General features: G+C 62.0%; 50 protein-coding genes (1 of these 50 only partly in view). 32 read left to right on the top strand and 18 right to left on the bottom strand.

The window, feature by feature from the left end; translation table 11 throughout:
• Positions 1-709: the 3' portion of a 23S rRNA (adenine(1618)-N(6))-methyltransferase RlmF gene (gene rlmF / locus KHO49_RS06335; RefSeq protein WP_213664780.1), read on the top strand. 317 nt of this gene lie to the left of the window's left edge; only the last 709 of its 1,026 coding nucleotides appear in the window; its start codon lies beyond the left edge, outside the window; it ends in the stop codon at positions 707-709.
• A 94-nt stretch (positions 710-803) separates the two neighbouring features.
• Here the strand turns inward: rlmF and KHO49_RS06330 are convergent, their stop codons facing one another.
• Complete coding sequence (locus KHO49_RS06330; RefSeq protein WP_003440137.1) at positions 804-1,085, bottom strand: HU family DNA-binding protein; 282 nt, start codon at positions 1,083-1,085, stop codon at positions 804-806.
• 394 nt (positions 1,086-1,479) lie between these two features.
• Here KHO49_RS06330 and yejK point away from each other — a divergent pair, with 394 nt between their 5' ends.
• Positions 1,480-2,484: a nucleoid-associated protein YejK gene (yejK, locus tag KHO49_RS06325; protein WP_060837659.1), complete on the top strand. Its 1,005-nt coding sequence runs from the start codon at positions 1,480-1,482 to the stop codon at positions 2,482-2,484.
• Positions 2,484-2,837: a glutaredoxin family protein gene (locus KHO49_RS06320; protein ID WP_110652307.1), complete on the top strand. Its 354-nt coding sequence runs from the start codon at positions 2,484-2,486 to the stop codon at positions 2,835-2,837. Before yejK ends, KHO49_RS06320 begins: the two co-directional genes overlap by 1 nt.
• A gap of 102 nt (positions 2,838-2,939) precedes the next feature.
• Here KHO49_RS06320 and KHO49_RS06315 read toward each other — a convergent pair whose 3' ends face one another.
• The 5 genes from KHO49_RS06315 to KHO49_RS06295 all read right to left on the bottom strand — a co-directional run bounded on the left by KHO49_RS06315 (position 2,940) and on the right by KHO49_RS06295 (position 6,852).
• Positions 2,940-3,875, bottom strand: coding sequence for a glutathione S-transferase family protein (locus KHO49_RS06315; RefSeq protein ID WP_213664779.1), 936 nt, complete (start codon positions 3,873-3,875; stop codon positions 2,940-2,942).
• A gap of 87 nt (positions 3,876-3,962) precedes the next feature.
• Positions 3,963-4,283: a GIY-YIG nuclease family protein gene (locus KHO49_RS06310; RefSeq protein ID WP_102861714.1), complete on the bottom strand. Its 321-nt coding sequence runs from the start codon at positions 4,281-4,283 to the stop codon at positions 3,963-3,965.
• 54 nt (positions 4,284-4,337) lie between these two features.
• Positions 4,338-4,808 (bottom strand): nuclear transport factor 2 family protein, encoded by a 471-nt coding sequence (locus KHO49_RS06305; protein ID WP_213664778.1) that lies wholly within the window; start codon positions 4,806-4,808, stop codon positions 4,338-4,340.
• A gap of 99 nt (positions 4,809-4,907) precedes the next feature.
• Positions 4,908-6,179 carry a CynX/NimT family MFS transporter gene (locus KHO49_RS06300; protein ID WP_102878475.1) on the bottom strand — a complete coding sequence of 424 codons (1,272 nt, stop codon included), beginning with the start codon at positions 6,177-6,179 and terminating at the stop codon, positions 4,908-4,910.
• Positions 6,180-6,192: 13 nt separating this feature from the next.
• A complete protein-coding gene (locus KHO49_RS06295) occupies positions 6,193-6,852 on the bottom strand; it encodes a FadR/GntR family transcriptional regulator (RefSeq protein WP_110652305.1) in 660 nt (219 codons plus the stop codon).
• Between the two features lie 165 nt (positions 6,853-7,017).
• Here KHO49_RS06295 and KHO49_RS06290 point away from each other — a divergent pair, with 165 nt between their 5' ends.
• Both KHO49_RS06290 and KHO49_RS06285 read left to right on the top strand, forming a co-directional pair.
• Positions 7,018-7,329, top strand: coding sequence for a type II toxin-antitoxin system MqsR family toxin (locus KHO49_RS06290; RefSeq protein WP_213664777.1), 312 nt, complete (start codon positions 7,018-7,020; stop codon positions 7,327-7,329).
• A complete protein-coding gene (locus tag KHO49_RS06285; protein WP_213664776.1) occupies positions 7,326-7,808 on the top strand; it encodes a type II toxin-antitoxin system MqsA family antitoxin in 483 nt (160 codons plus the stop codon). The genes KHO49_RS06290 and KHO49_RS06285 overlap by 4 nt, the downstream gene beginning before the upstream one ends.
• A 65-nt stretch (positions 7,809-7,873) precedes the next feature.
• Here KHO49_RS06285 and KHO49_RS06280 read toward each other — a convergent pair whose 3' ends face one another.
• From KHO49_RS06280 to KHO49_RS06265, 4 genes are all read right to left on the bottom strand, one after another.
• Entirely contained in the window at positions 7,874-8,638 is a 765-nt protein-coding gene (locus tag KHO49_RS06280; protein WP_102878472.1) for an amino acid ABC transporter ATP-binding protein, read from the bottom strand.
• Between the two features lie 10 nt (positions 8,639-8,648).
• Positions 8,649-9,746 (bottom strand): amino acid ABC transporter permease, encoded by a 1,098-nt coding sequence (locus tag KHO49_RS06275; protein WP_102861261.1) that lies wholly within the window; start codon positions 9,744-9,746, stop codon positions 8,649-8,651.
• A gap of 10 nt (positions 9,747-9,756) precedes the next feature.
• Positions 9,757-10,938: an amino acid ABC transporter permease gene (locus tag KHO49_RS06270; RefSeq protein WP_213664775.1), complete on the bottom strand. Its 1,182-nt coding sequence runs from the start codon at positions 10,936-10,938 to the stop codon at positions 9,757-9,759.
• 65 nt (positions 10,939-11,003) lie between these two features.
• Positions 11,004-12,032, bottom strand: coding sequence for an amino acid ABC transporter substrate-binding protein (locus KHO49_RS06265; protein WP_102878470.1), 1,029 nt, complete (start codon positions 12,030-12,032; stop codon positions 11,004-11,006).
• Between the two features lie 475 nt (positions 12,033-12,507).
• Between KHO49_RS06265 and KHO49_RS06260 the strand changes: the two genes are divergently transcribed.
• The 5 genes from KHO49_RS06260 to KHO49_RS06240 all read left to right on the top strand — a co-directional run bounded on the left by KHO49_RS06260 (position 12,508) and on the right by KHO49_RS06240 (position 17,716).
• On the top strand, positions 12,508-13,164 hold the full coding sequence (locus KHO49_RS06260) for an alpha/beta hydrolase (RefSeq protein ID WP_102878469.1): 657 nt from the start codon (positions 12,508-12,510) through the stop codon (positions 13,162-13,164).
• 97 nt (positions 13,165-13,261) lie between these two features.
• Entirely contained in the window at positions 13,262-14,758 is a 1,497-nt protein-coding gene (rhlB, locus tag KHO49_RS06255; RefSeq protein ID WP_213664774.1) for an ATP-dependent RNA helicase RhlB, read from the top strand.
• Positions 14,759-14,880: 122 nt separating this feature from the next.
• Positions 14,881-15,834, top strand: coding sequence for an ornithine cyclodeaminase family protein (locus KHO49_RS06250; protein ID WP_213664773.1), 954 nt, complete (start codon positions 14,881-14,883; stop codon positions 15,832-15,834).
• 34 nt (positions 15,835-15,868) lie between these two features.
• The gene (locus KHO49_RS06245; RefSeq protein WP_213664772.1) at positions 15,869-16,996 is read left to right on the top strand and encodes an NAD(P)/FAD-dependent oxidoreductase; all 1,128 of its coding nucleotides are present in this window, start codon (positions 15,869-15,871) and stop codon (positions 16,994-16,996) included.
• Positions 16,997-17,086: 90 nt separating this feature from the next.
• The gene (locus tag KHO49_RS06240) at positions 17,087-17,716 is read left to right on the top strand and encodes a helix-turn-helix transcriptional regulator (RefSeq protein ID WP_102878465.1); all 630 of its coding nucleotides are present in this window, start codon (positions 17,087-17,089) and stop codon (positions 17,714-17,716) included.
• Positions 17,717-17,792: 76 nt separating this feature from the next.
• Here KHO49_RS06240 and aotJ read toward each other — a convergent pair whose 3' ends face one another.
• From aotJ to moaC, 4 genes are all read right to left on the bottom strand, one after another.
• A complete protein-coding gene (gene aotJ, locus KHO49_RS06235) occupies positions 17,793-18,569 on the bottom strand; it encodes an L-arginine-binding protein AotJ (protein WP_102878464.1) in 777 nt (258 codons plus the stop codon).
• 218 nt (positions 18,570-18,787) lie between these two features.
• Positions 18,788-19,240: a molybdopterin synthase catalytic subunit MoaE gene (gene moaE / locus KHO49_RS06230; protein WP_102878463.1), complete on the bottom strand. Its 453-nt coding sequence runs from the start codon at positions 19,238-19,240 to the stop codon at positions 18,788-18,790.
• Between the two features lies 1 nt (position 19,241).
• A complete protein-coding gene (locus tag KHO49_RS06225) occupies positions 19,242-19,484 on the bottom strand; it encodes a MoaD/ThiS family protein (protein WP_103740995.1) in 243 nt (80 codons plus the stop codon).
• The gene (moaC, locus tag KHO49_RS06220) at positions 19,481-19,954 is read right to left on the bottom strand and encodes a cyclic pyranopterin monophosphate synthase MoaC (protein WP_123393672.1); all 474 of its coding nucleotides are present in this window, start codon (positions 19,952-19,954) and stop codon (positions 19,481-19,483) included. The genes KHO49_RS06225 and moaC overlap by 4 nt, the downstream gene beginning before the upstream one ends.
• A 190-nt stretch (positions 19,955-20,144) precedes the next feature.
• On the opposite strand from moaC, the gene KHO49_RS06215 reads away from it, so the two are divergent.
• Positions 20,145-20,591, top strand: a complete 447-nt coding sequence (locus KHO49_RS06215; RefSeq protein ID WP_102878460.1) for a DMT family transporter — start codon at positions 20,145-20,147, stop codon at positions 20,589-20,591.
• Between the two features lie 9 nt (positions 20,592-20,600).
• On the opposite strand, the gene KHO49_RS06210 is transcribed toward KHO49_RS06215, so the two are convergent.
• The 3 genes from KHO49_RS06210 to KHO49_RS06200 all read right to left on the bottom strand — a co-directional run bounded on the left by KHO49_RS06210 (position 20,601) and on the right by KHO49_RS06200 (position 24,500).
• Positions 20,601-21,518, bottom strand: coding sequence for a LysR family transcriptional regulator (locus KHO49_RS06210; RefSeq protein WP_213664771.1), 918 nt, complete (start codon positions 21,516-21,518; stop codon positions 20,601-20,603).
• Positions 21,519-21,634: 116 nt separating this feature from the next.
• A complete protein-coding gene (locus tag KHO49_RS06205; RefSeq protein WP_016968495.1) occupies positions 21,635-23,029 on the bottom strand; it encodes a PhoH family protein in 1,395 nt (464 codons plus the stop codon).
• Positions 23,030-23,375: 346 nt separating this feature from the next.
• On the bottom strand, positions 23,376-24,500 hold the full coding sequence (locus KHO49_RS06200; RefSeq protein WP_102878458.1) for a polysaccharide deacetylase family protein: 1,125 nt from the start codon (positions 24,498-24,500) through the stop codon (positions 23,376-23,378).
• Between the two features lie 149 nt (positions 24,501-24,649).
• On the opposite strand from KHO49_RS06200, the gene yaaA reads away from it, so the two are divergent.
• The 14 genes from yaaA (at position 24,650) to KHO49_RS06130 (ending at position 43,733) form a co-directional block, all read left to right on the top strand.
• The gene (yaaA, locus tag KHO49_RS06195) at positions 24,650-25,429 is read left to right on the top strand and encodes a peroxide stress protein YaaA (protein ID WP_102861246.1); all 780 of its coding nucleotides are present in this window, start codon (positions 24,650-24,652) and stop codon (positions 25,427-25,429) included.
• 813 nt (positions 25,430-26,242) lie between these two features.
• Complete coding sequence (locus tag KHO49_RS06190) at positions 26,243-27,559, top strand: nucleotide sugar dehydrogenase (RefSeq protein WP_102878456.1); 1,317 nt, start codon at positions 26,243-26,245, stop codon at positions 27,557-27,559.
• Positions 27,560-27,701: 142 nt separating this feature from the next.
• Complete coding sequence (alg8, locus tag KHO49_RS06185) at positions 27,702-29,183, top strand: mannuronan synthase (RefSeq protein WP_102878455.1); 1,482 nt, start codon at positions 27,702-27,704, stop codon at positions 29,181-29,183.
• 35 nt (positions 29,184-29,218) lie between these two features.
• Positions 29,219-30,388 (top strand): alginate biosynthesis protein Alg44, encoded by a 1,170-nt coding sequence (locus tag KHO49_RS06180; RefSeq protein ID WP_213664770.1) that lies wholly within the window; start codon positions 29,219-29,221, stop codon positions 30,386-30,388.
• Between the two features lie 83 nt (positions 30,389-30,471).
• Entirely contained in the window at positions 30,472-31,896 is a 1,425-nt protein-coding gene (gene algK, locus KHO49_RS06175) for an alginate biosynthesis TPR repeat lipoprotein AlgK (protein ID WP_249735582.1), read from the top strand.
• Between the two features lie 179 nt (positions 31,897-32,075).
• A complete protein-coding gene (locus tag KHO49_RS06170) occupies positions 32,076-33,512 on the top strand; it encodes an alginate export family protein (RefSeq protein ID WP_213665255.1) in 1,437 nt (478 codons plus the stop codon).
• A 41-nt stretch (positions 33,513-33,553) separates the two neighbouring features.
• Entirely contained in the window at positions 33,554-35,128 is a 1,575-nt protein-coding gene (algG, locus tag KHO49_RS06165; RefSeq protein ID WP_502937878.1) for a mannuronan 5-epimerase AlgG, read from the top strand.
• Between the two features lie 11 nt (positions 35,129-35,139).
• Positions 35,140-36,588 carry an alginate O-acetyltransferase gene (locus tag KHO49_RS06160; protein ID WP_102879070.1) on the top strand — a complete coding sequence of 483 codons (1,449 nt, stop codon included), beginning with the start codon at positions 35,140-35,142 and terminating at the stop codon, positions 36,586-36,588.
• An 8-nt stretch (positions 36,589-36,596) separates the two neighbouring features.
• On the top strand, positions 36,597-37,721 hold the full coding sequence (locus KHO49_RS06155) for a mannuronate-specific alginate lyase (RefSeq protein ID WP_110596422.1): 1,125 nt from the start codon (positions 36,597-36,599) through the stop codon (positions 37,719-37,721).
• Between the two features lie 211 nt (positions 37,722-37,932).
• The gene (locus KHO49_RS06150) at positions 37,933-39,498 is read left to right on the top strand and encodes an MBOAT family O-acyltransferase (protein ID WP_110596421.1); all 1,566 of its coding nucleotides are present in this window, start codon (positions 37,933-37,935) and stop codon (positions 39,496-39,498) included.
• Between the two features lie 11 nt (positions 39,499-39,509).
• Positions 39,510-40,688, top strand: coding sequence for an alginate O-acetyltransferase (locus KHO49_RS06145; RefSeq protein ID WP_213664768.1), 1,179 nt, complete (start codon positions 39,510-39,512; stop codon positions 40,686-40,688).
• A gap of 16 nt (positions 40,689-40,704) precedes the next feature.
• Entirely contained in the window at positions 40,705-41,373 is a 669-nt protein-coding gene (locus KHO49_RS06140) for an alginate O-acetyltransferase AlgF (protein ID WP_213664767.1), read from the top strand.
• Positions 41,374-41,554: 181 nt separating this feature from the next.
• Positions 41,555-43,006 carry a mannose-1-phosphate guanylyltransferase/mannose-6-phosphate isomerase gene (locus KHO49_RS06135; protein WP_110596419.1) on the top strand — a complete coding sequence of 484 codons (1,452 nt, stop codon included), beginning with the start codon at positions 41,555-41,557 and terminating at the stop codon, positions 43,004-43,006.
• Positions 43,007-43,457: 451 nt separating this feature from the next.
• Complete coding sequence (locus KHO49_RS06130; RefSeq protein ID WP_110596418.1) at positions 43,458-43,733, top strand: short-chain dehydrogenase; 276 nt, start codon at positions 43,458-43,460, stop codon at positions 43,731-43,733.
• 598 nt (positions 43,734-44,331) lie between these two features.
• Here the strand turns inward: KHO49_RS06130 and KHO49_RS06125 are convergent.
• Positions 44,332-44,811 carry a YhfG family protein gene (locus KHO49_RS06125; protein ID WP_110596506.1) on the bottom strand — a complete coding sequence of 160 codons (480 nt, stop codon included), beginning with the start codon at positions 44,809-44,811 and terminating at the stop codon, positions 44,332-44,334.
• A gap of 421 nt (positions 44,812-45,232) precedes the next feature.
• Here KHO49_RS06125 and KHO49_RS06120 point away from each other — a divergent pair, with 421 nt between their 5' ends.
• From KHO49_RS06120 to KHO49_RS06090, 7 genes are all read left to right on the top strand, one after another.
• The gene (locus tag KHO49_RS06120) at positions 45,233-45,697 is read left to right on the top strand and encodes a multidrug transporter (RefSeq protein ID WP_102878445.1); all 465 of its coding nucleotides are present in this window, start codon (positions 45,233-45,235) and stop codon (positions 45,695-45,697) included.
• A 35-nt stretch (positions 45,698-45,732) separates the two neighbouring features.
• On the top strand, positions 45,733-46,557 hold the full coding sequence (locus KHO49_RS06115) for an SDR family oxidoreductase (protein WP_110652295.1): 825 nt from the start codon (positions 45,733-45,735) through the stop codon (positions 46,555-46,557).
• A gap of 439 nt (positions 46,558-46,996) precedes the next feature.
• Complete coding sequence (locus KHO49_RS06110; RefSeq protein ID WP_213664766.1) at positions 46,997-53,335, top strand: type I polyketide synthase; 6,339 nt, start codon at positions 46,997-46,999, stop codon at positions 53,333-53,335.
• The gene (locus KHO49_RS06105; RefSeq protein WP_102878442.1) at positions 53,332-54,687 is read left to right on the top strand and encodes an aminotransferase class I/II-fold pyridoxal phosphate-dependent enzyme; all 1,356 of its coding nucleotides are present in this window, start codon (positions 53,332-53,334) and stop codon (positions 54,685-54,687) included. Before KHO49_RS06110 ends, KHO49_RS06105 begins: the two co-directional genes overlap by 4 nt.
• A complete protein-coding gene (locus KHO49_RS06100; protein ID WP_213664765.1) occupies positions 54,684-55,709 on the top strand; it encodes a zinc-dependent alcohol dehydrogenase family protein in 1,026 nt (341 codons plus the stop codon). The genes KHO49_RS06105 and KHO49_RS06100 overlap by 4 nt, the downstream gene beginning before the upstream one ends.
• Complete coding sequence (locus tag KHO49_RS06095) at positions 55,702-56,439, top strand: ABC transporter ATP-binding protein (protein ID WP_102878440.1); 738 nt, start codon at positions 55,702-55,704, stop codon at positions 56,437-56,439. The genes KHO49_RS06100 and KHO49_RS06095 overlap by 8 nt, the downstream gene beginning before the upstream one ends.
• Positions 56,427-57,653: an ABC transporter permease gene (locus KHO49_RS06090; RefSeq protein WP_102878439.1), complete on the top strand. Its 1,227-nt coding sequence runs from the start codon at positions 56,427-56,429 to the stop codon at positions 57,651-57,653. Before KHO49_RS06095 ends, KHO49_RS06090 begins: the two co-directional genes overlap by 13 nt.
• The last annotated feature ends 18 nt before the right edge of the window (positions 57,654-57,671 follow it).

Raw genomic sequence — 57,671 nt, 5'->3', positions numbered from 1 at the left:
CGCCGACTACGTGCATTTCCTCGCCGACCTGCTGGCCAGCCACAACCAGGGTGAAATCCCTCGTGGCGCGGCGGTACGAGTACTGGACGTCGGCGTCGGCGCCAACTGCATCTACCCGCTGATCGGCTACAGCGACTACCGCTGGCAGTTCCTCGGTTCGGACATCGACAGCACTGCCCTGTCCGCAGCCAAGGCCATTGTCCAGGCCAACGGCTTGAACAAGGCCATCAGCCTGCGCCAGCAGGGCAACCCCAAGCAGATCCTCAGCGGCCTGCTGGAAAGCACCGAGCGTTTCGACCTGACGATGTGCAACCCGCCCTTCCATGCCTCCCTGGACGAAGCCACCCGCGGCAGCCAGCGCAAGTGGCGAGCTCTGGGCAAGGCCGATCCCAAGCGCAAGCTGCCAGTGCTGAATTTCGGCGGCCAGGCCCGGGAACTCTGGTGCGAGGGTGGCGAGATCCGTTTCGTCAGCCAGTTGATCAGCGAGAGCGCCGGCGTCGGCCAGCAAGTGCTGTGGTTCAGCACCCTGGTGTCAAAGGCCTCGAACCTGCCGGCGATTGAAAGCGCGCTGAAAAAGGCCGGGGTCCTAGAAAGCCAGGTGGTAGAGATGTCCCAGGGACAGAAACAGAGCCGCTTCGTCGCCTGGACCTTCAAGGACAAGGCACAGCAACAGGCCTGGAGTCAGGAACGCTGGGTTAGGAAGAACTAAAGAGGCGGGAGATTCAAAGACGATTCACCTTGCGTGAATCGGTGTCACACAAACCGTGCCCGGAGTACTTCTGAGCACGGTTTCACTGCAAGTCTTACTTGTTAACAGCGTCGGTCAGGCCTTTAGCCACAACCAGCTTGATAACTTTCTTGGCAGCGATTTCGATGGCAGCGCCAGTCGATGGGTTACGGCCAGTACGGGCAGGACGCTCGGTCACTTTCAGCTTGCCGATACCTGGCAGAGTGATTTCGCCGCCATTTTCCAATTGATCAGCAACGATCTGGGCCAGTTGGTCCAGAGCGTTACGCGCGGTGGTTTTCGGCGCGTCGATAGCTTCAGCGATATCAGCGATCAGTTGGTCTTTAGTAATAGCCATTGTGGTGTTCCTTCCCTATCAAATTCATTTGGATTGCAGAGTGCAGTGTCAGCCATCGAGCCAGATCTTGTGAATCTGGCACCCCGGTTACAACCACGACAGATCGGGGTTATAGATACCGAAATCAGGGTTTGGTTCGACCCGACAAATGCTGAATGCACGCTTAACGCTGAGACATCGCGTAAGACGGGGCAAAACTAGCACACAGACGGGGAAATATCCGCCTCTACCTAGCCATTTGGTCAGCTTTATTGCTCTAAATCGGTAAAAAAATGCATAAGCGTTACCGACAGGCCGTTCATCGCCTGGCAAACCGCGCCAAAACCAACGGGTGCGGTACACTGGGCACTTTTTCGGGGAGTCCGCCCTCCCCCTTCAATCAGCCGAGAAGCCCATGCCGATCCGTCATTGCATCGTCCACCTGATCGACAAAAAACCCGACGGCAGCCCCGCAGTTCTGCATGCCCGAGACTCCGAACTGGCAGAGTCCGCGGCCATCGAGAACATGCTCGCCGACCTCAATGAAAGCTATAACGCCAAACAGGGCAAAGCCTGGGGCCTGTTCCATCCCGAGTCCGGCGCTTTCCCCTTCAGCGGCTGGCTGAAGGAGTACCTGGACGGCGGCCAGGACTTCACCGCATTCAGCCGGGTGGCGGTGGAGCATCTGCAGAAGCTGATGGAGGAATCCAACCTGTCGGTGGGCGGCCACGTGCTGTTTGCTCATTACCAACAGGGCATGACCGACTATCTGGCGATCGCCCTGCTACACCACAGCGAAGGCGTGGCGGTGACCGACCAACTGGACGTGACCCCGTCGCGCCATCTGGACCTGGGCCAACTGCACCTCGCCGCGCGGATCAACATCTCCGAGTGGCAGAACAACAAGCAGTCCAAGCAGTACATCTCCTTTATCAAGGGCAAGAACGGCAAGAAGGTCTCGGAGTACTTCCGCGACTTCATCGGCTGCCAGGAAGGCGTCGACGGTCCGGGCGAGACCCGCACCCTGCTCAAGGCCTTCAGCGACTTCGTCGAAAGCGAAGACCTGCCGGAAGAGTCGGCCCGGGAAAAGACCAAGACCCTGGTGGACTACGCCAGCAGCCAAGCCAAGCTCGGCGAACCCATGGGCCTGGAAGAACTCTCGGAACTGATCGACGAAGACCGCCCCAAGGCGTTCTACGACCACATCCGCAACAAGGATTACGGGCTATCGCCGGAAATTCCTGCGGATAAACGCACCCTCAACCAGTTCCGCCGCTTCACCGGTCGCGCCGAAGGCCTGTCCATCAGCTTCGAAGCCCACCTGCTGGGCTCGAAGATCGAGTACGACGAAGAAGCCGGGACCCTGATCATCAAGGGCCTGCCGACCCAGCTGACCGACCAGCTCAAGCGCCGCAACTGATGCTCCAGGGAGTACTGAAGAAGTTCCTGCTGATCCTGCTGGTGGTGGTGGTCTATCAGAACTGGGGCAAGATCGAACGGCTGTTCAACCCTTCGGCGGTGGTCAGCGAAGAGATCCGCAACCAGGCCCGGGTGGTGCTGTACGCCACCGACTGGTGCGGCTACTGCAAGGCTACCCGACGCTTTCTCGATCAGAAGGGCATTCCCTATCGGGAGTTCGACATCGAGAAAGATGCAGAGGCGCGTAAGGCCTATACCGCTCTGGGCGGTGCCGGGATTCCGATCCTGGATGTGAATGGAACCCTGCTCCGCACCTATGATCCCGATGCCATCATGGCGGCGCTGCAACCGTAGGAACCGGCGAGCCGACGCGGCGCTTGCCGGCGAAGGGGCCGGCAGATCGTGCACCGATCTTGAGGACGCCTTCGCTGGCAAGCCAGCTCCTACAGGTGTGAGTCACTGCGCCTGGATACGGAAACCCAACCGCGGGAAGTGCACGTGGACCACGCCGGCACGTGGATCTTCACGGCGCAGGATCAACTCTTCAGTACCGGCAAACAGCAACTCGCCTGCCACCGGATCGACTCCATAGTCGGTCGCAGCAATCACCACCTGCTGCCCTGCCACAAAGCCATTGGGATCGACAAACCGCTTATCCGGCAGCGGCGCCGGGGTAGCACCACGCGACACCTCAAGGGCCTCTTCAGCGCTCATTTCGGTGAAGGAGCCGTGACCAAAGCCCAGCACTCGCGCCAACCAGGCTGATACCGCCGGATACTCGTCCACCAGCGGCGCCGTCACCGGCGTCCCCTTGAGGAACCACAGCGGGTGCGCCAGGGCGATATCGGCAATCGAGGGCTCACCAAACAGGAAGTCCCCCGGCTCACGCTGCAGTTGCTGCTCCAGACGCGCCATGATGGTCGGCCACTGATGCTTGGCCACTTCCAGGGGCAGACGACTGGCGCTGCCGCCACTGAACAACCCGGCACGGTCGGCCATGAAGGCCTTGACCACCTCCGGCGGCATCTTGCCGAAACGTGCTGCGGCAGACTCGGGCTGGAACACCAGGGTCACCGCATGCTGGAACACCACCGAGTCGACCCAGGCGGCGAAGGTCGCGCTGATCATTTCCTGGCCTTCGGGGAACAGCACCGGCGAGGCCTTTTCCCGCTCCAGACGCCGGGCGATCAAAGCCGTGTCGCAGTAGATATCAGCACCGACTTGCAGTACCGGCGTCTTGCGATAGCCACCGGTCAGGGCGGTCAGATCAGGCTTGGGCATCACCGGGGAAATCTTCACGGAGCGCCAGGACAGACCCTTGAAGCCCAGGAGCAAACGGGCTTTTTCCGCGAAGGGAGAAGTCGGGTAATGGTGCAGGATCAACTCTGACATGCTGGGGTCCGCCGGAAGAGGGAAAGCGCTGAGCTTAGCGCGCAATCCATGGACGGCCTACCGATCCGACTGATGAGCACCTATCAGTCAGATTGATGCTGCTGCCCCGGCAGACGCCACCAGACACTCCTTGGCGCTTTTCCTGAGCTTCTTGATCAACCGCTCCTGACGCAGAGCCTCGCTCTTGTCCCGACAAGCTTCGGTATAGACCAGAGCCACCGCCGGGCTGGAGAGAAAGAAACGCGCGCCCTTGCCACTCTGGTGCTTGGCGAAGCGCTTCACCGGGTCGTCGCTGATGCCGCAATAAAGGGCGCCATTGGCCGCGCGCACCAGATACACAAACCAGGGTTTGCTGGCAGGCGCAGGCAGTTCGCCGGCAATCACGGGGTTTGGATCGGGGCTGCTCACAAAAACCATCGGGGCCTGTGGATAACAAGCCGCGATCTTAGCAGAGGATGGCTTTCAGCGACCGCTCTGGAAGGCCTTGAGGCCTTTACGGGCCTGGGCGCGAACGGCATTTTTCAGCAGCGGCGTCCAGCCCAGCAAAAGCCCCTTGGCCCCCAGGGCCTGGCGCGCCCAACGCCACAGGTCGAAATGGTCGTGGTGCTCACAGATCTTGCCATCGCGAAACACGAAACGCGCCTGGATATCGTTGACCACCGTGTTGCCGGTCTGGCTGAACAGGTAGGTGGCGACCCAGTGCGCGCCACCCGAACGCTCGTCGGCATGCACCTGATCGAAGGTCAGGGAAAAGTCCTTGGCCCGCGCGGTGAGCATGCGCCACATGTCGCCGGCGTCACGTCCGCGCAACTCGCCGAAGGCCGGATCACTGAATACAACGTCCTCGGTATAGCAGGCGCTCATGGCCTCGGCATCGAGCCGCTGGAAGGCCTGATAGAACTCAGTGATCAGGACGCGGTGGGCATCACTCATGGGCGGACTCCGGAAGGACAAAGGGATGCCAGCACAATAATCCGCACGCCCAGAGAAGACTATCGGCATTTGCCGTGCAAATACCGACAGTGACGCTCCTCAGATCCTCTCGCTTTGCGCCTGCACATACAGCGAGCGGCCGGCGCCCAGCCCGGCAATGATCGCCCCGCTGCCCAACACCGCGAAAATCCAGCCCACGGCGTTCCAGCCGCCGGTCCAGTCATGCACCAACCCCACGGCAAACGGCCCCATGGACGCCAGGGTGTAGCCGATGCCCTGGGCCATGCTCGACAGGTTGGCGGCCACATGGGTATCCCGTGAGCGCAGGACGATCAGGGTCAGGGCCAGGCTGAAAGTACCTCCTTGCCCCAGGCCCAGCAGAATGGCCCAGCCCCACAAGCCATCAAGCGGTGCATACAGGCAACCGAACAGACCGCCCAAGGTCATCAACATGACGATCACGATGGCCAGACGCTGGTCCTTGCCGCGAGTCGCCAGCCAGGGCGCCGCCAGGGAGCTGGCCAGTTGCACGATGACCGAACCCGACAGCACCAGTCCGGCCTGGGTCGGAGTCAGCCCACGACCGATCAGGATCGATGGCAACCAGCCAAACACGATGTAGGCCAGGGACGATTGCAAGCCCATGTACAAGGTCACCTGCCAGGCCAGGCGATCGCGCAGCAACCCGCGCACACGGAAAGCGACATGGTGGGCACCGTGTTTCTGCCCCACTTGAGGCAACCAGAACAGCGCTGCCATCAACGCAGGCACCACCCAGAAGCCAAGGCCCATGGCCCAGCTGTCATCGAAGTGGTGGCTCAAGGGCACCGTCGCGCCTGCCGCCATGGCTGCCCCCAGGCACAGGGCCATGGTGTAGACCCCGGTCATGCTTCCCGCATGCCGGGCGAAGTCGCGCTTGACGATGCCCGGCAGCAGCACCCCGATCACGCCGATGCTGGCCCCGGCCAGGATGCTCCCGGCAAAGACCCCGAACTCACCGAGCGAGCTGCGCAGGACAATGCCCAGGGCCAGGGTCAGGAGAATCCCCAGCACCACCCGTTCGGCGCCGAAACGCCGGGCCAGTAGCGGCGCCAAAGGCGCGAACAGCCCCAGGCACAACACCGGCAAAGTGGTCAGCAATCCCGCCTTGGCCGCCGACAGGCCCAGGCTCTGGGATACGTCACTGAGCAACGGCGCCATGCTCGACAGCGCCGGACGCAGGTTCAACGCCACCAGGATCAGCCCCAACAGCAACAGCCAGGGCCGCCGCAAAGGTGGCGGGGCCTGCTGGACTTCTTCGTCATCGGCCTCGGCATCGATCAACAACTCGGGAGGCGACGGGGTGTTCGGAGGGGACTGCTGGTTGGACATAAAGGTCTCGGATTCAGGATTCGTTGATCAACTGGCGGGACAGGTGCTTGGCCCGCTCGGGGTCGCCCTGCTCGATGGCGTCCAGCAGATGCTGGTGGAGATCGAAGACGTCCTGGCGGCGCGGAGTGACCGTCAAGGCCTGGCGCAACTGGGCGCCCACCACACTGGAGAAATAGCGGTACAGCTGGCTCAGGGTCGGATTGTGCGCGGCATCCACCAGGCCCTGATGAAACACCAGGTCGCAGGCGATGTAGCTTTCCAGATCGCCATGAAAATGCCCGCCGCTGGCCTGCAAGGCTTCGCTCAAGGCGCGCAGGTCCTCGTCGGTGCGACGCAGGGCCGCGAGGCCAACCGCCTCCACTTCAAGGATCTGCCGGGTTTCCCGGGCCTGCTCCAGAGAGCATTGGGACAGGGCCTGGAGCATGTCCAGGGGATCAGCCACGGCTCGCAGGTAGCTGCCATCGCCCTGGCGAATCTCGATCAACCCGGAAAACGCCAGCACCCGCATGGCTTCACGCACGGTGTTGCGGCTGATGCCCAGCTCACTGGCCAGCTCCGGCTCGGTGGGCAGGCGCTGGCCGACGGCCCAGACGCCCTTGGTGATGCGCAGGCGCAACTGCTCCAGGGCCTGGTCGACCAGGGAACGTTTGATCAGGGGGGAAATTTCGCTCATTGAACTCACTCTTTCATCCAATCATCGGATGAATTGCCCGACATGGTATTCAGGCTTTTCCGAGAGTTCAACGATTTAGGCTGGAGGAGGCACTTTCGCCATTGCAATCATGCCTTGACAAAAAACCCTATAAGGGTAATTTCGATCAAGCATCAAGGGTGTCTCATGGAAAAGAAAACACCTCATTACGACCTGTCGCTGATCAAGGCACAGGTCGTTCAGCAAGGAGCACAAGCCTTCACTCGAAGCGCATTGCGTTGCGGCAGGGAACTCGGATTGTCCCTGGCCGCCATGCAACGAGTAGTAGCCGGACTCCAGGGCAGCCTGTTCTACAAATCGATGACCACCTATAGCGATCATCGGCTGTGGCAGGACGTGTACTACACCCGCATCGATAACTGGACGCTCTACATCAAGGTCACCTACCGCCCCGGTGCAGGGCCTCCCGTGATCTCCTTCAAGGAGGCAGAGACTTGAAACAACAACAATGCTACAGCTGCGGCGCTCCGACCGGCATGCTGGCGTTCGAGCAGCGCAGCGAGCTCGTCGACTACCGGCACTTACAGCGTCACCTTCATGGCCTGGCGGGCTGGGAATGCCAGGAATGCGGTGAAATCGAATTCGACGCCGCCAGTGCACAACGCTACGCCGCCGCGGGCGACCAATTGCTGGAAGAGTACCGGCAGAGCGTCGCCGCCGACATGAAGCGCATCCGCCGCCAGCTGCACCTCTCGCAGAAAGAGGCGGTCAAACTGCTGTCCGGTGGCGGGCACAACGCCTTTTCCCGTTACGAGCGCGGCGAAGTCGGCGTGCCCCAACCGCTGTACGTGCTGATGCGCCTGCTGGATCGCCACCCACAGTTGATGAAGGACGTACTGGAACTCAGCGCACCACAGCGGGCGCCTTCTGCCTCCAGCGACCACCCCGAACAACAGCTCGGCGCTGCCGGCGGTTGAACGCCGGGCAAAAATAAACCCGGAACCAGTCCGGGTTTATCGTCAGCGCGGGCCCTGCATCAGGATCAATGCAGGATCTGGCTCAGGAACAGCTTGGTGCGATCATTTTGCGGGTTGTCGAAGAAGTCATTCGGTGCCGCCTGCTCGACGATCTCGCCCTTGTCCATGAAGATCACCCGGTTGGCCACGGTGCGAGCAAAACCCATTTCATGGGTCACGCAGAGCATGGTCATGCCGTCTTCGGCGAGGCCGATCATGGTGTCCAGCACCTCCTTGACCATTTCCGGGTCCAGGGCCGAGGTGGGTTCATCGAACAGCATGATCTTGGGCTTCATGCACAGCGCCCGGGCAATCGCCACCCGTTGCTGCTGGCCACCGGAAAGCTGGCCCGGGTACTTGTGGGCCTGCTCCGGAATCCGCACCCGCTCCAAGTAATGCATGGCAATTTCCTCGGCCTTGCGCTTGGGCATCTTGCGCACCCACATCGGCGCCAGGGTGCAGTTCTGCAGGATGGTCAAGTGCGGAAACAGGTTGAAGTGCTGGAACACCATGCCCACTTCCCGGCGAATGGCCTCGATCTGCTTGAGGTCGTTGGTCAGCTCCACCCCGTCCACCACGATGCGTCCCTGCTGGTGCTCTTCCAGACGGTTGAGGCAGCGGATGGTGGTGGATTTGCCCGAGCCCGAAGGCCCGCACAGGACGATGCGCTCGCCCTGCTGGACGTTGAGGTTAATGTCCTTCAACACGTGGAACTGGCCATACCACTTGTTCACACCCTGCATCTGAATAATGCCTTCAGGGCCCACAGGCTTTTTGTTCGCTTCACTCATGGAGGTACTCCTAACGCTTGTGGCCTGTGTCCAACTTACGCTCCAGATGCATGGAGTAGCGGGACATACCAAAACAGAAAATCCAGAACACCAGGGCCGCGAAGACATAGCCTTCGGTGGCCATGCCCAGCCATTTGGGGTCGGCGGCGGCTTGCTTGACGCTGTTGAGCAGGTCGAACAGGCCAATGATGATCACCAAGCTCGTGTCCTTGAACAGGGCGATGAAGGTGTTGACGATCCCGGGGATCACCAGCTTCAGGGCCTGCGGCAGAATCACCAGGCCCATCGCGCGCCAGTAACCCAGGCCCATGGCGGCAGCCGCTTCGTACTGGCCCTTGGGAATGGCCTGCAAACCGCCACGCACCACCTCGGCCACATAGGCCGACTGGAACAGGATCACCCCGATCAACGCCCGCAGCAGCTTGTCGAAGTTCATGCCCTCGGGCAGGAACAGCGGCAACATCACCGACGACATGAACAGCACCGTGATCAGCGGCACGCCACGCCAGAACTCGATGAAGGTCACGCAGACCACGCGGATCGCCGGCAGGTTGGAACGTCGTCCCAATGCCAGCAGGATGCCCAGGGGCAAGGCCCCGGCAATGCCCACCGTGGCAATCACCAAAGTCAGCATCAGGCCGCCCCACTGGCTGGTGGCGACGGTGCTCAGGCCCAGGTAGCCGCCGTGCAGCAGGGTGTAGGCCAACACCGGGTACCACACCAGGAAACACAAGCCGTAGATCGCTTTGCGAGCAAAGCGCGAGATGAACAAGGGAGCCACGCCGATCACCGCCAGCCATACGGTCAGGTCCACCCGCCAGCGCAGTTCCACTGGGTAGTAGCCATACATGAACTGGCCGAAACGCTGCTGGATGAACACCCAACAGGCACCGTCCTTGGTGCAGTCGGCACGGGTGGTGCCGACCCAGTTGGCGTCGAGGATCGCCCACTGCAGGATCGGCGGCACCACCAGGTAGATCAGGTAGAAGGCAAACAGGGTCAACAGGGTGTTGAGCCAGTTGGAGAACATGTTGGCGCGCATCCACGCCAGCACGCCGATACTGCGGCTGGGCGGCGGCATATCGGGCTTGAAAGTATGAGTCGTCATGGGCGCTTCCTCACCGCTCGATCAGCGCAATGCGCTTGTTGTACCAGTTCATCAGCAGGGAAATGCTGATGCTGATTGCCAGGTACACGCTCATGGTGATGGCAATGACCTCAATGGCCTGGCCGGTCTGGTTGAGCACCGTGCCGGCGAACAGCGAAACCATTTCCGGGTAACCGATACCGGCGGCCAGGGACGAGTTCTTCGCCAGGTTCAGATACTGGCTGGTCAATGGCGGAATGATCACCCGCAAGGCCTGGGGAATGATCACCTTGCGCAGGGTCGGACCGTTGCGCAGGCCCAGGGAACGGGCTGCCTCGGTCTGGCCGTGGCTGACCGACTTGATCCCGGAACGCACGATTTCGGCAATGAACGCCGCCGTGTAGACGGTCAGGGCCAGGGTCAGGGCCAAGAGTTCGGGGATCAGTACCCAGCCGCCGACGAAGTTGAAGCCTTGCAGCTTCGGCAACTCCCAATGCATGGGCGAGCCGAAGACCAGCGCGCACAGCGCCGGAATCACCAGCAACAACGCCAGGCCAGTCCAGAACTTGTGGAACGGCACCCCGGTGTCTTCAAAGCGTTTGTTGGCCCAGCGGCACATCAGCACGATGGCGACGATGGCCAGCACCACACTCGCAAAGAACGCCCAGAACCCTGGAGCCATCTGCGCCGCCGGCATGTTCAAGCCACGACTGCTGACGAAGAAGGTGTCGCCGAAGTTATGGCTGTTGCGCGGCCCCGGCATGGTCAGGAACACCGCGAAGTACCAGAACAGGATCTGCAGCAGTGGCGGAATATTGCGGAACACTTCCACATACACCGTCGCCAGCTTGCTGATGATCCAGTTCTGCGACAGCCGCGCCACCCCGATGATGAACCCCAGCAAGGTCGCCAGGATCACCCCGATAAAGGTCACCAGCAGCGTATTGAGCAGACCGATGACGAAGACCCGGGCATAACTGTCCGCTTCGGTGTAGGCAATCAAGTGTTGAGCGATGCCGAAACCGGCGCTGCGCTCAAGAAAGTCGAAACCCGAGGTAATACCCCGGTGCTGGAGGTTGGTTTGCGTGTTGTCGAACAGAAACCAGCCCAGCGAAACCACCGCCACAAGGGTGATGATCTGGAACAGCCAGGCGCGCACACGCGGATCGCTGAGGCTAAGCCTCTGCTTGGGTGCGCCGATTGAATTTTGCATGAAGTGCCCCAGGAATAATGGAACAGAACATCACCCGGCGGTTGGCCCGCCGGGTGATAGAACCATCAGCGCACAGGTGGTGCGTATTGGATGCCGCCGTTGTTCCACAGCGCGTTCAGGCCGCGGTCGATGGCCAGTGGCGTGCTCTTGCCGAGGTTTTTCTCGAACACTTCACCGTAGTTACCTACTTGCTTGACGATCTGTACTACCCAGTCCTTCGGCAGTTTCAGGTCTTTGCCGTATTCACCGTCCGCGCCCAGCAGACGTGCTACATCAGGGTTCTTGGTGGACTTGGCTTCAGCTTCGACGTTTTTCGAAGTGATGCCCGCCTCTTCGGCGTTGAGCATGGCGAACAGGGTCCACTTGACGATGCTGAACCACTCTTCGTCGCCCTTACGCACCACCGGGCCCAAAGGCTCCTTGGAGATGGTTTCCGGCAGTACGACGTATTCGGTCGGAGTCGCCAGCTTGCTGCGCTGTGCGTAAAGCTGGGACTTGTCGGAGGTCAGCACGTCACAACGACCGGACTCCAGGGACTTGGCGCTTTCATCGGAAGTATCGAAGGTGATCGGGGTGTATTTCAGACCATTGCCGCGGAAGTAGTCCGACACGTTCAGCTCGGTGGTAGTACCGGCTTGAATACAGATGGTCGCACCGTCCAACTCCTTGGCACTTTTCACACCCAGTTTGTTGTTCACCAGGAAGCCAATGCCGTCGTAATAAGTGACGCCGGCGAACATCAAGCCCATACCCGCGTCACGGGAACTGGTCCAGGTGGTATTGCGCGACAGCACGTCGATCTCGCCGGATTGCAGCGCAGTGAAGCGCTCCTTGGCGTTCAGCTGGCTGAACTTGACCTTGGTCGCATCGCCGAATACGGCTGCGGCCACGGCACGGCAGACATCGGCGTCAATGCCGAGAATCTTGCCGGTAGCGTCCGGTACCGAGAAGCCCGGCAGACCATCGCTGACGCCGCACTGTACGAAACCTTTCTTCTGTACTGCATCGAGGGTCGCACCCGCCTGTGCGAAACCGCTTGTAGCCAGTACCGTGGCCGCCGTAACGACGGCCAGGGTGGATTTCAACATCTTCATTCAAACCTCCAGTTTTGCTCTTGTTGTGTCGGAGCTTGAGTCCTGCCGCACCCTCATGAGGCGCTGTTGACCCGCGTCGGCTTTTTATAGGGTCAAGCGGCGTAAGACCTTCGCTATGAGTCTAGTAGGAGAAATCCACGTAATGGGGGACCTACATCTCACCAATCGGCCGAACGGGCTTTAGCCCTTTGCAGTTCACAGAGCCCGTAGCGGCCGTAGGCGAACCGGTATCAGAGGAGGTGGGGTATGCCATCGCCCGCGGTAGCCTGTTAGTGTTACCGCCGGCAGAGCGTGCTATCACATCCGCTCCTCTTTCTGAGCCATAGCAAAGCCCGTACCACAGTTTCGGCTAAAGCGTTTCAGCCAGTGGTCAATAGCAAAACGTTCAACCGTGCGACATCTTCTTCACCGATCAACCGGGCGCGCCCCTTAACCTCGCACTCAATCAGCGCGCACGCACATAAATGGAGCAGCCATGACCGAGCCCTTGATTCTTCAGCCCAGTAAGCCCGCAGATGCCTGTGTGATCTGGCTTCATGGCCTGGGAGCGGACCGTTACGACTTCCTGCCGGTGGCCGAGATGCTGCAGGAAAAACTCTTGAGCACCCGCTTCGTCCTGCCCCAGGCACCGACCCGTGCCGTGACCATCAATGGCGGATACGCCATGCCCAGCTGGTACGACATTTTGGCCATGAGCCCGGCTCGCGCGATCAGTCGCGAACAGCTCGAAGAATCATCTGACGAGGTCATCAGACTGATCGAAGAGCAACGCGCAAGCGGAATAGACGCATCGCGCATTTTCCTCGCGGGTTTCTCCCAAGGTGGCGCCGTGGTACTGCACACCGCCTTCCTCAAATGGCAGGGTCCCTTGGGTGGCGTACTTGCCCTCTCCACCTATGCCCCGACCTTCAGCGATGAACTGCAACTTTGCGCCAGCCAACAGCGGATTCCGGTGCTGTCCCTGCACGGCCAGTACGACGAAGTGGTGCAGAACGCCATGGGACGCACCGCATACGAGTACCTGAAACAGCACGGTGTCACCGTGACATGGCAGGAATACCCAATGGGACACGAGGTGTTACCGGAAGAAATCCGTGATATCGGCACCTGGCTGAGCGAGCGTTTGCGCTAGAAAAAGTGCCTCGCGCCAGGACCACAAGCAACAGACTACGCCGCGCCCGTTTCTTGCATTACACTGGCCGGCGTACATTCCTTAACCAATTGATGAGATGACCGTGCTCAAAGCACTCAAGAAAATCTTCGGTAAAAGCGAGGCTGAGCCGCTCGCGCCAAGCCCCAGCGCCCCTTCCCCCAGTTCCAGCAGCCGCAATGACGGCCGTCAGCCGGAGCGGAGCGCACCTGCTACCGCAGCTAAAAAAGAACCGGTGAACACACCGGCCGCCCCTTCCGCTCCCAAAGCACCGCGCCAAGAGAAGCCCAAGGCCGAGCAACCCAAACCTGAGCAAGCGCAGCGCCCGCGGCCGCCAAAACCAGCGGTCAGCACCTGGAAAATCGAAGACTTCGTGGTGCAACCCCAGGAAGGCAAGACCCGTTTCCACGACTTCAAGCTCGCTCCGGAACTGATGCACGCCATCCAGGACCTGGGCTTTCCCTACTGCACGCCGATCCAGGCCCAGGTACTGGGCTTCACCCTGGCGGGTAAAGACGCCATCGGCCGTGCCCAGACCGGCACCGGCAAGACCGCCGCGTTCCTGATCTCGATCATCACCCAGTTGCTGCAGACCCCGCCGCCGAAAGAGCGCTACATGGGCGAACCACGGGCACTGATCATTGCCCCGACCCGGGAACTGGTGGTGCAGATCGCCAAGGACGCCGCGGCCCTGACCAAATACACCGGCCTCAACGTCATGACCTTCGTTGGCGGCATGGATTTCGACAAGCAGCTCAAGCACCTGGAAGCTCGCCACTGCGACATCCTGGTGGCCACCCCGGGCCGCCTGCTGGACTTCAACCAGCGCGGTGACGTGCACCTGGACATGGTCGAAGTGATGGTGCTGGACGAAGCCGACCGCATGCTCGACATGGGCTTCATCCCGCAAGTGCGGCAGATCATTCGCCAGACCCCGCCCAAGAGCGAGCGCCAGACCCTGCTGTTCTCCGCCACCTTCACCGAAGACGTGATGAACCTGGCCAAGCAGTGGACCACCGACCCGGCGATCGTCGAGATCGAGGCCGAGAACGTCGCCAGCGAAAACGTCGAACAGCACATTTATGCCGTGGCCGGGGCCGACAAGTACAAGCTGCTGTACAACCTGGTCACCGACAACGGCTGGGAACGGGTCATGGTCTTCGCCAACCGCAAGGATGAAGTGCGGCGCATCGAAGAACGCCTGGTGCGCGACGGCGTGAACGCCGCCCAGCTGTCCGGCGACGTGCCCCAGCACAAGCGGATCAAGACCCTGGAAGGCTTCCGCGAAGGCAAGATCCGGGTCCTGGTGGCCACCGACGTGGCCGGCCGCGGCATCCACATCGACGGCATCAGCCACGTGATCAACTTCACCCTGCCGGAAGTGCCGGACGACTACGTGCACCGCATCGGCCGTACCGGGCGTGCCGGTGCCGACGGCGTCTCCATCAGCTTCGCCGGCGAGGACGACTCCTATCAGCTGCCATCGATCGAAGCCCTGCTGGGGCGCAAGATCAGCTGCGAGATGCCGCCGGCCGAGCTGTTGCGCCCAGTAGAGCGCAAACGCCCGCAAGCCTGATAGCAGACGCGCCGAAAAAAACGCAGCCCATCACCGGCTGCGTTTTTTTTCGCCTGGATGTTGCTCAAGGAAACTAAAAGTCCATAATAGACAAATAAGTTTAATTCCTTGGGAACGCCTACATGCCCAGCACGCCCTACCTGATTGCCCAGACCGAAGCCCGCCAGTTGCTCGCGCAAATCGACGTCCCGCAGATCCTGCGCAAACTGTTTCGCGACCTGGCCGCCGGACTCGCCGTACAACCGCCACAACAGCTGGTGGAGTTTCCCCAGGGCGCCGGCGACTTCATCAACTACCTGGGCGTGCTGGCTGAAGATCGGGTCTACGGGGTCAAGACCTCGCCCTACATCGTTCGCGCCGAAGGCCCGCTGGTCACCGCCTGGACCCTGCTGATGTCCATGGACAGCGGCCAGCCGCTGCTGCTGTGCGACGCCGCCGAACTGACCACCGCACGCACCGCCGCCACTACGGCGGTCGCCGTCGATGCACTGGCCACGCCCGAGGCCCGGCACCTGGCAATCATCGGCAGCGGCGCCGTGGCCCAGGCTCACCTGCACTACGTGAAAGACCTGCGCCCCTGGCAGAGCATCCGCCTCTTTTCCCCAAGCCTGGCGAGCAAATCCGCCGAGGAGCTTGCGCGTCTCAAGGCCCTCGATCCGCGCCTGCAAATCGTCCCGCAGCTTGAAGAGGCTGTCGAAGATGCCGACGTGATCATGCTCTGCACCTCGTCCGCCGGACCGGTCATCGACCCACTCACCCTCAGCAAGCCGGCGCTGATCACCTCCATCAGCACCAATGCGCCACGGGCCCATGAAGTGCCGCCCGCCGCACTGCAGCAGATGCAGGTCTACTGTGACTATCGCCGTACCACCCCGGGCTCGGCCGGCGAGATGCTGATTGCCGGTGAACAGCACGGCTGGGACAACGCGGCGATTCTCGGCGACCTGCCGGAGCTGCTGAGCAACCAGGCTCAACGCCCCAGCACCGAGCGCCATGTGTTCTTCCGCTCCATCGGCCTGGGCCTGGAAGACATCGCCCTGGCCAATGCCCTGTACCACCTGCGGCACCCGCACTAAGGGCCTGTCACTTGCACTTTTCCAGGAGCCTTGAATGATCCAGGCAGATTTCATCATCATCGGCGGCGGTATCGCCGGAGCCTCCACCGGTTACTGGCTGTCGCGCCACGGCCGCGTCATCGTGCTGGAGCGCGAATCCCATCCGGCCTATCACTCCACCGGCCGCTCTGCCGCGCTCTACACCGCCGCCTATGGCACCGCCCAGGTGCGGGCCCTGACCCTGGCCAGCCGGGACTTTTTCGACCATCCGCCGGAGGGCTTCTGCGACCACCCGCTGCTGACGCCACGAGGGGAAATGACCGTGGACTTCACCGGCGATCCGGCCGAACTGAACAACCAGTACCTGAGCGCCAAGGCCACGGTGCCGGAGATGCAACTGCTCAGTGCCGACGAAGCCTGCGCTCGCCTGCCAATCCTGCGTCGCGAAAAGGTCCATGGCGCCCTCTACGACCCCAGTGCCAGCGACATCGACACCGACGCCCTGCATCAGGGCTACCTGCGGGGCATCCGCCGCCATCAGGGCCAGGTCTATACCGACCATGAAGTGCTGGGGCTGCACCGTGATGAACAAGGGCTGTGGCAGGTCCAAACCAGCGGCCAGGGCTTCAGCGCGCCGGTGCTGATCAACGCTGCCGGGGCCTGGGCCGACCAGATCGGCGCGATGGCCGGTGCCCGCCCCCTGGGCCTGCAACCCAAGCGCCGGGCGGCCTTTATCTTCGCCGGCCCGGAAGGGCTCGATACCCACCGCTGGCCGATGTTGGTGAGCCTGGACGAGTCCTTCTACATGAAGCCCGACGCCGGCATGTTCCTCGGTTCGCCGGCCAACGCCGACCCGGTGGAGCCCCATGATGTGCAGCCCGAAGAGCTGGACATTGCCCTGGGCATCTACCAGATCGAAGAAGCCACCACCCTGAGCATTCGTCGTCCGACCCGGACCTGGGCCGGCCTGCGCAGTTTCGTCAGCGATGGCGACTTGCTGGCCGGTTTTGATCCACAGGTGCCCGGGCTGTTCTGGGTCGCCGGACAAGGCGGCTATGGCATCCAGACCTCTCCGGCAATGGGCCAGGCCAGCGCCGCCCTGGTGCGTGGCCAACCCCTGCCGGAGCAGTTGACCCGCTTCGGCCTGGAGTCCGCCATGCTCTCCCCTGCCCGCCTCGGTTGAACCCGCCTGCGGGGTGACGCGCCCAAACGATTGCGGCACACTCCCAGCGCCCGCTAACGGCGGGCGCTGAAGCCGCCTGGAGTACGACCCATGACCTCACCCGCAAAGGACCCAGCCCTGGATAATTTCCGGGCGATTGCCGACGCCATTGCCACGCTGTTCTTCCCCCATGCCGAGGTGGTGCTCCACGACCTGCGCACCCAGAAGATCGACTACATCGCCAATAATCTGTCCAAGCGCGAAGTGGGCGACGATGCGGCCCTGGAAGACCTGCTCAGCGGCGACAGCAGCGAACGCAATATCGGTCCCTATGAAAAGCTCAACTGGGACGGCCAGAAGATCCGCAGCCTCAGCAGCGTGCTGCGCGACAGCCAGGGCCAGCCAATGGCCGTGCTGTGCATCAACCTGAACATCTCGCTGTTCGAAAATGCCAAGGCCGCGCTGGACCTGTTTCTCTCACCCAGCAAGCTGATTCCCCAGCCCGATTCACTGTTTCGCGACGACTGGCAGGAACGCATCAACACCTTCCTGCACAACTGGCTGCGCGAGCGCCAGCTGGGCCTGAACCTGCTGACCCGCGAACACAAGCGCGAACTGGTACTGGCTCTGCACGCCGAAGGTGCCTTCAAGGGCAAGAGCGCCTCCAACTACGTGGCCAACGTACTGAGCATGGGCCGGGCGACGGTGTACAAGCACTTGAAGGAATTGAAGGGACAATAAAGGTTGCCGAGCTCGCCCCTACACATATCCCGCAGGAACGAGCTCGCGAAAGCGTCCTCAAGAACGCCACAACGTCTCAATCCCCATAAATATCCGACTTGAAGTACTTGGCCTGGATCTTCTGATATTCACCATTGGCCCGAATATCATCGATGGCCTTGTTCAACTCGCCCACCAGTTCACTGTTGCCCTTGCGCACTGCAATCCCGGCGCCTTCCCCAACGTATTTGGGATCTTTCAACTCAGGCCCGACAAAGGCGTAGTCGGCGCCCCGCGGCATCGACAGGAAATCCTCCAGGGGAATGGTATCGGCGAAGATCGCGTCCAGGCGCCCGGCCGCCAGGTCCATGTAGATCTCTTCGTTGTTGCTGTAGCGCACCACCTTGATGCCCTTGGGCTCGAAGACCTCGGTGGCGAAACGATCTGTAGTGGTGGAGCGCTGCACGCCCACGGTCTTGCCCTTGAGGCTGGCGTACTGGTCATCCACCACCGCGCCCTTCTTCATCACCAGGCGCGACGAAGTGAAGTAGTACTTGTGGGTGAAATCCACGGATTTACGCCGTTCCGCGGTGATGGTCATGGAGGACAGCGCGGCGTCGATCTTCTTCACTTTCAACGAGGGAATCAGGCCGTCGAACTCGCCCTCGATCCACTCGCACTTGACCTGCATCTGCGCGCACAAGGCATTGCCGATGTCGTAGTCGAAGCCACCAATCTTGCCGTCGGCGGTCTTGAAGGCGAACGGCGGATACGCCGCCTCGATACCCAGGCGCAAGGTTTTCTCGGCAGCCATCAGGCTGCTGCACGCCAACAGGCTCAAGGCCAGGCCACTGATGAGGGGGAATTTTTTCATGTTCGTTCTCTCGCGGGTTGTTGTTGGTTTGGCAAGACAGAAAGAAAGGATGAAACGGAGGACGCTGTATTTGTACTTGTAAATCCATACTGGACTTTTACGTACATATCGTCAACGGCGCGCACAGCGACTTATCCCCAGCGGTCGGCGGGAACAGTCGCAGTCGATTACAGGTTGAATTGGGGCGGGCTCAGGCGCCGCCGGCCAGCATCAGGGGCTCAGTCTTTCCAGCGCGCGGCCGCCGCGTGATCACTGTCGCGGCCTTCCACCCAACGAGGGCCGTCGGCGGTGTTTTCCTTTTTCCAGAACGGCGCCCGGGTCTTCAGATAATCCATGACAAAGGCGCAGGCTTCGAACGCCGCCTGACGATGGGCACTGGCTGCGCCGACGAAAACGATGGGCTCTCCCGGCTCCAGGGCGCCGATGCGGTGCAGCACCTCCAGTTGCAACAGCGGCCAGCGCTGCTCGGCTTCAGCCGCAATCTTGCCCAGGGCCTTTTCGGTCATGCCCGGGTAGTGCTCCAGGAACATGCCGTGCACGTCCTGACCGTCATTGAAGTCGCGCACGTAGCCGACAAAGCTGACCACCGCGCCAACCCCGGTATCGGCGGCGTGCATGGCGTTGACTTCGGCGCCGGGATCGAAGGCCGCTGATTGCACACGGATCGCCATCTCAGCCTCCGGTCACTGTGGGGAAGAACGCCACTTCATCGCCGTCCGCCAGGGGCTCGTCCAGCTGGCACAGCTCTTCGTTGCGGGCGCACATCAGGTTCTGTTCGGCGAGCACGGCGGCCCCGTCACGGGACAACAGCGCCTGGCGCACATCGTCGACACAGGCAAAGTCGCCCTCGACAAGCACGCCATCGAGCCCCAGGGCCTCACGGTAGCGGGCAAAGAACTTCACCGAGATCCTCATGCGTCAGCCACCCGGTAATCGCCGCTCTTGCCGCCGGATTTCTCCAGCACTCGCACGCCTTCGATGGTCATGCCGCGGTCCACGGCTTTGCACATGTCATAGATTGTCAGCGCGGCGACGCTGGCGGCGGTCAACGCCTCCATCTCCACCCCGGTCTGCCCCGACAGCTTGCAACGCGCCACGATGCGCACACTGTCCTCGCCTTCGGCACTGAGCTCGACCTTGACGCTGGTGAGCATCAACGGATGGCACAGGGGAATCAGCTCACTGGTTTTCTTCGCCGCCTGGATTCCGGCGATGCGCGCCACGGCAAACACGTCGCCCTTGGGGTGACCACCACTGACGATCATGTGCAGGGTTTGCGGGAGCATGCGCACCCGGGCTTCGGCCACTGCCTCGCGGAAGGTCACGGCCTTATCGGTGACGTCGACCATATTGGCGCGACCTTGGGAATCGAGATGAGTCAGCACGGTGTTACTCCTGATCAGGTGGGCCGATTGTAAACCTGCGGGTCAGTTTTTCGCACGGGGCATCTGCCCGGCGTTTGGCTGCGCCAACCGGCAATCAGCCTGGCGAATAACCCGCATCAAAACAACGAATTGGAGCCCGACTGCGGATAAACGTACAACAGCGCAAAAACCCGCAAAAGGAAGTCGCTTCATGGCCTTGTTCGTTTCGATCCTGCTCAGTCTGCTCGCCGGTTTCGCCGTGCCCCTCCAGGCCGGGACCAACGCCCGCCTGGGCACCCTGCTCGGGCATCCACTGTGGGCCACCGGCGTTTCCCTGCTGGTCAGCCTGCTGGTGCTGGGGGTCCTGCTGCTGTTCATTAAAGTGCCCAAGCCCAATCTAATGGCCGCGCTGCAAGGCCCCTGGTGGATCTGGATGGGCGGCCTGGCTGGAGTGCTCTACATCACCGTGGCCCTGTTGATGGCGCCACGCCTGGGGGCGCTGAACTTCATCATGGTGGTGATCATCGGCCAGTTGCTGATCTCGCTGATCATCGACTACTTCGGGCTGGTGGGCCTGCCACGCAAGGACATCAGCCTGCAGAAGCTGATCGGCGTGCTGGTGGTGATCGGCGGTTTCGTCATTACCATCCGCGGCTGAGGCGCCATTTCAGGCCTTGGCCACGCTGGCCAGCTTGACCTGTTCACGCAACCAGCGATGGGCCGGGTCATCGCTCAAGCGCGAGTGCCATATCTGCACGAACTTGAAGGGCGCAATGTTCAAGGGCGGGGTCAGCCGCAGCAGCCCTTCCGGCAGCGGAATCTCGTCCAGGGTGCGGCTGGCCACGGTAAGAATCAGGTCGGTGCCGCGGATCATCCCCGGCGCGATGCCCCAGTGGGGCACGCTGACCGCGATCTGCCGTTGCAGTCCCTCCTCCCCCAGGCGGTGATCGACTTCACCATTGAAACAGCCGTCCATCGACACCTGCAGATGGGGACGCTGCAGATAGGCCGTCAGGTCCAGGCCGCCGTCACCCTCAAGGGTGGCGCGGTCCACCAGGCAGGAAAAGGTTTCCTCGAACAGCACCTCCTTGACGATCTCATCCGAAGGGCTGGGAAACACCCCCAGGGCCAGGTCGATCTTGCCCTGGGTGATCTGCTCGAACATCTCGTGGCGGCTGCCCTGGGTCACCACCAGGCGCATCAAGGGCGCTTCGCCACGCAGACGCACCAGCAACCTGGGGAGCACGATCGCCGCACCGTAATCCGACATCGCCAGGTGAAAGATCCGCTGGGAGGTGGCCGGATCAAAGTCGAGGGACTTGCCGAACAGGGTTTCGATCTGACTGAGAATCTCCTTGAGGGGCGCTTGCAGGCTGCGGGCCAGGGGGCTGAGCAGCACGTCGTTGCCCTGGCGGATCAGCAACGGATCATCCAGTAGCACCCGCAGCTTGCCCAGGGAATGACTGATGGCCGGCTGGCTCAAGTGCAGGCGCTCGCCAGTGCGGGTCACGTGCTTTTCCGTCAGCAAGGCATCGAGTACCACCAACAGATTCAGATCGATATTGCGCAGGGAGACGCGGGTCATCCGGTGTTTTCCAACTGGGAAGCGCTCGGCGGCGGGGAGCCGCAGAATAACCCAGTGCCCCAGGCCGAATGCAAAACGGGCGACCCGAAGGCCGCCCGTGCTGGAAGGAATTGACGTTACAGATGGCTTTCCGCGTACTCCGCCAGGATCGAGCGCGGCACCCCTTGCAGGGTGATGTGCACGCCGTTGGGGAAGTCCTTGAAGCGTTCGGTGAGGTAGGTCAGGCCCGAGCTGGTGGCCGACAGGTAAGGGGTATCGATCTGTGCCAGGTTGCCCAGGCACACCACTTTGGAACCGGCGCCGGCACGGGTGATGATGGTTTTCATCTGGTGCGGGGTAAGGTTCTGGCATTCGTCGATCAGGATCAGGCTCTGCTGGAAGCTGCGACCGCGGATGTAGTTCAGGGATTTGAACTGCAACGGCACCTTGCTGAGGATGTAGTCGACGCTGCCGTGGGTGTTCTCGTCATCCATGTGCAGGGCTTCGAGGTTATCGGTAATGGCGCCCAGCCAGGGTTCCATCTTCTCCGCCTCGGTGCCCGGCAGGAAGCCGATCTCCTGGTCCAGCCCCTGCACGCTGCGGGTGGCGATGATGCGCCGGTAGCGCTTGCTGACCATGGTCTGCTCGATGGCGGCAGCCAGGGCCAGGATGGTCTTGCCGGAGCCGGCGGCGCCGGACAGGTTGACCAGGTGGATGTCCGGGTCGAGCAGCGCGTACAGCGCCAGGCCCTGGTAGATGTCTCGCGGTTTCAGGCCCCAGGCTTCCTGGTGCAGCAGGGGTTCCTGATGCAGGTCGAGGATCAGCAGCACATCGGCGCGGATTTCCTTGATCCAGCCGACAAAGCCCTGTTCGTCGATGATGAATTCATTGATATGCACCGCCGGCAGGTTGTCGATCAATTGCACCTGGTGCCAGGTGCGGCCGTGATCCTGACGGGTTTCCACCTTGCTTACGCGGTCCCAGAACGAGCCGCTCATGTTGTGGAAACCATTGGGCAGCAGGGACACGTCGTCCACCAGCTGGTCGGTGCTGTAGTCCTCGGCGGCAATCCCGCAGGCCCGCGCCTTGAGGCGCATGTTGATGTCTTTGGTCACCAGCACCACGGGCAAGTCCTTGTTGCGCGCGTGCAGGTCGATCAACTGGTTGATGATGATGTTGTCGTTGAGGTTCTCCGGCAACAGGCTGTTGGGCTCGTTGCGCTTGCTCATCAGAATCGACAGCAAGCCCTTGGGCCCGCTCTTGCCGCGCTGAATCGGTACGCCCAGTTCAACATCCTCGGGGGAAGCCTCGCCCAGGGTCTTGTCGATCAGGCGGATCGCCTGGCGGCATTCGGCGGCAACGCTGTGATGCCCGCTCTTGAGCTTGTCCAGCTCTTCAAGGACGGTCATGGGGATGGCGACGTGGTGTTCTTCGAAATTCAGTAAGGCGTTGGGATCGTGAATCAATACATTGGTATCGAGTACATAAAGGATTGGCTGGTTGGAGGAAGCGCTACGTCCGTGGTCATCCATACTCGGTCACCTTATGTGGGAGCCAGTCGACGCAATACCATGGGGTATCGCGCCTCGAATGACCACCGAATTCACCCGCAGGGGTTCAGGTGAGCTGCACACACGAGGAGTCTTGGGAGACGCCACCTGTGTCGCAGGTTTCGGCGGTCTGAGTTCGTAATACTCCAAAAACCGTGACAGGAAAACGCACTTTGACGCTTTTTTGATGTTTATTTTTCAGGGTGACGAAAAGCCCTTGGCGCACCGCCCGCTCACCGTTAAAGTCGGAAGTCCGCCTGCCTCGAAATCCCGCCGAAATCCGCCCCCTTTTCCGCTCACGCCCCGTGTTTACGGGCACTTGGCCGTTTCAGCGGAACGCGTCCTGACAATCCTCCCAACCGATGCCACTTTGCGCGGTCTGCGCCAGCAGCCAGGGCAAGCTGCTCTTGACCCCGTCCTGTTTGGCATTGAAAGCGATCACCCCACGCCGCCATAGCAACATCAAGGTCAGCACCCGCTGGCCACTGTCCTCGGCCTTGAGCTTGCCGGCACCGTCCTGGGCGTCGATGTCCCACAATGCCACCTGCATGCCCTGGGCATTGAAGAAGCCCTCGGCATCGGCACGACGCTGGCCAAAGGGCGGGCGGAACAAGGGCACATAGTTTTCCGGCAGTTTGCTCTTCACCAGATCGGCGCTGCGCTGGATCGAATACTGCCAGTCCTGCCAGTGGCTGTGGGAGCGGAACTCCCAGCCTTGCACGCCAACGCACTGCCTGGAGTACAGCGATTGCAGGCTGGCCACCGAGGCCTTGTCGAGGCGATTCTGAATGTCGTTGCCCAGGACAAAGAACGTCCCGCTGAGATTGGCCTTGCGCAGGTAGTTGGTGAGCCAGGGCGTGTTGTCCGGCGCCAGGTTGGCGGCGCTGTCGAAGGTCAGCAGAAACAGCCGGTCGTTGAGTTCGTCGCCATTGCGCTCGTAGTCGCCGTAGCGCAGCACCTCGCTGCTGGTCTGGGGAGCCAGCGCCGCCTTGCGCAGCAACTCGTCCAGGTACTGCTCATGGAAGGTCCGGCTCGGCTCGCCCCAACGGGCGTAGTAGGAATCCTCCGCCAAGTGGAACTTGCCGGCCTGCTTGCGCAGTTGCTGCATGTTTTCCACCAGGTAGCAGAACGAAGCGTCCTGGTCGCAGCTCTGCTGGGCGAAGTTGTAGTTGTCCAGCAGGCGTTTCCAGAGATGCTCGCGTAGTTCGTTGATCGCCTCCATGTTGATCATGCGCAAGCCCAGGCGCTGCTTCAGGGACGCCTCGTCCCAGGCCTCGCTGACCAGCAAGGCGCGGGCAAAGGTCAGGATCTCGGCCCGCGAGGCGACGTCGAACAGGGTCGGATTGTCGAGCTTTTCCGGCCAGGTGCTGCGATCCAGGGTCGCCACATCATTGGGCGCCGCCAGCACACTGAGACTCAGAAGCCAGGCCGAGAAGAAAAACGCGATACGCAAAAGAGACGCCTCCAGAACAAAACCCGCGCGGCACTATAGCCGATATGCCGCGCAGCGAAGGCATCCGCCACGCGTCAGCTATCGCCTTGATAGGTGGAGTCCGAACGCCCGAGCCAATAGAATCCCCCGACGCTAAAAGGAGACGACTCATGCTGATGGTGATTTCACCCGCCAAGACCCTCGATTACGAGACGCCGCCGGTCACCCCGCGCTTTACCCAGCCGCAATACCTCGACCATTCCCAGGAACTGATCCAGCAACTGCGGGAACTGAGCCCGGCGCAGATCAGCGAACTGATGCACGTGTCCGACAAGATCGGCGGCCTGAATGCCGCGCGCTTCGGCAGCTGGACCCCAGCCTTCACTCCGGACAACGCCAAGCAGGCGCTGCTGGCCTTCAAGGGCGACGTCTACACCGGGCTCAACGCCGAATCCTTGAGCGAAGCGGACTTCGACTACGCCCAGCAGCACCTGCGCATGCTCTCCGGCCTGTACGGCCTGCTGCGCCCCCTGGACCTGATGCAGCCCTATCGCCTGGAAATGGGCACCAAGCTGGCCAACGCCCGTGGCAAGGACCTGTACGCCTTCTGGGGCACGCGCATCAGTGAATGGCTGAACGAGGCCCTGGCCGATCAGGGCGACGATCTGCTGCTGAACCTGGCCTCCAACGAGTACTTCTCGGCAGTCAAGCGCACGGCCCTGAACGCGCGGATCATCAACACCGAGTTCAAGGACCTGAAGAACGGCCAGTACAAGATCATCAGCTTCTATGCCAAGAAGGCCCGGGGCCTGATGAGCCGCTTCGTCATTCAGGAACGCATCAACGATCCCGCACAACTCAAGCAATTCGACGTCCAGGGCTATCGCTTCAGCGCGGAGCAATCCAAAGCCGACAACCTGGTATTCCTGCGCGACCACGCACCAGAGTAAAACGTTCCCCTGCCGCGCTCGTTGCCACCCGGCGAGCGCGCCAGAATGTGATCACTCGCACATTCCCCGCCTTCTTTTAGCCATTTTTTTGGCGCCATAAAATCTTCATCTATTTCTATAACTTTTCTTTCACTCGACAACAGTGATTTTTTTCAGTAGTGGCACCACTTTTTTTATTAGGTAGTGGCACAAAAGTATCCCCGCGCTTCAACTCCCCACAACTAAAGGCCCAAACCTTAAGTGCTATCAGTTTGAAAGCAGTGCCATCTTTCTCAATATTTCAAGAAATTTCGCAAAACAGGATGAGCGGGCCGGAACTATGCCTGCGGACACCGCTCATACCACCGGTAACGATTCTCAACGAGCTTGTAGGAGATGACTTACACGGACTCAAGTGAGACTAATCAAGTTACGTCCACCTTTGACCAATGAGTCACAAACTTGAACTAAAGGGTAAACAACAGGAGATAAGGCACCACAACTATCCCCTAACGAGCCAAGGAACAGCTGGCCTTCAAGGACCGCGAAAAACAACTGAAAAGCCCGTATTACGTGGCATTCAGCCATTCGAAGGATACCGGATGGTTTTACTCGCGAACCCTGCAGCAGGAGCCGCCGGCAACATTCAAGGGCAAATCAGAACAACAAGGATCGGTTGCGCACAACTTGAGTGCATATATTTAGACACTCGGAACTTAGTCTGCCTGCACGCGGCCATACAACGTACTTCGTTGTACTTCCGAGTGCGCAATAACAGCTGGCAAACATTAACTCCGGCCATCTAATGGCGTGAATAACACAGAGGTAAATGCGATGCGCATCAGCATATTTGGTTTGGGTTACGTCGGTGCAGTCTGCGCCGGTTGCCTGTCCGCACGGGGCCATGAAGTGGTTGGCGTAGATATCTCCAAAGACAAGATCGACCTGATCAACGCCGGTAAATCGCCGATCGTTGAACCGGGTCTGGGTGAACTTCTGGCGCAAGGGATTCAGACCGCTCGTCTGCGCGGCACCACCAACTTCGCCGAAGCCATCCGCGATACCGACCTGTCGATGATCTGCGTCGGCACCCCGAGCAAGAAGAACGGCGACCTGGAACTGGACTACATCGAATCGGTGTGCCGCGAGATCGGTTTCGTCCTGCGCGACAAGGCCACCCGCCACACCATCGTGGTGCGCAGCACGGTGCTGCCGGGCACGGTGAAAAACGTGGTGATCCCGATTCTCGAAGACTGCTCGGGCAAGAAGGCCGGGGTGGATTTCGGCGTGGCGGTGAACCCGGAGTTCCTGCGTGAAAGCACCGCGATCAAGGACTACGACTTCCCGCCCATGACCGTGATCGGCCAGTTCGACCAAGCCTCCGGTGACGTGCTGCAAGCGCTGTACGAGGAGCTCGACGCGCCGATCATCCGCAAGGACATCGAAGTCGCCGAGATGATCAAGTACACCTGCAACGTCTGGCACGCCACCAAGGTCACCTTCGCCAACGAGATCGGCAACATCGCCAAGGCGGTGGGTGTGGACGGTCGTGAAGTGATGGACGTGGTCTGCCAGGACAAGACCCTCAACCTGTCCCAGTACTACATGCGCCCCGGCTTCGCCTTCGGCGGTTCGTGCCTGCCCAAGGACGTGCGCGCCCTGACCTACCGCGCCAGCTCCCTGGACATCGAAGCGCCGCTGCTTAACTCGCTGATGCGCAGCAACGAATCCCAGGTACAGAACGCCTTCGACATCGTCTCCAGCCACGACAAGCGCAAGGTCGCCCTGCTGGGCCTGAGCTTCAAGGCCGGCACCGACGACCTGCGCGAGAGCCCGCTGGTGGAACTGGCAGAAATGCTCATCGGCAAGGGTTTCGACCTGAGCATCTACGACAGCAACGTCGAGTACGCCCGGGTCCACGGCGCCAACAAGGACTACATCGAGTCGAAGATTCCCCACGTCTCGTCCCTGCTCAACTCGGACTTCGACGCGGTGATCGGCAAGTCCGACCTGATCATCCTCGGCAACCGCGACGAGAAGTTCCGCGCCCTGGCCGAAGACGTGCCCCACGGCAAGCAGGTCATCGACCTGGTGGGCTTCATGTCCAAAGCCTCCAGCGTCCAGGGCCGAACCGAAGGGATCTGCTGGTAAAGGCATGCGCCTGTAGCCGCTGCTGCAGGCTGCGATCGTCCCCGAAGGGGCGTGCTCCCGAGGGCATCTCGAGGCCCTGCGGACCTATCGCAGCCTGCGGCAGCGGCTACAGGGTACCGCTTAGAATTTTAGGACGCAGATTATGCATAGGCTAAAGCACGGCCTGCTTCAGGCCGCCGGTTGGCTGTTTTACTTGAGTTTGCTGATGGGCATGGCCTTGCTGCTGCCCGCGTCGACCTTCGACTCGCAGTCCAAGGACTTCATTTTCCTGATTGGCGCCGTGGGCATCTGGCGCTACTCCATGGGTGCCACGCACTTCGTGCGCGGCATGCTGTTTCTCTACGTGGTCTACCCGCACCTGCGGCGCAAGGTGCGCAAGCTGGGCAGCGCGGCCGACCCGTCCCACGTGTTCCTGATGGTCACCAGCTTTCGCATCGATGCGCTGACCACCGCCCAGGTCTACGGCTCGGTGATCCGCGAAGCCATCGACTGCGGCTTCCCCACCACCGTGGTCTGCTCGATCGTGGAAATGTCCGACGAGCTGCTGGTGAAAAGCCTGTGGGCACGGATGAACCCGCCGGAGCGGGTCAAGCTGGACTTCGTGCGCATCCCCGGCACTGGCAAGCGCGACGGCCTGGCCTTCGGCTTCCGCGCCATCTCCCGCCACCTGCCGGACAACCGCGCCGTGGTGGCGGTGATCGACGGCGACACCGTGCTCGGCGAAGGCGTGGTGCGCAAGACCGTGCCCTGGTTCCAGTTGTTCGGCAACGTCGGTGGCCTGACCACCAACGAATTCTGCGAAGTGCGCGGCGGCTACATCATGAGCGAATGGCACAAGCTGCGCTTCGCCCAGCGCCACATCAACATGTGCTCCATGGCCCTGTCCAAGCGCGTGCTGACCATGACCGGGCGCATGTCGGTATTCCGCGCCACCGTGGTCACCGACCCGGACTTCATCGCCGACGTGGAAAGCGACTCCCTGCAGCACTGGCGCCTGGGTCGCTTCAAGTTCCTCACCGGCGACGACAAGTCCAGTTGGTTCAGCCTGATGCGCCTGGGCTACGACACCTTCTACGTACCTGACGCGGCGATCAACACCGTGGAACACCCGCCGGAAAAGAGCTTCATCAAGGCCAGCCGCAAGCTGATGTTCCGCTGGTACGGCAACAACCTGCGGCAGAACGCCCGGGCCTTGGGTCTGGGAGTCAAGCGCTTGGGACTGTTCACCAGCGTGGTGCTGTTCGACCAGCGCGTGTCGATGTGGACCTCGCTGCTGGGCCTGACCGTGGCGATCATCGCCAGCGTCAAGTACGGCACCGCCTTCATCCTCGCCTACCTGCTGTGGATCGGTATCACCCGCCTGATCCTAACCCTGTTGCTGTCCTGCTCGGGGCACCGCATCGGCCCGGCCTACCCCTTGATCCTCTATTACAACCAGATCGTCGGCGCCCTGGTGAAGATCTACGTGTTCTTCCGCCTCGACCAGCAATCCTGGACCCGCCAGGACACCAAGCTGACCCGCGACCTGGCCAGTTTTCAACGTTGGTTCAACACCTGGTCGTCTCGGACCATGACCTTCTCGGCCGGCAGCGTGTTCGTCGCTGTCCTGCTGCTGATGGTCTGAACCGCCTTGCCTGAATTAACTAGGAAATCGACCCTATGAACACCGCCGTGAACGTCAATGTAGTGCATGAATCCGAAGCCCAACGCCAGCACGCCCGAGTCAAGATCCCGGCCAAGCTGCGCTTCTTCGGCAACGAAGCCAAGCCCCTGGAAGTGCGGGTCCACGACCTCTCGGCCGGCGGCCTGAGCTTCAACGCCGGGCAGCAGATGCTGACCGTGGGTGCCGTGCACAAGGGCCGCCTGCAATTTGTCATCGACAACCTCGGCCTGGCCATGGATGTGGAGCTGCAAATCCGCTCCTTCGATCGCCAGAACGGGCGCGTCGGTTGCCAGTTCCAGAACCTCGAGCCCCAGGACATTTCCACCCTGCGCCACCTGATCACCTCGCACCTGGCCGGCGACATCGTCAGCATGGGCGACGTGCTCGCCACCCTACAGCGCGACAACTTCACCAAGGCGCGCAAGGTCAAGGACAGCGGCAGCGGCATGACCGCCATGGGCCGCCTGCGGGCCGTGACCTTCAGCGCCGGGATCTTCGTGGTGGGCCTGGCGGCGTTCGGCTTCATCCTCAAGTCGGTGTACGGCATGTACTTCGTCAGCCACGCCCAGGCCGGCCTGGTCAGCGTCCCGGGAATGAACGTCACCATGCCGCGCGACGGCACTGTGCAAAGCCTGGTGCAGAGCGACGGCATCGCCGCCAAGGGCGCGCCACTGGCCACCTTCAGCACCAGCATGCTCGACGTGCTCAAAGGCCACCTGGCTGAAGACCAACTGCAACCGGCCAAGGTCGAGGAACTGTTCGGCAAGCAAATGACCGGCACCCTGACCTCCCCTTGCGACTGCACCGTGGCCCAGCAAATGGTCGCCGACGGCCAGTACGCCAGCAAAGGCGACGTGATCTTCCAACTGGTGCCCCGCAACAGCCAGGCCAACGTCGAGGCGCGCTTCTCCTACCGCCAGTTCGGCGACGTGCGCCCGGGCACCCGGGTCAACTTCCAGATCGCCGGCGAGGATGAAGTACGCACCGGCACCATCGTCAGCAGCACCAGCCTCAACAGCAGCGACCTGTCCTCTGACATCCGCGTACAGATCAAGCCCGACGCGCCGCTGAACAGCGCCTTCGCCGGCCGCCCGGTGGAAGTCAGCAGCGACCGCGGTCCCTCGATGAACTGGCTGATCGACAAAGCCATGGCTGCGGGTCTGTAACCATGACAGCCCCTAACCAGCTCCCTGTAGCCGCTGCCGCAGGCTGCGCCCGGCCGCGCAGCGGACGCCATCCGGCCGACTCGATGCTCCCCGACAACCAGCACGATCGCAGCCTGCGGCAGCGGCTACAGGGTTCGGTGTTGCCCTTGGTCGCCGCCCTGGCCCTGGCCGGTTGCGCCGGCCTGCCGGACCAGCGCCTGGCCAACGAAGCCCTGAAGCGCGGCGACACCGCGCTGGCCGAACAGAACTACCGGCAACTGGCGGACCTGGGCTACAGCGAGGCCCAGGTAGGCCTGGCCGACATCCAGGTGGACAGCCGCGACCCGGCGCAGATCAAGCAGGCCGAGGCCACCTATCGCGCCGCAGCCGATGTGTCGCCCCGGGCCCAGGCGCGCCTCGGCCGTCTGTTGGTGGCCAAGCCCGGTTCCACCGAGGCCGAGCAGCACGAAGCCGAAGGCCTGTTGAAAAGAGCCTTTGCCAACGGTGAAGGCAACACCCTGATTCCCCTGGCGATGCTGTACCTGCAATACCCCCACAGCTTCCCCAACGTCGACGCCCAGCAGCAGATCAGCCAATGGCGCAGCGCCGGTTACCCGGAAGCCGGCCTGGCCCAGGTGCTGCTGTACCGCACCCAAGGCAGCTACGACCAGCACCTGGCCGAGGTGGAAAGCATCTGCAAGGCCGCGCTCAACAGTACCGACATCTGCTACGTGGAACTGGCGACCGTTTATCAAAAACGCGGCCAGCCGGAGCAACAGGCCGAGCTGCTCAAGCAGCTGCAGGCCGGCTACAGCCGTGGCACGGTCAGCGCCCAGCGAGTCGACAGCGTGGCCCGCGTGCTGGGCGATGCAAGCCTGGGCAAGCCGGATGAAAAAACCGCCCAGGCCCTGCTGGAACAGGTCGCTCCGGGTTACCCGGCGTCCTGGGTCAGCCTGGCCCAACTGCTCTACGACTTCCCCGAACTGGGTGACGTCGACAAAATGATGCAGTACCTGGACAACGGCCGCGCCGCCGACCAGCCCCGCGCCGAACTGCTGCTGGGCAAGCTCTACTACGAAGGCAAATGGGTGCCGGCCGACGCCAAGGTCGCCGAAGCACACTTCCAGAAAGCCGTGGGCCGCGAAGTCGCCGCCGACTACTACCTCGGCCAGATCTACCGCCGTGGCTACCTGGGTCAGGTCTACCCACAAAAGGCCCTGGACCACCTGCTGACCGCCGCGCGCAACGGCCAGAACAGCGCCGACTTCGCCATTGCCCAGTTGTTCTCCCAGGGCAAGGGCACCAAGCCCAACCCAGTCAACGCCTACGTCTTCAGCCAACTGGCGAAGGTCCAGGACACACCGCAGGCCAACGAACTGGCGCAACAACTGGAAAGCCAATTGCCGCCTGCACAGCGCGCCGAAGCCCAACGCCTGCTGCAACAAGAGCAGGCCGTGCGTGGGGCCTTGAGCCAGAACGCGCTGCAACTGCACGCCCTGCAAGAAGAAGACGGCGAGGAAACCCTATGACGCTCCCCCCACTCAATACACCTCCTGTAGCCGCTGCCGCAGGCTGCGATCGAGTGCAAAGCGCTCGCCACCCCCGCCCCCGCGAGTCGCGGCCGCTGCGCGACCGGGCGCAGCCTGCGACAGCGCCTACAGGCAAGCGCTTCAGCCTGTCGAAACTGGGCATAGCCCTGGGTTTTGCCATGCTCTGGTCCAACCCGACCCTGGCGGCAATGACCGATACCCAGAACTTCGGCCTGGAAGTGAAGATCACCGGCCAATCCGAAGATGATCGCGACCTGGGCACCCTCAGCGGCGGCGACGTCAACGGCCTGGGCCTGGACCTGCGGCCGTGGGTCTACGGTGAACGCGGTGCCTGGAGCGCCTACGCCATGGGCCAGGCGGTAACCTCCACCGACATCATCGAAACCGATACCCTGCAGCAGTCGGACGCCGACGGCAGCCAGCAGTCGAGCAACGACGACCGCAAGACCCAGAAAAACTACCTGGCCCTGCGCGAGTTCTGGATCGGCTACAGCGGCTTCACGCCCTACCCCGGCGAGCAGTTGAAACTGGGCCGCCAACGCCTGCGCAACGACGACGGCCAGTGGCGCGACACCAACATCGAAGCCCTGAACTGGACCTTCGACACCACCTTGCTGCGGGCCAACGTGGGCGCCGCCGAGCGCTTCAGCGAGTACCGCACCGACCTCAAGGAACTGGCGCCCAAGGACAAGGACCGCCTGCACGTCTACGGCGACGCGGCCTACCAGTGGACCCCAGGCAACTGGGTGGGGATTCGCGGTCATCACACTCACGATGACGGCAAGCTCGACTATCCGGTGCCCGGCGAAGCCGCCGATTCCCTGGACAAGAAAGAGAACGGCGACCTCACCTGGCTCGGCCTCACCGCCGACAGCGACGCCTACAACTGGCGCAACACCAACACCGTCAACTACTGGGCCAGCCTGACCGGCATGCGCGGCGAGCGCGACACGGTCAACGCACTGGACGCCAATGGCAACCGCCCGGCCCAGGCCAAGCGCGGCGACAACCTCGACGGCTGGGCCACCGACCTGGGCGTACGCCTGCGTCTGGACCCTAACTGGCAAGTCGGCGCCGCCTATGCCCGCGCCAGCGGCGACTACGAGCAGAACGGCCTGGAAAGCAACCGCTCCAACTACACCGGCACCCGCTCCCGCGTGCACCGTTTCGGCGAAGCCTATCGCGGCGAAATGAACAACATGCAGACCGCCACCCTGTTCGGCTCCTGGATGCTCAACGATGAATACGACGCCAGCCTGATCTACCACAAGTTCTGGCGCGTGGACGGCAACAAGCCGGTGGGCAGCAACGGCATCAACGCCGTGGACAACGACTATGACGGCAACGGCAACCTGCTCTCCAGCACCGCGCTGCCCCTGCAGGACGGCAAGAAAGACTTGGGGCAGGAAATGGACCTGGTGGTCACCAAGTACTTCAAGCAAGGCCTGTTGCCGGCGGCCCTGAGCCAGTCCATCGATGAGCCGTCGGCCCTGGTGCGTTTTCGTGGCGGCGTGTTCAAGCCCGGCGATGCCTATGGCAAAGACGTCGACTCGTACATGCACCGCGCCTTTATCGACGTGATCTGGCGCTTCTGATGCGAACCGCGAAGGGAGTGCCCGAAATGAACTGCTACCCCATGAACAGCCCCGCTGCGAAAGGCGCCATCAGCCTGTTGGCTGGCGCTCTGTTGCTGGCCAGCAGCTCGGCTTTCGCCACTGTCGAGCCGGCCAAGGCGCCGATCGTCGCCAAGGAGCTGCAACAGGCCAAGACCTACACCGTCAGCAGCGCGCCCACCGAGCCGTTGAACCTGGCCACACCGACCCTGCCCGACCTCTCCGGCTACACCGCCGAGGCCGTTGCGGCGAAGATCGTGCGCAGCCAGCCGGGCAAGATCAGCGTGCGCCGGATGATGCAGGAAGACGCCCTGAAAGACTTTATCGGCGGTGACAACAAGATGGCCGAATGGGTGGTGCGCCAGCACGGCATTCCCCAGGCGATCTTTATCGACGACGGTTACATCAACCTCAAGGACCTGGCCAAGAAACTGCCCAAGCAGTACATCAGCGAAACCGCGCCGGGTGTATTCCTCGCGCGCCTGCCGATCGTGGTCGGGCGCAAGGGCATCCTGGAAATCGACAAACAGACCCAGGAGCTGCGCCTGTCTCAGGAAGGCGGTTCGTTCCTGGTCAACGATGGCCAGTTGTTTGTGCGCGACACCAACGTCACCGGCTGGCGCGAGAAAGACAACGGCCCGGCGACCTTCCGCTCGCCCAAGGAATTCCGCCCGTTCCTGCTGGCCTGGGGCGGCACCGAGACTTACATCGTCAACAGCCAGATGGCCAGCTTCGGCTACGCCAACTCCAAGTCCTACGGCGTGAGTATTTCCCAGTACACGCCGAACATGGCCAAGGTGCTCAAGCGCGATGAACCCACCGGCTGGATCATCGGCTCGGATTTCTCGGACATGTGGTACGGCTTCTACTGCTACGAAACCCGCGACTTCGTGGTCAAGGGCAACACCTACAAGGACAACATCGTCTACGGCATCGACCCCCACGACCGTTCCCACGGCCTGATCATCGCCGACAACACCGTCCACGGGACCAAGAAGAAGCACGGCATCATCATTTCCCGGGAAGTGAACGACAGCTTCATCTTCAACAACCGTAGCTACGACAACAAACTCTCGGGCCTGGTGATCGACCGAAACAGCGTCAACAACCTGATCGCCTACAACGAGATCTACCGCAACCACACCGACGGCATCACCCTCTACGAGAGCGCCGACAACCTGCTGTGGGGCAACAAGGTGATCAGCAACAAACGCCACGGCATCCGCATTCGCAACAGCGTGAACATCCGCCTGTACGAAAACATCGCCATGGCCAACGGCCTGACCGGCGTCTACGGCCACATCAAGGACCTTTCCGACACCGACCGCGACATCAAGCTCGACCCGTTCGACGCTCAGGTTTCGCTGATCGTGGTCGGCGGCGAGCTGGCGGCCAATGGCAGCGGCCCGCTGTCCATCGACTCGCCGTTGAGCGTGGAGCTGTATCGCGTGTCCATGCTCGCGCCCACCAAAAGCAGCGGCATCAGCTTCTCGGGGATCCTTGGCGAACGCCAGGATGAAATCCTCGACCTGATGGTGCGCCAGCAAAAAGCCGTGCTGATCGACCCTGTCGAACGCCAGACCGAAATGCGCGATTGAGGATGACTGTCATGCCCCCACACCTGATCAAACTGTTGAGCCTGTCGGCGCTGACCGCCGGCATTCTCGCCGCCAGCGCCGGCGCCCGTGCCGATGAGCCCCAGGCGCCGAACTTCACCGCCGAGCCGTGCTGCAACCTGTGCCCGGCCGCCCATGATGCGAAGAACTACACCACCCGCTACCAGCAGAACTTCACCACCCTGGTGCAAGCCCAGGGCGACTGGCTGTTCCGCACCCAGGAAGACCTGCGCACCGAATTTGATACCACGCCGCAAGGCTATCGCCGCCTCAAGCAATTGCACCAAGCGTTCAAGAGCAAGGGCGTGGAACTGGTACTGGTCTACCAGCCGACTCGCGGCCTGGTGAACCGCAACAAGCTCAACCCGGCAGAGAAAGCCCGCTTCGACTACGACAAGGCCCTGAACAACTACCAGGCCATGCTCGGGCGCTTTGCGCAGATGGGCTACGTGGTGCCGGACCTGTCGCCGCTGACCAACGAACAACTGCCCGACACCCTGCCGGCCCACGATTTCTACTTCCGTGGCGACCAGCACTGGACCCCTTACGGCGCCCAACGCACCGCCAAGATCGTCGCCGACAAGGTCAAGCAACTGCCGGCCTTCGCCGACATTCCACGGCGTGAATTCGAGACCCACAAGTCCGGGCGCATGGGCAAGACCGGCACCCTGCACAACATGGCCGGGCAACTGTGCGGCACCAGCTACGCCATCCAGTACATGGACCAGTTCACCACCGAGCCCAAGGGCGAGGCCGGCGACGGCGACCTGTTCGGTGATTCCGGCAACCCGCAGATCACTCTCGTAGGCACCAGCCACAGCGGCAAGAACTACAACTTCGCCGGCTTTCTGGAAGAGGCCATCGGCGCCGACATCCTCAACGTCGCCTTCCCCGGCGGTGGCCTGGAAGGCTCGATGTTGCAGTACCTGGGCAGCGACGAATTCCAGAAGAGCCCGCCGAAGATCCTGATCTGGGAGTTCTCGCCGCTGTACCGCCTGGACCAGGAAACCATCTACCGGCAGATGATGGCCCTGCTGGACAACGGCTGCGAGGGCAAGGCTGCGCAGATGAGCGCCAGCACCACCCTCAAGCCGGGCAAGAACGAACTGCTGGTCAACAGCCAGAACCTGGACCTGCGCAACAGCGGCCATCAGGTCGACATCCGCTTCGCCGACCCTTCGGTGAAAACCCTGCAAGCCACCCTCTGGTACATGAACGGGCGCCACGAGGACATCAAGATCGACAAACCGGAAACGTCCGACACCGACGGGCGCTTCGCCTTCGAACTGCGCACTGACGAAGACTGGGCCTCGCAGAACCTGCTGGCAGTCGAAATCCAGGGCCCGGAAGCGGGCACTGCCGGGCAGAAGGTCGAAGCGAAAATTTGCAAACGCAACGTATTCCCGAGCGCCGAGCAACGCACCGCGCAGATCGGGCAATGAGGTTACCTATGCAAAGCACACACCTAAAACGCCTGTTGATACCCAGCCTGCTGGGGCTGGCCATGGTCACCGGCAGCGCCCAGGCCGCCGCGCCGCTGCGTCCACCCCAGGGCTATTACGCCCCGGTGGACAAGTTCAAGAGCGGTGACGACAGCGAAGGCTGCGACGCCATGCCGGCGCCCTACACCGGCGCCCTGCAGTTTCGCAGCAAGTACGAAGGCTCGGACAAGGCCCGGGCGACCCTGAACACCCAGTCCGAACAGGCCTTTCGCGACACCACCGCGGACATCACCAAGATCGAGCGCGGCACCAGCAAGCGGGTCATGCAGTTCATGCGCGACGGCCGCCCGCAACAGCTGGACTGCACCCTCGCCTGGCTCAGCGCCTGGGCCCAAGCCGACGCGCTGATGTCCAAGGACTTCAACCACACCGGCAAGTCCATGCGCAAATGGGCCCTGGGCAGCATGGCCTCGGCCTACCTGCGGCTGAAGTTCTCCGACTCCCACCCGCTGGCCAGCCACCAGGAACAGGCGCAGAAGATCGAGGCCTGGTTCAGCAAGATGGCCGATCAGGTTGTCAGCGACTGGGACAACCTGCCCCTGGACAAGACCAACAACCACTCCTACTGGGCCGCCTGGTCGGTGATGGCCACCGCCGTGGCCACCAACCGCCGCGACCTGTTCGACTGGGCCGTGAAGGAATACAAGGTCGGCGCCCACCAGGTCGACGCCGACGGCTTCTTGCCCAACGAACTCAAGCGCCAGCAACGAGCCCTGGCGTACCACAACTACGCCCTGCCGCCCTTGGCGATGATCGCCAGCTTCGCCCAGGTCAACGGCGTCGACCTGCGCCAGGAGAACAACAGCGCGCTCAAGCGCTTGGGTGACCGAGTGCTGGCTGGGGTGAAAGACCCGGAGCTTTTCGAGCAGAAGAATGGCAAGGAACAGGACATGACCGACCTCAAGGTCGACTCGAAATTCGCCTGGCTGGAACCCTACTGCAGCCTCTACACCTGCGCTCCGGAGACATTGGAGCGCAAGCACAAGATGCAACCATTCAAGACTTTCCGCCTGGGTGGCGACCTGACCAAGGTCTACGACCCGGCCCATGAAAAGGGCAACACAAGCCCGTAACACCTACACCTGTAGCCGCTGCCGGGGCACGAGGCTGCGACGCGGTCCGCAGGACCGCCCCCAGGGGCCGCTTCGCAGCCCATCGCAGCCTCGTACCTCGGCAGCGGCTACAGAGAGCGTCATGAATGCAATACGCCTCCCACGGTTTTTTCAGTGGGGGGTTTGGGGGGGCTCCGGCCTCTGACTATTGGTTAAACATGGAGAGATCGGGATGGTTTTCTCGTCCAATGTGTTCCTGTTCCTGTTCCTGCCGATCTTTCTCGGCTTGTACTACTTGAGCGGGCAACGCTATCGCAACCTGCTGCTGCTGATCGCCAGCTATGTGTTCTATGCCTGGTGGCGGGTGGACTTCCTGGCGCTGTTCGCCGGGGTCACCCTGTGGAACTACTGGATCGGCCTGAAAGTCGGCGCCGCCGGTGTACGCACCAAGCCGGCCCAACGCTGGCTACTGCTCGGCGTCGGCGTCGACCTGTGCATCCTCGGCTACTTCAAGTACGCCAACTTCGGCGTGGACAGCATCAACGCGATCATGACCTCCTACGGTCTGGAACCGTTCATCCTGACCCACATCCTGCTGCCGATCGGCATCTCGTTCTACATCTTCGAGTCCATCAGCTACATCATCGACGTCTACCGCGGCGACACCCCGGCCACCCGCAACCTCATCGACTTTGCGGCGTTCGTGGCGATCTTCCCGCACCTGATCGCCGGCCCGGTCCTGCGCTTTCGCGACCTGGCGGACCAGTTCAACAACCGCACCCACACCCTGGACAAGTTCTCCGAAGGCTGCACCCGCTTCATGCAGGGTTTCATCAAGAAGGTGTTCATCGCCGACACCCTGGCAGTGGTCGCCGACCATTGCTTCGCCCTGCAAAACCCCACCACGGGCGATGCCTGGCTCGGCGCCCTGGCCTACACCGCGCAGCTGTACTTCGACTTCTCCGGCTACAGCGACATGGCCATCGGCCTGGGCTTGATGATGGGTTTTCGCTTCATGGAAAACTTCAAGCAGCCCTACATCAGCCAGTCGATCACCGAGTTCTGGCGGCGCTGGCACATCAGCCTGTCCACCTGGCTGCGCGACTACCTGTACATCACCCTGGGCGGCAACCGCAAAGGCACGCTGATGACTTACCGCAACCTGTTCCTGACCATGCTGCTCGGTGGCCTGTGGCACGGTGCGAACATCACCTACATCGTCTGGGGCGCCTGGCACGGCATGTGGCTGGCCATCGAAAAGGCCCTGGGCATCAACACCACCCCACGCAGCCTGAACCCGATCCGCTGGGCCCTGACCTTCCTGCTGGTGGTGATGGGCTGGGTGATCTTCCGTGCCGAGAACCTGCACGTGGCCGGGCGCATGTACGGTGCCATGTTCAGCTTTGGCGACTGGTCGCTGTCGGAACTCAACCGCGCCAGCCTCACCGGCCTGCAAGTGGCGACCCTGATCCTGGCCTACGCCACCCTGGCGTTCTTCGGCCTGCGTGACCTGTACCGCAACCCGGCACCGGTCAAGGCCAAGCCCGACGTCGCTACCCCCGCCGACGGCCCGGCCACCGCCCAGCCCGGTCTGATCAAGGCAGTGCCCGGGGACACCCCCGGCAGCGTTCACCAGCCAGGCTACATCGTCGGCACCGAGGCACAAGTGCAACCGGCCTACTGGAGCGCCGACTGGTCGCGCTACGTGATGCGCGCCCTGGTGCTGCTGCTGTTCATCGCCTCGATTCTCAAACTCTCGGCGCAAAGCTTCTCGCCGTTCCTTTACTTCCAGTTCTGAGGGATCTGCCCATGACCCGCTCATTACGTGTGTTCTACATCGCCCTGTTCCTGGTGACCCTGGCGGTCCTCGGGCTGTGGTCGGTGCGCAGCTTCTTCGGCTTCAGTACCAACAACGACGCCACCGTGCTCAACGGGCGCTGGGCCAAGGCCGTGGAAACCCACTACGACGACCAGTTCCCGATCAAGCGCCTGGGCACCAACCTGTGGGCCGCCCTGGACTTCAAGCTGTTCAACGAAGGCCGCCCCGGGGTGGTGCTGGGCCGCGACCAGTGGCTGTACAGCGATGAAGAGTTCAACCCGGTGGTCAACGAGGAGCTCAATCTGCAGGGCAACTACGCCCTGGTGGAAGGCGTGCGCCAGACCTTGAAGGCGCACGGGGTGAAACTGGTGATGGCCATCGTCCCGGCCAAGGTCCGGCTGTACCCGGAACACCTGGACGAGGTACGCCCGGCGCGAATCCACGCCAACCTCTACCAGGACTTTCATGCCCGGGTCGCGGCCGACAAGATCCTTGCCCCCGACCTGCTGGGCCCCCTGCAACAGGCCAAGCAACAGGGCCAGCAAGTGTTCCTGCGCACCGACACCCACTGGACCCCGGCCGGCGCCGAAATCGCCGCCAAGCAACTGGCCCAGTCGATTGCCGAAAAAGCCCCCTTGAGCGGCCAGCCCCAGCGCTTCGTCACCGAGGCTGAACAGACCGTGGCGCACAAAGGCGACCTGCGCCTGTTCCTGCCCCTGGACCCGCTGTTTGAAAACCTGATGCCGGCCCAGGAGCCCCTGGATAAACGCGTCACTCGCGCCGCTGACGACCAACCCGCTGCCGATGATGCGCTGTTCGCCAACAACGACGTGCCGGTGGCCCTGGTGGGCACCAGCTACAGCGCCAACCCCAACTGGAATTTCGTCGGCGCCCTGAAACAGGCCCTGCACAGCGACGTGCTGAGCTACGCCGAAGACGGCCACGGCCCGATCCTGCCGATGCTCAGCTACCTGAAAAGCGACGACTTCAAGAACCACCCGCCCCAGGTGCTGATCTGGGAATTCCCTGAACGCTATCTGCCTGTGAACAACGAAATCGGCGACGCCGACCCGCAGTGGGTCGCAGAGCTCAAGCAAGCCGGTGCTCGCCAACAAAACCTAGCCAGCAACACTCCGAAATCCGAGACGCCCGACCGGGCGCAAAACTGAAAAAGAGGTAACACTCATGACTTTCATTACTACTCCTCGCCGTCTCGCTGCCAAATCCCTGAAAGCTGCCGTATTGGCCGCGGGCCTGGGCCTGCTATCAGCCCCGGTATTCGCCGGTGGCGACGCCGCCCTGTACGGTCCCACCGCGCCCAAGGGCTCGACCTTCGTGCGCCTGTACAACGCCAGCAACAGCGAAGTCAGCGCCACGGTGGGCAGCACCAACGTCAATGACGTCGCGCCTCTGGCCAGCAGCGACTTCAGCTTCATGCCCGGCGGCGACTACACCGCCAAGGTGGGCAGCCAGAGCGTGCCGGTGAAGCTGGCCGCCGATCACTATTACACCCTGGTCAACAACGCCAGCGGCCAGCCGCAACTGATCGAAGAACCGCCGTTCAAGAACAAGCAGAAATCCCTGGTGCGGGTGCAGAACCTCAGCGACCAGGCCCTGACCCTGAAGACCGCCGACGGCAAGACCGACGTGGTCAAGGCCGTGGCTGCCAAAGGCCGCGGCGAGCGCGAAATCAACCCGGTGAAGGTCAGCTTCGCCCTGTATGACGGCAATAAAAAAGTCAGCGACCTCAAGCCCGTGGCCCTGGAGCGCGGCGAAGCGGCGGTGCTCTACGTCACCGGCAACGGCAGCAACCTGTCGCCGGTGTGGGTGAAACGCCCCGTCTCCACCCGCTAACCCGAACCTGTAGCCGCTGCCGAGGCCCGAGGCTGCGACGCGGTCCGCAGGACCGCCCTCAGGGGCCGCTTCGCAGCCCATCGCAGCCTCGTACCTCGGCAGCGGCTACACCGAGACAAAAACAAGAGTGAAACGACAAACCCTCGTAGCTCTAACCCAAACAGATTCAAGGAGAAACACCATGATCCCAGTAATCCTTTCCGGTGGTAGCGGCTCACGTCTTTGGCCGCTTTCGCGCAAACAATTCCCCAAGCAGTTCCTCGCCCTGACCGGCGAACACACCCTGTTCCAGCAAACCCTGGAGCGCCTGGTGTTCGAAGGCATGGACACCCCCATCGTGGTCTGCAACAAGGACCACCGCTTCATCGTCAACGAGCAGTTGGCCAACCGTAAGCTCGAATCCCAACGCATCCTCATGGAACCCTTCGGCCGCAACACCGCCCCGGCCGTGGCCCTGACCGCGATGATGCTGGTCAACGAAGGCCGCGACGAGCTGATGCTGGTGCTGCCCGCCGACCACGTCCTCGACGACCAGAAAGCCCTGCAACGGGCCCTGGCCCTGGCCACCGTCGCCGCCGAGCGTGGCGAAATGGTGCTGTTCGGCGTCCCGGCGACCAAACCGGAAACCGGCTACGGCTACATCAAGTCCGCCAACGACGCCCTGCTGCCGGAAGGCATCAGCCGGGTCGCGCAGTTCGTCGAGAAGCCCGACGAAAAACGCGCCACCGAATTCGTCCAGGCCGGCGGCTACTTCTGGAACAGCGGCATGTTCCTGTTCCGTGCCAGCCGCTTCCTCGAAGAGCTGAAGAAACACGACCCGGACATCTACGACACCTGCCTCTTGACCCTGGAACGCAGCCAGCAGGACGCGGACACCGTGACCATCGACGAAGCCACCTTCGCCTGCTGCCCGGACAACTCCATCGACTACGCGGTGATGGAAAAGACCCAGCGCGCCTGCGTGGTGCCCCTGAGCGCCGGCTGGAGCGATGTCGGCTGCTGGTCGTCGCTGTGGGACGTGCATGAAAAGGACGCCAACGGCAACGTCAGCAAGGGCGATGTGGTGATTCAAGACAGCCACAACTGCATGATCCACGGCAACGGCAAACTGGTGTCGGTGATTGGCCTGGACAACATCGTGGTGGTGGAAACCAAGGACGCCATGATGATTGCCCACAAGGACAAGGTCCAAGGGGTGAAACAGATGGTCAACACCCTCAACGAACAGGGTCGCAGCGAAACCCAGAACCACTGCGAGGTCTACCGCCCGTGGGGCTCCTACGACTCGGTGGACATGGGCGGGCGCTTCCAGGTCAAGCACATCTCGGTCAAGCCGGGGGCCTGCCTCTCGCTACAGATGCACCACCACCGCGCCGAACACTGGATCGTGGTCAGCGGCACCGCCGAAGTCACCTGTGACGAGAACGTGTTCCTGCTCACCGAGAACCAGTCCACCTACATCCCCATCGCCTCGGTGCACCGCCTGCGCAACCCGGGCAAGATCCCGCTGGAGATCATCGAAGTGCAATCGGGCAGTTATTTGGGCGAGGACGATATCGAGCGGTTTGAAGATATCTACGGCCGCTCCACCCCGGTGGAACGTGGCGTCTCGGTGAAGACCATCGCCCAGTAACAGCGGCGAGTTTCAAGCGGCAAGCTGCAACTAAAAGCAGGGAGTCGTGCTAGCAAGACCTTTGTGCTCCCCCTTTCCAGGTGCCTGCGTCCCCTATCCGCAGGCACTTGGACAGGGGGATTTTTGTAGCCGCTGCCGCAGGCTGCGAAAAGGGCCGAAGGACCTTCAGCGATCTCAAGCCCCCTGCGCCCGCTGCGCGGCCGTTCGCAGCCTGCGGCAGCGGCTACAAGAAGCAGCGATAAATAGGAGCAACCGTAAGCTTCAAGCGGCAAGTCAGATCAACAGCCAACTGCGGATACACAAGGTCGTTTCAGGCTACACATCTCGGGTTGACCACCCTCTTCTCGCTCCCTATCCTCGCGCCTGTCACGACTCATTCGTGATCGAGGTTGACGGCTCGGTTGTTTTCTCAGGAACGCAGTTTTCCAGCACTGTTTTTTTGGAGCACACCATGACCGACCGTATCGCGCTAACCAGCAACGAATCCTCCACGCCCACCCTGTTTATCGACACCCGCGCGCCTTTGGACGAACTGCATGCCAGCGCCGCCTACCGCATCCTCGCGGTGACTCAACTGATGGAAAGCATCGTGCACATGGACAACCGCCACGCCGATGCCACCGATCTGACACAGATCGCCCACGCCAGCGCCATTCTGTTGCGCGATGGTTGTGATCTGCTGGACGTGTTGGGTCGGCGGATTCGTGGCAGTCAGTACCTGAACTAAAACGCCCGGTGATCGTTCCCCTTCAAACGCGGGGGGAACGATCGGCACGCCTGTCCCCTCTCCTTCATCTAGAACCCGCCTCATCGATCACTGCCGTACCCATCTTCGCCAGAAGATGCGCAGCCCTGTTGTGGGTGGCAACCGTGCGCGGATTGGTCGACCGGAGATACAGGAACCCGGCAGGGACGCAGCCCTTCCACGCACAGCTGCCATTGCACGAATGCGCAGGCGCACAACCCACCTGCCATAGCGAAATGGGGCGCTGCTGCAGCTGCATCAAAACGGGTTACCAAGCGGAGGGGTGGCAGCTGCGTGCAGGTTGGTAAACCGGAGATACAGGAACCCGGCAGGGACGAGCCCTCCCACGCACAGCTGCCATTGCACAAGTGAAATGCGGCGCTGTTGCGCCTGTATCAGAACGAGTTACCAAGCCCGGTCGCTGAATGTGCTGCGACGCTCAAAGGCTAGTCCGGGTTCGACACGCAGCAACGACGAAGGCGTCGCAGTTTATGTCCAGGCCAAGGGAGTTTAGGAATGTTCAGGATGGCGGCACGCCGAGGAGGCGGGGTAGCAGTAATGATCATGAGAAGCGTCGTATTTATCCATTCAACGGTCTTCCATGCTTGGCCAGGATTTTTTCCAACGAGGCTTTTTCGTCGAAGACCGGTATGTCTATGCCTTCCAGTCTTGAACTGCTGACAAAGTTTTTAAGCTTGTTCTTTTCGAAACGCTCATAAGGATCAAACGCAGGACGAGCAGCGCATTTCGACAACAGGGACAAAGCGCCTCTAAGTTCTGCAACATTCCTGGCGCACATCCTGAAGCCGATTCTTTTTGAAACTTCATTGCGCACGGCCGGATAGGGCAACGCATCAATAAGCACGCGTTCGCACTCTCGCCCCTCTTCTGCGAGGGCACTCAGACGCTTTAATTTCAAAGATAAAGAGCTCCAGCCATTTGCCCCTAACTTCAAATGAAGCTGAGTTTCGACAAAGCGTTTGACCTCAAGAAACGTCCCCAGCTTCTTCAGATCGCTGATCTGTGCAGTTTGCAAAATCTGCTGCAGTGATACGTCCATCATCGCCCCATGATTGATGCCAAAGCCCGGAGATTATACACCTCATAGATCGCCACCACGGGCATGTCTCGTCCTTGGCACCAGCACTCTTCACAGTCGAAAGCGGAGCCTCCCCCTTCAGCTAGCATTCGCCTCGTTCGATGTTTGCAGCCCTGAGAGCCTGAGCATTTTCCAGTCCCGGTAAAGGTGTTCCAGGAATGGATAGATGACCCCGGAGCATGCCAGCCACCTGCTCGGGCGGGCACCAGAGTGGACCACATGATGTCCACTATCGGCATAAATCCGCTTTAACAGACCTTCTGTTGTCCCTAACGCCCCATCAAAACCTGGCCTGTGGATAACGTCACAACAGCCATCCTCCATCGCCAACCCCACCTACGCTTAGGTAGGATGTCCCCTCCTTTTCCCCGAGGCTCACCTCATGTTCATCGGCGTTCTGCTGGTCATCACCTGGCTGATCCTGCTTCTGCGCTACCCCGCCAAAGCCCTTCCCGTGTCCCTGGCCGCTGCGTTCGGCCTGGCCCTGGTGGCCTGCTGGGTGGTCTGGCTGGACAACCGCGAAGCCCAGCAACTGGCGCGCCTGGATCTGCGCCTGAGCTACGCCCCCGAACACTGCCCTGCCGACCGCCCGCTGCAGGTCAAGCTGAACAACGGTAACAAGGTGCCCCTGATCGAACTGCGCTGGCGGGTCGCCGCCTACGCGCCGGGGGACACGGTCAACCTCGCCGACAACCAGTACAGCGCCCCCCGCTACCGCGGCCCCGGCGAGTTGCAGGCCGGCGCCAGCTGGGAAGACTGCCTGCCGCTGCCACCGCTGCGCTCGGGCTATCGTCCGCAAACCCTGGAGTTTCGTGCCGAGCGTTTGCAAGGTAGCTTCTCCGACTGATTTCCTCTTCCCCCTCACAGCACAAGGACCGCGCCATGCCCGTAGCGTTGATCACCGGTTGTTCCAGCGGCATCGGCCGCGCCCTGGCAGATGCCTTCAAGGGCGCCGGTTTTACCGTGCTCGCCAGCGCCCGCAAGGCCGAGGACGTCACTGCCCTGCAAGCCGCCGGTTTCAAGGCCGTGCAACTGGACGTCAATGACGGCGCTGCCCTGGGCGCCTTGAGCGAGGAGATCAACCAGCAGTACGGCGGCCTCGATGTGCTGATCAACAACGCCGGCTACGGCGCCATGGGCCCGCTGCTGGATGGCGGCGTGCAAGCCATGCAGCGCCAGTTCGAAACCAACGTGTTCTCGGTGGTCGGGGTGACCCGGGCGATGTTCCCGGTGCTGCGTCGCAGCCGCGGCCTGGTGGTGAATATCGGCAGTGTCTCCGGGGTGCTGGTGACGCCGTTTGCCGGCGCCTACTGCGCCTCGAAAGCCGCGGTGCATGCCTTGAGCGATGCCCTGCGCATGGAACTCTCGCCATTCGGCATCCGGGTCATGGAAGTGCAGCCCGGGGCCATTGCCTCAAGTTTTGCCAGGAACGCCGGGCATGAAGCCGAACAGTTGCTCAACGAACAATCGCCCTGGTGGCCACTGCGCGAGGGCATCCGCTCCCGGGCCAAGGCCTCCCAGGACAAGCCGACCCCCGCCAGCGAGTTTGCCGCCGGCTTGCTCAAGGCCGTGCAACAGGACAAACCGCCACGCCTGCTGCGCCTGGGCAATGGCAGCCGCGCCTTGCCGCTGCTGGCCAACCTGCTGCCCAAGGGTTTGCTGGAGAAGGGACTGATGAAGCGGTTTGGCCTGACTCGCAACCTCTAAAAAACAGTAACCACCACGCTCAGGGAAAGCTGAGCGTGCCCGCCCCCCGCTGTCATGCTGATAAATCTGTAGCGCCACACCGCCTGCGCCCGTTCACGGGCAAGAGGGCTGATGCCCCCTCCCCCGTCCTGGCCCCTTCAGCGCCTCCGGCCCCCTGCTCGACCGCAGGCGCGCCAGTGCGCCTGCGCCCCTTAAAAAATCGATACAACTCAATCCTATAGAACACTCGACTCTGTTTATTTCTTGCAAGTTCACCATTTCAAAACAGCAAGTACATTTCTTACATACAACTAAGATATTTCTCAAACTATCAATTCAGAAATTACAAAAAAAATCCTGTGCTAGGTTTACGGGCAGGCGAGTTCAACATTACTAAAATCGCAAAAAACCAACCACTTCAATATTGAAATCAAATAAATAGTTAAGGACAACTAGGATCATGAGAAAGATCGCAATCGTAGGGATGTCTTGCAATTTACCTGGAGATATCAATGACTTAAGAAAATTACTAAGCGCACTTAGAGAACGCCGAGTTACCGCCGAAACGGTCCCTAAAGACCGTTGGGACATGGCGCGCTATTACTCTATCGATGAGACTTCAAAGGGTAAGGCCTACGTAGAAAAAGGAAACTTCCTAAAACACGATATTCGTTCAATGGATGCCGAGTTCTTTGACTTACCAGCAAGTGTCGCGGAGAACATTGATCCACAGCAACGTTTATTGCTTGAACTAACCTGGGAAGCTTTCGAGAATGCCGGCCTGAACTTGCCGGCACATTCAGGTCGTAAAGTCGGGGTCTATGTCGGCGGTTTCATGCTGGACCAAATGGTCACCATGACCCACTTCGCCAACCGCACCCGACAGAACGCCAATACCCCCAGCGGGATGATGATGACGATGTTGGCCAACCGGCTGTCCCACGCATTCAACCTGCGTGGCCCTAGCCTGTCGATCGACACCGCCTGCTCCTCGTCGCTCGTCGCCTTCAGCTACGCCTGCAACGATATCTGGTCCGGCGAGTGCGACATGGCGGTGGTAGGCGGTGCCAACATCATGACGCGTCCCGAGTACCCCATCGGCATGTGCAAGGGGCACTTCCTCTCTCGCGATGGACAATGCAAGTCATTCGATGCCCGTGGCGACGGTTACGGCCGCGGCGAAGGCGGTGGCGTGGTGATCATCAAGGCCCTGGAGCAAGCGTTGCTCGATGGCGACACGATCCTGGCCACGGTGGAGGGCGCCGGCGTCAACTCCGACGGGCGTACCCCGGGCATCTCGCTGCCCAGCGCTGAAGCCCAGGGCGCGTTGATCCAGGACGTTTGCACGCGTTTCGACATTGATCCGGCTCAGGTGCGATACGTCGAATGCCATGGGACGGGAACCGCGGCAGGCGACCCGATCGAGGCACGCTCCATCGGGTCGGTCTATGGCAAGGGCCGCAGCGGCGACGACCGGGTGGTCCTGGGCTCGATCAAAAGCAACATCGGCCACCTTGAGGCTGGTGCCGGCATCGCCAGTCTGATCAAGGCAGTACTGACCCTGCAACATCGCGAAGCCTTCGAGCTGGGCAACCTGGAAACGCCCAACCCCGACATTCCCTTCGAAGAATGGGGAATTCGACTGGCCGCCGGGCCCATTCAACTGGCCGAACCGGGCGAAGCCTTTCTGGTAGGCATCAACTCGTTCGGTTTCGGCGGCACCAATGCCCACGTGGTGCTGCGTTCCGCGCCGGACCCTGAGCCTGCCCCGCTGACCGCCGCGGCCCGCAGCCAAGACGCGCCGCTGTACCTACCCTTCTCCGCACGCAGCCCCGGTGCGCTCAAGGAGCTGTCCCACCGCTACAGCGAGCGTCTGCAGGCGAGCAACGTCGAGCTGGACGACATCCTGCACTCCGCCGCATTCCACCGTGCGCCCCTCAATCATCGGGCCGTGGCCATCGGCCGGGATCGGCAGCAGTTGCATCAAGCGCTCAGCGAGTATTGGCAGCACGGGCATTGTGATCAGGTCATCACCAGTCGCCGTACGGCCCTGGGCAAACCCCAGCCGGTCTGGGTCTTCACCGGGATGGGACCACAGTGGTGGGGAATGGGCCAGGAGCTGTATCGCAGCGAGCCGGTCTATCGCGACGCGGTGGATACCGCCGACCGACTGTTCCAGAACGTCTCCGGGTTCTCGATCGTTGCCCAAATGCTCAAGAGCAAGGGCGAGTCACGCATTACACAGACGGCCTTCGCGCAACCGGCGAACTTCATGCTTCAGTGGGGGCTGGCGGCGATGCTGTCTGCCGCCGGGGTCAAGCCCGGGGCCATCGTCGGCCACAGCGTTGGCGAGGTCACCGCAGCCTGCGTGAGTGGCGCGTTATCCCTGGACGATGCGGTGCGCGTCATCCATGAGCGCAGCCGGTTGCAAGCGACCACCGCAGGCACCGGCAGCATGCTGGCGGTAGGCATCGGCCAGAAAGAGGCGCAAGCATTGCTGGCTGATTACGAGGGGCGCATCGAAGTCGCGGCGGTCAACGGGCCAAACATGCTGACCCTGTCGGGGGAAACCGCGGCCATTGAAGCCCTGGCCCAGACACTGGAAACCCAGGAGATCTTCAACCGCCTGCTGACAGTCGAAGTGCCTTATCACAGCTACCTGATGGCGCCGATCCTGGATGAGCTGACCGCCGCCCTGAGCACCATCAGTGCCTGCCAACCCTCCATCCCGCTGGTCTCGACCGTGACCGGGCGCTATGCCAGCCAGGGCCAGTACGGCACCGACTACTGGCAGCACAACGTGCGGCAACCGGTGCATTTCTACCCAGCGATCCAGACCTTGCTCGACGATGACTACGTCACCTTCGTCGAGATCGGCCCGCACCCGGTCCTGGCAGGCGCCTTGCGCGATTGCGCCAAGGTCCAGGCCAAGGAGATCCGCCTGGTCGAAACCCTGCGTCGCGAAGAACCGGAACAACAGCGCATGCAGCGTGTGGTCGCCCAGGTGTTCGCCAGTGGCTGCGACATCGACTGGCAACCACTGAACGGCCGCGGCCGCTTCACCGACCTGCCTAACTACCCATGGCAACGCGAACACCTTTGGCTTGAGAGTGAGCGCTCCAATTACCTGCGCATCGCCTCGACCCAAGTGCCCATGCTCGGCTACCGGCACTATCCGGCCAACGACACCTGGCTCAACGACCTGGATCACCAGGCTCTGGCCTACCTGAAGGAGCACGTGGTCTCGGGCGTCTCGATCATGCCGGCGGCAGGCTATGTCGAAACCCTGTTGGAGGCCGCGGCCGCGCTGTACCCGGACAGCCCGGGGCTGCGCCTCTCAGACCTGGAGATCCGCGCGCCGCTGGTGATTGCCAACAACAATCCTCTGGACTACGTGTCCACCTACTCCCGCGACAGCGGGCGGGTAACCCTCCACAGTATCGAGAGCGGCAGCATTGGCGCCGGTCAGGTCCACGCCGTCGGGCGGGTCGACGCACTGGCCATAAGCGAGCCTCAATCGCTTGACATTGCCGGGCTCCAAGCCTCGTTCGGCGGCGAATGGGAGCCCAAGGTGTTCTATCGCGAGCTGTCGCGCATCGGCCTCCAGTACGGACCGATGTTCCAGACCATCCGCTCGATCCGCGCCGACGCCAAGACCGGTCGGGCCCTGACCTTCATCGAGTGTTCAAGCGAACTCTCGAACCAGGGCTACCATGCTCATCCAACCGTTCTGGATGCCTGTTTCCAGTCATTGGTCGGCCTGCTGGAAGACAGCGACACCACCTATCTACCCACCGGTTTTCGCGAGCTGCGCCTGCTCGCCCCCGCGTTGCCCACACGTTGCTGGTGCCAGGCGGTAAGGACAAGTGCGACGGCTGCCTACGTTGAGTCCGATCTGACCATCACCGATGAACATGGCGTGGTCGTTGCCCAGATCAGGGGGATGCGCGTCACTGCTGTGCCCAACGCGCCAGGGCGCACCGACAAGTTCGGTGACCCGGTCAAACTGCAAATGGCCCGCTATGAATGGGCGGATGCCGGGACCCCACCCGAACCCAAGCGACTGGGTAACTGGCTGGTCGTCGAGGACGGTGCTTCCCGCGATCTGGCCGACCGTATCGTCGAGGACTTCCACAACGCCAGTGTCTCGGTCAGCGCCCGACTGCGTACCGGCCCCCAGGAACGGGCCGATGGCCTGGAGATCAGCGTGCCCCTCGAATCGGCCGCCATCGAGCGAGCGCTGGGGCGCATGGGCCCATTGGCCGGCGTGGTCTTCGTCCACGGCGCCCAGGCCCGCCTGGACAGCCAGGACCCAACCGGCGCCCAGGCACTGCTGTTGATGATCGAGGTCAGCCGCTGCCTGGCCAGGCTTGAGCTCGAACAGCGGCCCAGGGCCTATGTGATCACCCACAACGCCTTCAAGATCATGGACAACGACGCACCGGTGCAACCGGCGCAAACCGCGTTGGCCGGATTTGCCCGGGTCGCCTTCAACGAAATCGAAGGCGTGCACTTCAGCAGCGTCGACCTGCCGGCTACGCCGTCCGCCGTGGACATCAACGCCTGCCTTCGTGAGTTGATGTGCGACGCGCCACAGGATGAAGTCGCCATTCGCCAGGGTCGTCGCTTCAGCAGCCGGCTTGAAGTCCAGCCGTGGTTGGCCGACGCCCTGGTGGAGGAAGTTGCTCTGGCGGGCACGGATAGGGCGGTCCTGGTCCGTCCCGATGAAGACGACACTAGCCTTGGCAGCGTGAAGCTCATCGAAACCCCGCGCGAGCCCCTGGGCGCAGATGACATCGAGCTCAAGGTCCAACGCGTGGTGGTATCCAAACACGACCTGCAGGCAGCAGGCCATCCACCCTCCGGCCAGCACTATATCGAGCTGCTCGCCACCGTTACCCGCACCGGAGCCGAGGTTACCGACCTGCATCCTGGCCAACGGGTCTGCGGTCTTGCCCCCTTCACGTTCAGCAGCCACCTGCGCGGTCCGCGATCAGCCTTCCACCTGACCTCGCTGAGCGACGAGCAATGCAGCGACCGATTGCTGCTGGTAGCCGTGCGTGACGCCATCGCCCAGCACCTCATTGACCAGGCCGGTCTTGAGGCCGGCCTGTGTGCGCTGATCGAGGCAGATCCACTGGGCCTGGCCATCGATGCCGAACTCCAGCGCCGCGGCGTGCGTACCGTGCTGATCAACGTGCCCGACAGCAATGCCGCAGTCGCCAGCACGGTCATCACCGCCACTGGCAGTGCGCTGGACGCCGCCGTATGCGAACACACGGCCGGCCAGGGTTTTGACGCCATCATCGGTTCGATGCCGCGTTGGGATCGGCTGTACGGCTGGGAAGCGCTGGCCCGGGGCGGTGTGCTGATTGACACCGAAAAAACTGCACGCGCCTTTGCCCTGCCCGGCAATGCAGCCTCCCTGGTGCGCGCCGACCTGACATTGATCAGCCAACGGGCGCAGCTGTTCGCAACCTCCCTGCGCACGGCCGTGGAGCGTACCCGCCATGCTCAGGTCCCGGTCATCCCCAGCCTGACGATTTCCCTGGCCGACCTGGCCACGAGAAAGCTGTCAATGCTCGACAACGTGGATGTTCCGATCCTCATCGATTTTGATGAAGTGGAGAGCCCCCTCAAGGTCCAAGTCATGGAGACGGTGTCCTTCAGGCCGGATGCCTCCTACCTGGTCACGGGCGGTTTCGGTGGCTTTGGTCAGAAAACCAGCCGCTGGCTGGTGGATCACGGCGCACGACATATCGTGCTCGCCGGGCGCAGCGGCGCCGATACTCCCGAGCGCCAGGCCTTTGTCCAGGAGCTGCGCCAGCAAGGCGCGAACGTGCTGGCCCTGGCCTGCGATCTGGCCGATGCCAGTGCCGTGCGCGACCTGATGGGCACCATCGCCGACAGCGCTGCGCCCCTGCGGGGTGTGTTCCACCTGGCCACGGTGATCATCGATGAGGCGATCCTCGAACTCGATCCTGCGCATTTCCTCCAGGTCATGCAGAGCAAGGCGCAGAGCGCGCTATGGCTGCACCAGGCGACGCAGGAAATCGAGCTCGACCATTTCGTGCTGTTCTCGTCCTTCGCCGGGTTGATCGGCAACAGCAAGCAAGCCGCCTATGTCAGCGCCAACAGCTTCCTTGACGGCCTGACCTGGCATCGCCGGGCGCTGGGTTTGCCGGCACTGAGCATCAACTGGGGCGCGATTTCCGATACCGGCATCATTGCCCGCGATGAAAAGCTCGAACAGTTCATGCGCTACATGGGGCTGCGCGGCATGGAGACGCGCGAAGCACTGCAGTGGCTGGAACGCGCAATGCGGCGGGATATCACCCAACTGGGCATTTCCCTGGTCAGCAGTTGGGCTGATTGGGCGCGGTACGAAACCCTCAGCCAGCAATCGCCACGTTTCATCGAGCTGATCGCCTCCGATGCCGAGGCCAGCAACGACGCCAGTGAACGCCTGCGGGAGGAAATCGTTGCGCTGCCGGAGACGGAACGCTTCGCGGTGCTGTCAGGCCTGATCGTGTCGTTGATCGCCGATGAACTGGAAACCAGTGCCGACACGGTTTCGATCGACAGACCGATTCTCGAGTTTGGTATCGACTCACTGATGGCGGCGGAGATTCAGGTGGTGCTGAAAAACAACCTGGGGATCAGCGTCTCGGTGATCGAGATCCTCAACAACCTGACGATTCGCGGCATGGCCAACGATGCCCTGGCCAACATGGGACTGAGCGACGATCTCGATGCTCAGCCCTCGACAACGGTTCAGGCACAGGAGCGACAAGCATGACTACTCACCTGCATATCGAGCGGCTGCGTGCCCAGTTGTTGGGTAAACAGGGAACCGCCAGCGTCGGTGCCGCGACCGGCCCGGAGCAGGGCCCACGAGCGACCCCGGCCAAGGTCAAAGTCGGCCCCGAACACTACGACTTTGCCTACTTCCCGGAGCTGCGCGAGTTCAGCAACACCCAGTGGTACTACAACACCCAGGGCTATGAATGGAACATGTTCCGCCAGCACCTGGGGGCATCCAGCGCCGTGGTGGAGATGGATGGGCGGCAACTGATCAACTACGCCTCCTACAACTACCTGGACTTGCTGGGCGATCCGCGGATGCAAGACGCCGCCAAACAGGCCGTGGACGCGTTCGGCACTTCGGCGGGCTCGGGAAGGATCAACATGGGCGAGATCCCGATCTTCACCGAGTTCGAGCAACTGATCAGCCAGACACTGGGGGTCGAGGATGCGGTAATGGCGGTCAATGGCTATGGCGCCAACGTCGCGACCCTGGGTTATCTGGCCCGCCGCCAGGATCTGGTGATCTATGACGAGCTGATCCACAACAGCATGCTCATGGGGGCCAAGCTCAGCGGAGCCCGGCGCCTGACCTTTCCCCACAACGACTATGACGCCCTGGAGCAACTGCTGGTGGAGCACCGCCAGCACTACGAACGGGTGCTGATCCTGACCGAGGGCGTCTACAGCATGGACGGGGATATTCCGGATATCCCGCGCATGATCGACATCAAGCGCCGCCATCACGCCCTGCTGATGGTGGATGAAGCCCACTCGATGGGAGTGATCGGCCCCCGCGGGCTCGGCGTGGTCGACTACTTCGGCCTCGACGGTGCGGACATCGACATCCACTTCTCGTCCATGAGCAAGGCATTCGCCACGGTGGGAGGCTACATCGCCGGGCGCAAGGAACTGATCGCGATCCTCAAGCACTACGCGCCGGGCCTGTTGCTGTACACCGCCGCGCCCACGCCGGCCAGTGCCGCCGCCGGCCTGCAAGCGTTGCGCATCATGCACGCCGAGCCGGAACGGGCACGGCGGGCGGTCAGCAATGCCGGCTACTTCCGGACCCAGGCCCGGGCAGCCGGTTTGGATACGGGCTTGAGTCATGATTCGGCGATCGTGCCGATCATGATGCCCGACGGCGAGACAGCGGTATGGACCACGGCCCAACTGTTCGAACAGAACATCTGCACCTTCCCGATGATCTTTCCGGTGGTCCCGCGCAACACCGAACGCCTGCGTTTCTTTATCAGCGCCGCCCATACCCGGGAGCACATCGACCGTACAGTCGAGCTGCTGGTCGATCTGCGCAAGAACGCTCCCGCGAGCAAGGGGTTATTTTGAAACAGATACGTTTTGATCGATTCGGTCTGCCTTCCCGCGTGGCCTATTGCGTCGAGGTTGAGGACCCGGGGCCACCTTCGCCCTGGGAGGTGCTGGTCGAGGTGGAAGTCTGCGCGCTCAACCCTGCCGATCTCGCACGCCTGTCCGGCCGCTACGGTGAATTGCCCCAGTTGCCCGCGACCCTTGGTCTTGAGGCCATTGGTCGGGTGATGGCCTGTGGCGCCTCGGTCGACCAGCTGTGCGAGGGGGACCGGGTGATTCTGCTCGGCAACGAAAACTGGTGCCAGCAGCGCCGCATTGCCGCCTCGCTGGTGCACAAGTTACCCCCGCAACTGGACCCGCTGCAGGCCGCCTCGCTCAAGGTCAGCGCCTGCACCGCCATCGAACTGCTACGCCGGCAGAGCCAATTGGAGCCGGGGGCCTGGGTCATCCAGAACGCGCCCCTGTCGAGCGTCGGGCGGGCGGTGATGCAAGTCGCCCGGCATGACGGCCTGCGCACGCTGAATGTCGTCCGTCGCCCCGAAGCGGTGAGCGAAGTGCTCGCGGCCGGCGGCGATGCCGCAATCCTGGCCGGTGACCGATTGGTGCAAGAAGCCAAGGCCACCATGGGCTATGCCCTGGGGGGACTGGTGCTGGATGCCGTGGGTGGTGAAGGCGTTGCGCCCCTGGGAGAACTGCTGGAGCCGGGGGGCACCATCATCCAGTACGGCATGCTTTCAGGACAACCGGCCCAACTGGCCTGCGAGGATGTGATTTTCCGCGACATCAACCTCAAGGGCTTCTGGCTGGCCCGCCATCTGGCCCAGGTGTCCCATCAACATCGGGATGGACTGATGAGCGAAGCCACCGATTTGCTGGCCAAGAAGGTCCTGCAAGCGCAGGTGGCAGCGACCTACACGCTGGACGAAATCACCGCGGCACTGCGGCACTTCGAAACCCCGGGACGCAGGGGGCGCGTCTACCTGCTGCCCAACGGGCCGGTTCAGCACCTTTGCAGTGGAGGTCACCAGGATCATGGATGAAGTCAGCCAACGGCATGCTCCGCACGCCAATCCGCCCCCCGTGGATCAGGTGCCGCTCGTGCGACTGCGCAACCTGGGCAAGCGCTATGGCGACGTCATTGCGTTGCATGACATCAACCTGGACATCCCCAGCGGAGAAATGCTCGCCATCGTCGGGCCCTCGGGCAGCGGCAAAACCACGCTGCTGAACCTGATCGGGCTTCTGGACAAACCCTCATCCGGGCAGATCGAGCTGCAGGGCCACAGCGTGACCCAAAGCACCTCGGTGCACTATGCACAGCAACGCCTGCGCACCATCGGTTTCGTTTTCCAGAGCTTCAACCTGATCCCGGTGCTCGACGCCCTGGACAATGTGCTGCTGCCCTTGCGAATCGCCGGCCGTATCAGCGCGCAGCAGCGCCAGCGCGCCTGCCACTTGCTGCAAGAGGTCGGCCTGGCCGGGCATCTGCACCAGCGCCCGGACAAAATGAGCGGCGGCCAGCGGCAACGGGTCGCCATTGCCCGAGCCTTGATCGCCCAACCACGCCTGGTGATCGCCGATGAACCGACGGCCAGCCTGGACAGTGAAAACGCACATGCCGCGATGCAGTTGTTCCAACGGCTCAATCGCGGTTATGGCGTGACCTTCGTTTTCTCGACCCACGATGAGCGGGCATTGGGCTACATGGACCGATGCCTGAGCTTGTGCGACGGGCGAATCATCAAGCAGGTTCAGTCATGCACTCATTGATACTCGCGCTGAAAAACGCCTTCCGCAACGGACGACGAACCCTGGTCACGCTGCTGGCCATCGCCTTTGGCCTGGCGGCAATCAACCTGTTCAGCGGCTATGTCGCCAATGTCTACAAAGGGCTGGAGGATCTGGCGGTGATGGGCGAGCGCCTTGGCCACCTGACCCTGACCAAACGTGGCTTCTGGCTCGAAGGCAAACTCGATCCGACGCCATACCTGATCGCTCCTGAAGAGGCGCAGCGCATCGAGAACGTGCTGCGCGCTGCGCCGCACATCAAACATGTCTCGCCCAGGCTGAGCCTGAACGGACTGGCCTCCAATGGCCGCGCATCGACCATCTTCATCAGCGAAAGTATCGCGCCAGAGGACGACCAGGCCCTGGGCGGCTCGGCTCTGGGCTACTCCAACGGTCAACTCGATGCCCGGAATGAAATGGGGGTCGCGGTGTCCTCGGACCTCGCCAAGCTGTTGAACCTGCAACAGGACACGGTGTTCAGCCTGCTGTCGAGCACCTTCGACGGACAGGCCAATGCCGTGGACGCCATGGTCACCGACGTGTTCAACACCGGCACCGCCAGTACCAACGACAAGTTCATCCTGTTGCCCCTCAAGCTGGCCCAGGCGCTGCTCAACACCGACGCCATCGAACGCTTTGTCGTGGTACTCGATGATGCCGGGATGACCGAGACCATGGGCGAGCAATTGCAGGACAAGCTGCGGGCCGCAGGCATCGACGTCGAGTTCAGAACCTGGAAGCAACTGTCGAACTTCTATACCCAGGTCAAAAGCCTGTTCGACGTGATCTTCTCCTTTATCGCCTCGATCGTTCTGGTGATCTCGGCCATGAGCGTCGCCAACACCATGTCGATGGCGGTGGTGGAGCGCACCCGCGAAATCGGCACGCTGCGGGCCCTCGGGCTTTCGCAGAATGGGGTGATCCGGCTGTTTGCCCTGGAAGGTTTCTGGATCGCCGCCTTCGGTTGCCTGCTGGGACTGGTCCTGACCCTGGTGGTGGCCCTGGGGATCAATCTCGCCCAGATCGGCTACATCCCCCCGAACCTGTCCACAGAAGTACCGCTGCAGGTCGATCTGGACTGGCTGCGCATCGTCTCGACCGCGCTAGTGGTCACTGTGTTCGCCGTACTGTGCGCCGCCTATCCGGCGTACAAGGCCACGCGCCATGAAATTGTCGACGCACTCACGTTCGTCTAGTCGGCCACTGCGCCACAG

The sequence above is a fragment of the Pseudomonas sp. RC4D1 genome (genome assembly GCF_018390395.1).
GTDB classification, from domain to species: Bacteria; Pseudomonadota; Gammaproteobacteria; order Pseudomonadales; family Pseudomonadaceae; genus Aquipseudomonas; species Aquipseudomonas danubii.
The sequence above is the reverse complement of the archived record's forward strand: the minus strand, read 5'-3'. Positions and strand labels throughout refer to the sequence as shown.

Bases quoted from the DNA above. Each gene is read 5' to 3' on its own strand.
- KHO49_RS06330 (WP_003440137.1), bottom strand. From the start codon at position 1,085: ATGGCTATTACTAAAGACCAACTGATCGCTGATATCGCTGAAGCTATC.
- yejK (WP_060837659.1), top strand. From the start codon at position 1,480: ATGCCGATCCGTCATTGCATCGTCCACCTGATCGACAAAAAACCCGAC.
- KHO49_RS06320 (WP_110652307.1), top strand. From the start codon at position 2,484: ATGCTCCAGGGAGTACTGAAGAAGTTCCTGCTGATCCTGCTGGTGGTG.
- KHO49_RS06315 (WP_213664779.1), bottom strand. From the start codon at position 3,875: ATGTCAGAGTTGATCCTGCACCATTACCCGACTTCTCCCTTCGCGGAA.
- KHO49_RS06305 (WP_213664778.1), bottom strand. From the start codon at position 4,808: ATGAGTGATGCCCACCGCGTCCTGATCACTGAGTTCTATCAGGCCTTC.
- KHO49_RS06300 (WP_102878475.1), bottom strand. From the start codon at position 6,179: ATGTCCAACCAGCAGTCCCCTCCGAACACCCCGTCGCCTCCCGAGTTG.
- KHO49_RS06295 (WP_110652305.1), bottom strand. From the start codon at position 6,852: ATGAGCGAAATTTCCCCCCTGATCAAACGTTCCCTGGTCGACCAGGCC.
- KHO49_RS06290 (WP_213664777.1), top strand. From the start codon at position 7,018: ATGGAAAAGAAAACACCTCATTACGACCTGTCGCTGATCAAGGCACAG.
- KHO49_RS06280 (WP_102878472.1), bottom strand. From the start codon at position 8,638: ATGAGTGAAGCGAACAAAAAGCCTGTGGGCCCTGAAGGCATTATTCAG.
- KHO49_RS06275 (WP_102861261.1), bottom strand. From the start codon at position 9,746: ATGACGACTCATACTTTCAAGCCCGATATGCCGCCGCCCAGCCGCAGT.
- KHO49_RS06270 (WP_213664775.1), bottom strand. From the start codon at position 10,938: ATGCAAAATTCAATCGGCGCACCCAAGCAGAGGCTTAGCCTCAGCGAT.
- KHO49_RS06265 (WP_102878470.1), bottom strand. From the start codon at position 12,032: ATGAAGATGTTGAAATCCACCCTGGCCGTCGTTACGGCGGCCACGGTA.
- KHO49_RS06260 (WP_102878469.1), top strand. From the start codon at position 12,508: ATGACCGAGCCCTTGATTCTTCAGCCCAGTAAGCCCGCAGATGCCTGT.
- rhlB (WP_213664774.1), top strand. From the start codon at position 13,262: ATGACCGTGCTCAAAGCACTCAAGAAAATCTTCGGTAAAAGCGAGGCT.
- KHO49_RS06250 (WP_213664773.1), top strand. From the start codon at position 14,881: ATGCCCAGCACGCCCTACCTGATTGCCCAGACCGAAGCCCGCCAGTTG.
- KHO49_RS06245 (WP_213664772.1), top strand. From the start codon at position 15,869: ATGATCCAGGCAGATTTCATCATCATCGGCGGCGGTATCGCCGGAGCC.
- KHO49_RS06240 (WP_102878465.1), top strand. From the start codon at position 17,087: ATGACCTCACCCGCAAAGGACCCAGCCCTGGATAATTTCCGGGCGATT.
- aotJ (WP_102878464.1), bottom strand. From the start codon at position 18,569: ATGAAAAAATTCCCCCTCATCAGTGGCCTGGCCTTGAGCCTGTTGGCG.
- moaE (WP_102878463.1), bottom strand. From the start codon at position 19,240: ATGGCGATCCGTGTGCAATCAGCGGCCTTCGATCCCGGCGCCGAAGTC.
- KHO49_RS06225 (WP_103740995.1), bottom strand. From the start codon at position 19,484: ATGAGGATCTCGGTGAAGTTCTTTGCCCGCTACCGTGAGGCCCTGGGG.
- KHO49_RS06215 (WP_102878460.1), top strand. From the start codon at position 20,145: ATGGCCTTGTTCGTTTCGATCCTGCTCAGTCTGCTCGCCGGTTTCGCC.
- KHO49_RS06210 (WP_213664771.1), bottom strand. From the start codon at position 21,518: ATGACCCGCGTCTCCCTGCGCAATATCGATCTGAATCTGTTGGTGGTA.
- KHO49_RS06205 (WP_016968495.1), bottom strand. From the start codon at position 23,029: ATGGATGACCACGGACGTAGCGCTTCCTCCAACCAGCCAATCCTTTAT.
- yaaA (WP_102861246.1), top strand. From the start codon at position 24,650: ATGCTGATGGTGATTTCACCCGCCAAGACCCTCGATTACGAGACGCCG.
- KHO49_RS06190 (WP_102878456.1), top strand. From the start codon at position 26,243: ATGCGCATCAGCATATTTGGTTTGGGTTACGTCGGTGCAGTCTGCGCC.
- alg8 (WP_102878455.1), top strand. From the start codon at position 27,702: ATGCATAGGCTAAAGCACGGCCTGCTTCAGGCCGCCGGTTGGCTGTTT.
- KHO49_RS06180 (WP_213664770.1), top strand. From the start codon at position 29,219: ATGAACACCGCCGTGAACGTCAATGTAGTGCATGAATCCGAAGCCCAA.
- algK (WP_249735582.1), top strand. From the start codon at position 30,472: ATGCTCCCCGACAACCAGCACGATCGCAGCCTGCGGCAGCGGCTACAG.
- KHO49_RS06170 (WP_213665255.1), top strand. From the start codon at position 32,076: ATGCTCTGGTCCAACCCGACCCTGGCGGCAATGACCGATACCCAGAAC.
- algG (WP_502937878.1), top strand. From the start codon at position 33,554: ATGAACAGCCCCGCTGCGAAAGGCGCCATCAGCCTGTTGGCTGGCGCT.
- KHO49_RS06160 (WP_102879070.1), top strand. From the start codon at position 35,140: ATGCCCCCACACCTGATCAAACTGTTGAGCCTGTCGGCGCTGACCGCC.
- KHO49_RS06155 (WP_110596422.1), top strand. From the start codon at position 36,597: ATGCAAAGCACACACCTAAAACGCCTGTTGATACCCAGCCTGCTGGGG.
- KHO49_RS06150 (WP_110596421.1), top strand. From the start codon at position 37,933: ATGGTTTTCTCGTCCAATGTGTTCCTGTTCCTGTTCCTGCCGATCTTT.
- KHO49_RS06145 (WP_213664768.1), top strand. From the start codon at position 39,510: ATGACCCGCTCATTACGTGTGTTCTACATCGCCCTGTTCCTGGTGACC.
- KHO49_RS06140 (WP_213664767.1), top strand. From the start codon at position 40,705: ATGACTTTCATTACTACTCCTCGCCGTCTCGCTGCCAAATCCCTGAAA.
- KHO49_RS06135 (WP_110596419.1), top strand. From the start codon at position 41,555: ATGATCCCAGTAATCCTTTCCGGTGGTAGCGGCTCACGTCTTTGGCCG.
- KHO49_RS06130 (WP_110596418.1), top strand. From the start codon at position 43,458: ATGACCGACCGTATCGCGCTAACCAGCAACGAATCCTCCACGCCCACC.
- KHO49_RS06125 (WP_110596506.1), bottom strand. From the start codon at position 44,811: ATGGACGTATCACTGCAGCAGATTTTGCAAACTGCACAGATCAGCGAT.
- KHO49_RS06120 (WP_102878445.1), top strand. From the start codon at position 45,233: ATGTTCATCGGCGTTCTGCTGGTCATCACCTGGCTGATCCTGCTTCTG.
- KHO49_RS06115 (WP_110652295.1), top strand. From the start codon at position 45,733: ATGCCCGTAGCGTTGATCACCGGTTGTTCCAGCGGCATCGGCCGCGCC.
- KHO49_RS06110 (WP_213664766.1), top strand. From the start codon at position 46,997: ATGAGAAAGATCGCAATCGTAGGGATGTCTTGCAATTTACCTGGAGAT.
- KHO49_RS06105 (WP_102878442.1), top strand. From the start codon at position 53,332: ATGACTACTCACCTGCATATCGAGCGGCTGCGTGCCCAGTTGTTGGGT.
- KHO49_RS06095 (WP_102878440.1), top strand. From the start codon at position 55,702: ATGGATGAAGTCAGCCAACGGCATGCTCCGCACGCCAATCCGCCCCCC.
- KHO49_RS06090 (WP_102878439.1), top strand. From the start codon at position 56,427: ATGCACTCATTGATACTCGCGCTGAAAAACGCCTTCCGCAACGGACGA.